General features: G+C 65.5%; 53 protein-coding genes (1 of these 53 only partly in view). 29 read left to right on the top strand and 24 right to left on the bottom strand.

Translation table 11 applies throughout. The features are described from left to right. Together C1725_RS00760 and C1725_RS00755 are read left to right on the top strand one after the other, a co-directional pair. Nucleotides 1–69, top strand: partial view of a M14 family metallopeptidase gene (locus C1725_RS00760; RefSeq protein WP_346026203.1) — the 3' portion only. Its footprint begins 885 nt before the window's first position; only the last 69 of its 954 coding nucleotides appear in the window; the start codon falls outside the window, past its left edge; the stop codon is at nt 67–69. Further along, nucleotides 66–1,001: a M14 family metallopeptidase gene (locus tag C1725_RS00755; RefSeq protein WP_102409776.1), complete on the top strand. Its 936-nt coding sequence runs from the start codon at nt 66–68 to the stop codon at nt 999–1,001. Before C1725_RS00760 ends, C1725_RS00755 begins: the two co-directional genes overlap by 4 nt. Nucleotides 1,002–1,293: 292 nt before the next feature. Here the strand turns inward: C1725_RS00755 and C1725_RS00750 are convergent, their stop codons facing one another. The 3 genes from C1725_RS00750 to C1725_RS00740 form a co-directional block, all read right to left on the bottom strand. Continuing rightward, nucleotides 1,294–2,682: an MATE family efflux transporter gene (locus C1725_RS00750; protein ID WP_346026202.1), complete on the bottom strand. Its 1,389-nt coding sequence runs from the start codon at nt 2,680–2,682 to the stop codon at nt 1,294–1,296. 237 nt (nt 2,683–2,919) lie between these two features. Beyond that, on the bottom strand, nt 2,920–3,966 hold the full coding sequence (locus tag C1725_RS00745) for a hypothetical protein (RefSeq protein ID WP_102409774.1): 1,047 nt from the start codon (nt 3,964–3,966) through the stop codon (nt 2,920–2,922). Nucleotides 3,967–3,998: 32 nt separating this feature from the next. Then, on the bottom strand, nt 3,999–5,708 hold the full coding sequence (locus C1725_RS00740; protein ID WP_102409773.1) for a L,D-transpeptidase family protein: 1,710 nt from the start codon (nt 5,706–5,708) through the stop codon (nt 3,999–4,001). Between the two features lie 280 nt (nt 5,709–5,988). Between C1725_RS00740 and C1725_RS00735 the strand changes: the two genes are divergently transcribed. Next, the gene (locus C1725_RS00735; RefSeq protein ID WP_102409772.1) at nt 5,989–7,149 is read left to right on the top strand and encodes an amidohydrolase family protein; all 1,161 of its coding nucleotides are present in this window, start codon (nt 5,989–5,991) and stop codon (nt 7,147–7,149) included. Between the two features lie 122 nt (nt 7,150–7,271). Here the strand turns inward: C1725_RS00735 and C1725_RS00730 are convergent, their stop codons facing one another. Beyond that, nucleotides 7,272–7,949, bottom strand: a complete 678-nt coding sequence (locus tag C1725_RS00730; protein WP_346026201.1) for a peptidoglycan-binding protein — start codon at nt 7,947–7,949, stop codon at nt 7,272–7,274. A gap of 69 nt (nt 7,950–8,018) precedes the next feature. Next, nucleotides 8,019–8,183, bottom strand: coding sequence for a hypothetical protein (locus C1725_RS19100; RefSeq protein ID WP_346026200.1), 165 nt, complete (start codon nt 8,181–8,183; stop codon nt 8,019–8,021). A 176-nt stretch (nt 8,184–8,359) separates the two neighbouring features. Here C1725_RS19100 and C1725_RS00725 point away from each other — a divergent pair, with 176 nt between their 5' ends. Both C1725_RS00725 and dcd read left to right on the top strand, forming a co-directional pair. After that, a complete protein-coding gene (locus C1725_RS00725; protein WP_102409771.1) occupies nt 8,360–9,313 on the top strand; it encodes an exonuclease domain-containing protein in 954 nt (317 codons plus the stop codon). Nucleotides 9,314–9,327: 14 nt separating this feature from the next. Then, the gene (gene dcd, locus C1725_RS00720) at nt 9,328–9,864 is read left to right on the top strand and encodes a dCTP deaminase (protein WP_102409770.1); all 537 of its coding nucleotides are present in this window, start codon (nt 9,328–9,330) and stop codon (nt 9,862–9,864) included. A gap of 119 nt (nt 9,865–9,983) precedes the next feature. Here the strand turns inward: dcd and C1725_RS00715 are convergent, their stop codons facing one another. The 7 genes from C1725_RS00715 to C1725_RS00685 form a co-directional block, all read right to left on the bottom strand. Further along, the gene (locus tag C1725_RS00715; protein ID WP_102409769.1) at nt 9,984–11,066 is read right to left on the bottom strand and encodes a Gfo/Idh/MocA family oxidoreductase; all 1,083 of its coding nucleotides are present in this window, start codon (nt 11,064–11,066) and stop codon (nt 9,984–9,986) included. Between the two features lie 155 nt (nt 11,067–11,221). Beyond that, nucleotides 11,222–11,998: a TIM barrel protein gene (locus tag C1725_RS00710; RefSeq protein ID WP_102409768.1), complete on the bottom strand. Its 777-nt coding sequence runs from the start codon at nt 11,996–11,998 to the stop codon at nt 11,222–11,224. 159 nt (nt 11,999–12,157) lie between these two features. Further along, complete coding sequence (locus C1725_RS00705) at nt 12,158–12,853, bottom strand: ABC transporter permease subunit (protein WP_102409767.1); 696 nt, start codon at nt 12,851–12,853, stop codon at nt 12,158–12,160. Further along, the gene (locus tag C1725_RS00700; RefSeq protein ID WP_102409766.1) at nt 12,846–13,538 is read right to left on the bottom strand and encodes an ABC transporter permease subunit; all 693 of its coding nucleotides are present in this window, start codon (nt 13,536–13,538) and stop codon (nt 12,846–12,848) included. The genes C1725_RS00705 and C1725_RS00700 overlap by 8 nt, the downstream gene beginning before the upstream one ends. Nucleotides 13,539–13,718: 180 nt before the next feature. Continuing rightward, nucleotides 13,719–14,585 (bottom strand): transporter substrate-binding domain-containing protein, encoded by an 867-nt coding sequence (locus tag C1725_RS00695; RefSeq protein WP_102409765.1) that lies wholly within the window; start codon nt 14,583–14,585, stop codon nt 13,719–13,721. A gap of 12 nt (nt 14,586–14,597) precedes the next feature. Next, nucleotides 14,598–15,323 (bottom strand): ATP-binding cassette domain-containing protein, encoded by a 726-nt coding sequence (locus C1725_RS00690; RefSeq protein ID WP_102409801.1) that lies wholly within the window; start codon nt 15,321–15,323, stop codon nt 14,598–14,600. 301 nt (nt 15,324–15,624) lie between these two features. Next, nucleotides 15,625–16,890, bottom strand: coding sequence for a type III PLP-dependent enzyme domain-containing protein (locus tag C1725_RS00685; protein WP_102409764.1), 1,266 nt, complete (start codon nt 16,888–16,890; stop codon nt 15,625–15,627). Nucleotides 16,891–17,785: 895 nt separating this feature from the next. On the opposite strand from C1725_RS00685, the gene C1725_RS00680 reads away from it, so the two are divergent. The 11 genes from C1725_RS00680 to sdaAA all read left to right on the top strand — a co-directional run bounded on the left by C1725_RS00680 (nt 17,786) and on the right by sdaAA (nt 28,920). Continuing rightward, on the top strand, nt 17,786–18,388 hold the full coding sequence (locus C1725_RS00680; protein WP_102409763.1) for a DUF6305 family protein: 603 nt from the start codon (nt 17,786–17,788) through the stop codon (nt 18,386–18,388). Between the two features lie 85 nt (nt 18,389–18,473). Further along, nucleotides 18,474–19,781, top strand: a complete 1,308-nt coding sequence (locus tag C1725_RS00675) for a TRAP transporter large permease subunit (RefSeq protein WP_346026199.1) — start codon at nt 18,474–18,476, stop codon at nt 19,779–19,781. A gap of 17 nt (nt 19,782–19,798) precedes the next feature. Further along, a complete protein-coding gene (locus tag C1725_RS19095; protein ID WP_346026198.1) occupies nt 19,799–19,972 on the top strand; it encodes a hypothetical protein in 174 nt (57 codons plus the stop codon). A 15-nt stretch (nt 19,973–19,987) separates the two neighbouring features. Beyond that, on the top strand, nt 19,988–21,166 hold the full coding sequence (locus C1725_RS00670) for a deacylase (RefSeq protein ID WP_102409762.1): 1,179 nt from the start codon (nt 19,988–19,990) through the stop codon (nt 21,164–21,166). A gap of 24 nt (nt 21,167–21,190) precedes the next feature. Continuing rightward, nucleotides 21,191–22,816: a C69 family dipeptidase gene (locus C1725_RS00665; protein ID WP_102409761.1), complete on the top strand. Its 1,626-nt coding sequence runs from the start codon at nt 21,191–21,193 to the stop codon at nt 22,814–22,816. 196 nt (nt 22,817–23,012) lie between these two features. Next, a complete protein-coding gene (pgsB, locus tag C1725_RS00660) occupies nt 23,013–24,122 on the top strand; it encodes a poly-gamma-glutamate synthase PgsB (protein ID WP_102409760.1) in 1,110 nt (369 codons plus the stop codon). Continuing rightward, complete coding sequence (gene pgsC / locus C1725_RS00655) at nt 24,115–24,549, top strand: poly-gamma-glutamate biosynthesis protein PgsC (protein ID WP_102409759.1); 435 nt, start codon at nt 24,115–24,117, stop codon at nt 24,547–24,549. Before pgsB ends, pgsC begins: the two co-directional genes overlap by 8 nt. Beyond that, nucleotides 24,546–25,619: a poly-gamma-glutamate system protein gene (gene pgsW / locus C1725_RS00650; protein WP_102409758.1), complete on the top strand. Its 1,074-nt coding sequence runs from the start codon at nt 24,546–24,548 to the stop codon at nt 25,617–25,619. Before pgsC ends, pgsW begins: the two co-directional genes overlap by 4 nt. 137 nt (nt 25,620–25,756) lie before the next feature. Beyond that, entirely contained in the window at nt 25,757–26,968 is a 1,212-nt protein-coding gene (locus tag C1725_RS00645) for a glycosyltransferase (protein ID WP_102409757.1), read from the top strand. A gap of 60 nt (nt 26,969–27,028) precedes the next feature. Further along, the gene (sdaAB, locus tag C1725_RS00640) at nt 27,029–27,691 is read left to right on the top strand and encodes an L-serine ammonia-lyase, iron-sulfur-dependent subunit beta (RefSeq protein ID WP_102409756.1); all 663 of its coding nucleotides are present in this window, start codon (nt 27,029–27,031) and stop codon (nt 27,689–27,691) included. A gap of 371 nt (nt 27,692–28,062) precedes the next feature. Further along, nucleotides 28,063–28,920: an L-serine ammonia-lyase, iron-sulfur-dependent, subunit alpha gene (gene sdaAA, locus C1725_RS00635; protein ID WP_102409755.1), complete on the top strand. Its 858-nt coding sequence runs from the start codon at nt 28,063–28,065 to the stop codon at nt 28,918–28,920. A 57-nt stretch (nt 28,921–28,977) separates the two neighbouring features. Here sdaAA and C1725_RS00630 read toward each other — a convergent pair whose 3' ends face one another. Beyond that, entirely contained in the window at nt 28,978–29,499 is a 522-nt protein-coding gene (locus C1725_RS00630; protein ID WP_346026197.1) for a class I SAM-dependent methyltransferase, read from the bottom strand. A 15-nt stretch (nt 29,500–29,514) separates the two neighbouring features. Then, nucleotides 29,515–30,117 carry a M15 family metallopeptidase gene (locus C1725_RS00625; protein WP_102409753.1) on the bottom strand — a complete coding sequence of 201 codons (603 nt, stop codon included), beginning with the start codon at nt 30,115–30,117 and terminating at the stop codon, nt 29,515–29,517. A 113-nt stretch (nt 30,118–30,230) separates the two neighbouring features. Between C1725_RS00625 and C1725_RS00620 the strand changes: the two genes are divergently transcribed. After that, nucleotides 30,231–31,118, top strand: coding sequence for a hypothetical protein (locus C1725_RS00620; RefSeq protein WP_102409752.1), 888 nt, complete (start codon nt 30,231–30,233; stop codon nt 31,116–31,118). A gap of 2 nt (nt 31,119–31,120) precedes the next feature. Here C1725_RS00620 and C1725_RS00615 read toward each other — a convergent pair whose 3' ends face one another. Then, a complete protein-coding gene (locus C1725_RS00615; protein WP_346026196.1) occupies nt 31,121–31,453 on the bottom strand; it encodes an arsenate reductase family protein in 333 nt (110 codons plus the stop codon). Between the two features lie 38 nt (nt 31,454–31,491). Here C1725_RS00615 and ymfI point away from each other — a divergent pair, with 38 nt between their 5' ends. From ymfI to C1725_RS00600, 3 genes are all read left to right on the top strand, one after another. Continuing rightward, nucleotides 31,492–32,226 (top strand): elongation factor P 5-aminopentanone reductase, encoded by a 735-nt coding sequence (ymfI, locus tag C1725_RS00610; RefSeq protein WP_102409750.1) that lies wholly within the window; start codon nt 31,492–31,494, stop codon nt 32,224–32,226. 65 nt (nt 32,227–32,291) lie between these two features. Continuing rightward, the gene (locus C1725_RS00605) at nt 32,292–33,212 is read left to right on the top strand and encodes a hypothetical protein (protein ID WP_102409749.1); all 921 of its coding nucleotides are present in this window, start codon (nt 32,292–32,294) and stop codon (nt 33,210–33,212) included. A gap of 14 nt (nt 33,213–33,226) precedes the next feature. After that, complete coding sequence (locus C1725_RS00600) at nt 33,227–33,964, top strand: hypothetical protein (protein WP_102409748.1); 738 nt, start codon at nt 33,227–33,229, stop codon at nt 33,962–33,964. An 82-nt stretch (nt 33,965–34,046) separates the two neighbouring features. Here the strand turns inward: C1725_RS00600 and C1725_RS00595 are convergent, their stop codons facing one another. After that, nucleotides 34,047–34,763 (bottom strand): nitroreductase family protein, encoded by a 717-nt coding sequence (locus C1725_RS00595; protein WP_346026195.1) that lies wholly within the window; start codon nt 34,761–34,763, stop codon nt 34,047–34,049. Between the two features lie 126 nt (nt 34,764–34,889). Then, entirely contained in the window at nt 34,890–35,405 is a 516-nt protein-coding gene (locus tag C1725_RS00590) for a DUF1836 domain-containing protein (RefSeq protein WP_102409746.1), read from the bottom strand. A gap of 132 nt (nt 35,406–35,537) precedes the next feature. On the opposite strand from C1725_RS00590, the gene C1725_RS00585 reads away from it, so the two are divergent. The 8 genes from C1725_RS00585 to C1725_RS00550 all read left to right on the top strand — a co-directional run bounded on the left by C1725_RS00585 (nt 35,538) and on the right by C1725_RS00550 (nt 44,104). Then, nucleotides 35,538–36,215, top strand: a complete 678-nt coding sequence (locus C1725_RS00585) for a GDSL-type esterase/lipase family protein (protein ID WP_102409745.1) — start codon at nt 35,538–35,540, stop codon at nt 36,213–36,215. A gap of 227 nt (nt 36,216–36,442) precedes the next feature. After that, nucleotides 36,443–37,411, top strand: coding sequence for a MerR family transcriptional regulator (locus C1725_RS00580; RefSeq protein ID WP_102409744.1), 969 nt, complete (start codon nt 36,443–36,445; stop codon nt 37,409–37,411). A gap of 124 nt (nt 37,412–37,535) precedes the next feature. Beyond that, the gene (locus C1725_RS00575) at nt 37,536–38,903 is read left to right on the top strand and encodes a C-GCAxxG-C-C family (seleno)protein (protein ID WP_102409743.1); all 1,368 of its coding nucleotides are present in this window, start codon (nt 37,536–37,538) and stop codon (nt 38,901–38,903) included. Between the two features lie 43 nt (nt 38,904–38,946). Further along, entirely contained in the window at nt 38,947–39,543 is a 597-nt protein-coding gene (locus tag C1725_RS00570) for a chromate transporter (protein ID WP_102409742.1), read from the top strand. Next, nucleotides 39,533–40,102: a chromate transporter gene (locus tag C1725_RS00565; RefSeq protein WP_102409741.1), complete on the top strand. Its 570-nt coding sequence runs from the start codon at nt 39,533–39,535 to the stop codon at nt 40,100–40,102. The genes C1725_RS00570 and C1725_RS00565 overlap by 11 nt, the downstream gene beginning before the upstream one ends. 123 nt (nt 40,103–40,225) lie before the next feature. After that, nucleotides 40,226–41,980 (top strand): glycosyltransferase family 39 protein, encoded by a 1,755-nt coding sequence (locus tag C1725_RS00560; protein ID WP_102409740.1) that lies wholly within the window; start codon nt 40,226–40,228, stop codon nt 41,978–41,980. Further along, entirely contained in the window at nt 41,980–43,674 is a 1,695-nt protein-coding gene (locus C1725_RS00555; protein ID WP_102409739.1) for a hypothetical protein, read from the top strand. The genes C1725_RS00560 and C1725_RS00555 overlap by 1 nt, the downstream gene beginning before the upstream one ends. A gap of 49 nt (nt 43,675–43,723) precedes the next feature. Next, on the top strand, nt 43,724–44,104 hold the full coding sequence (locus C1725_RS00550) for an MmcQ/YjbR family DNA-binding protein (protein ID WP_102409738.1): 381 nt from the start codon (nt 43,724–43,726) through the stop codon (nt 44,102–44,104). A gap of 156 nt (nt 44,105–44,260) precedes the next feature. Here C1725_RS00550 and C1725_RS00545 read toward each other — a convergent pair whose 3' ends face one another. The 6 genes from C1725_RS00545 to C1725_RS18820 form a co-directional block, all read right to left on the bottom strand. After that, nucleotides 44,261–45,772: a trypsin-like peptidase domain-containing protein gene (locus C1725_RS00545; RefSeq protein ID WP_102409737.1), complete on the bottom strand. Its 1,512-nt coding sequence runs from the start codon at nt 45,770–45,772 to the stop codon at nt 44,261–44,263. 281 nt (nt 45,773–46,053) lie between these two features. Continuing rightward, a complete protein-coding gene (locus C1725_RS00540; protein ID WP_102409736.1) occupies nt 46,054–47,430 on the bottom strand; it encodes an MATE family efflux transporter in 1,377 nt (458 codons plus the stop codon). A 30-nt stretch (nt 47,431–47,460) separates the two neighbouring features. Beyond that, complete coding sequence (locus tag C1725_RS00535) at nt 47,461–49,218, bottom strand: ABC transporter transmembrane domain-containing protein (RefSeq protein WP_102409735.1); 1,758 nt, start codon at nt 49,216–49,218, stop codon at nt 47,461–47,463. A 780-nt stretch (nt 49,219–49,998) separates the two neighbouring features. Continuing rightward, complete coding sequence (locus C1725_RS00525) at nt 49,999–51,375, bottom strand: MATE family efflux transporter (protein WP_346026194.1); 1,377 nt, start codon at nt 51,373–51,375, stop codon at nt 49,999–50,001. A gap of 214 nt (nt 51,376–51,589) precedes the next feature. Further along, on the bottom strand, nt 51,590–51,967 hold the full coding sequence (locus tag C1725_RS00520) for a hypothetical protein (protein WP_102409732.1): 378 nt from the start codon (nt 51,965–51,967) through the stop codon (nt 51,590–51,592). 270 nt (nt 51,968–52,237) lie between these two features. After that, on the bottom strand, nt 52,238–54,064 hold the full coding sequence (locus C1725_RS18820; RefSeq protein WP_146009086.1) for a helix-turn-helix domain-containing protein: 1,827 nt from the start codon (nt 54,062–54,064) through the stop codon (nt 52,238–52,240). 135 nt (nt 54,065–54,199) lie between these two features. On the opposite strand from C1725_RS18820, the gene C1725_RS19090 reads away from it, so the two are divergent. Beyond that, nucleotides 54,200–55,198, top strand: coding sequence for a small ribosomal subunit Rsm22 family protein (locus C1725_RS19090; RefSeq protein WP_346026193.1), 999 nt, complete (start codon nt 54,200–54,202; stop codon nt 55,196–55,198). Between the two features lie 2 nt (nt 55,199–55,200). On the opposite strand, the gene C1725_RS00510 is transcribed toward C1725_RS19090, so the two are convergent. Next, nucleotides 55,201–56,502: lysylphosphatidylglycerol synthase transmembrane domain-containing protein (locus tag C1725_RS00510; RefSeq protein WP_346026192.1), on the bottom strand; the 1,302-nt coding region annotated here is incomplete at its 5' end.

The raw sequence follows: 56,502 nt of genomic DNA, 5'->3' as shown, positions 1-56,502 counted from the left end.
GCCTACCCGGTGGTCTATCAGGGCTCGCTCATCGCCCGGCTGATGAAGACGGGAGGCGGCGACGCATGAAGAAGGACATCCTCTTTTCCCTGCCCTCGCCCTACCGCGACACCATGCGCGTCACGGGCTACCGCTTCGGCAAGGGCGAGCGCTCCTGCGCGATCATCGGGGCCATGCGCGGCAACGAGGTGCAGCAGCTCTACGTCTGTTCGCGCCTGGTCGCCATGCTGCGCGAGGTCGAGCAGGAGGGCGGCCTCGTGCCCGGCAGGAGCGTGCTGGTCATTCCCACGGTCAACAACTTCTCCATGAACCTGGGCAAGCGCTTCTGGTCGATGGACAACACGGACATCAACCGCATGTACCCCGGCAAGAAGGACGGCGAAACCACGCAGCGCATCGCCTACGAGGTGTTCGAGCGCCTGCGGGGGTATCAGAGCGGCATTCAGCTCGCCTCCTTTTACATGCCGGGCACGTTCATCCCGCACGTGCGCATGATGGACACCGGCTTTCAGGACACGGAGCTGGCCAAGGACTTCGGCCTGCCCTACGTCTACGTGCGCACGCCCAAGCCCTACGACACGGTGACGCTCAACTACAACTGGCAGGTGAGCGGTACGGACGCCTTCTCGCTCTACGCGGGCAAGACGGACACCATCGACGAAAACGCGGCGGAGCTGTGCATCCGCTCCATCGTGCGCTTCCTCAACCTGCGCGGCATCGTGAAGTGCGACATGCCGCCGGGCCACGCGAGCGTGGTCATCACCGACGAGGACATGCACGCCGTGTCCTCCACCAGCGGCGGCCTGCTGCGCCGGGTGAAGTTCGCGGGCGCGCACGTGCGCCGGGGCGAGCAGCTCGCCTTCATCATGGACCCCTACGACGGCTCCGTGCGCGAGGTGCTGCGCACCCCCATCACGGGCACCCTCTTCTTCGTGCACGACCAGCCCTTCGTGCTGGAACACACCCCGGTGTTTAAAGTGCTTGGAAGCCGCATGGATTGACAGCATTGGTCACACAGAATTTGGAAAAATAGCTTGCATTTGCGCAGATCAACCGCTATAATAAAATCGGAAGGGCGTTTCACCCACGGACGACGTATACAGAGTGCTGTATGCGGGGGAGGGACGCCTTTTCCTTATGCCCGGGCAGGGCCCGGTGCCATCTCCGAAGCGCCGTATTCCGCTCGTTTTGGGTGCGCGCGGCCAAGGCTTACCGCGTCATACGGCGAACAGGCCGCGGCGTACCCTCCTTCTTGGGAGCGTACGCCGCGGCCTGCTTATTTTTATGCTTCTGTCAGGACTTCCCGGCGGCGCGCATGCCCTCTTCGGTGACGGGATGGATCCACCGGTCGCGCAGGAAGTAGCGCAGGGCGAAGAACGTCTTGACGGCGTCCTCGCTGAGCAGCATCACGAGGTAGACGGCGATGAAGGGCAGGTGCAGCACCATGCCGCACAGGAACGTGAGGGGCAGGGCGATGCACCAGACGCAGACGGTGTCGAGGATGACGCCGATGCGCGTGTCGCCGCCCGCGCGGAAGACGCCGACGATGGTGATGTAGGGGATGTTGCGAAGCCCGATCTCCAGCCCGTAGAGCAGGATGATGCTGCGGGTGAGCCCGCGCACCGCGTCCGAGACGTTGAACAGGGAGAGGATGGGCGTTCTGAGCGCGATGAGGGCCAGCCCCACGGTCACGGACAGGACGGTCATCAGCACGGTGAAGCGGCGGGCGTCGAGCCGCGCGCGGTCGAAGTCGCCCGCGCCGATGCGCTTGCCGATCAGCACGGAGCAGGCGTGGCACAGGCCGACGAAGAACACGAAGGCGAGGTTTTCCACGGTGCGGAAGATCGTGAGGGCGGCGTAGTTGTCCGTGCCCATGTGCCCGTAGATCATGTTGTAGCCCATGGTGCCCACGGCCCACATGCCCTCGTTGACGAGCGCGGGGAGGCTCACGTACAGAAAGCGGCGCAGAAAGGGCGCGTCCCAGTCGAAGAGCCGGCGCACGTCGGTGCGCAGCAGCGTGCGGCGAAGGAACGCCGCGGCGTAGAGCACGACGACGTTGACCCACGCGGCGATGGTGGTGGCGATGGCCGCGCCGCGCAGCCCCATCGCGGGCGCGCCCAGCTTGCCGAAGATGAGCGCGTAGTTGAGTGCGGCGTTGGTGAGCACGGAGCACAGCGAGGCGAGCACCGGCAGGCGCACCTCCTCCGTGGAGCGCAGCAGCGTGCTCGCCGCCTGGCTGAGCGCGAGGCCGAGGTAGGAGAAGCAGACCACGGTGAGGTAGCTTGCGCCCTGCTCCACGACCACGGGGTCCTTCGTAAACAGGTGCATGACGAACCCCGGGGCCAGGCGCCCGACGAGCATGAACAGCACCGCCGGGATGCATGCGCCGGTGAGCAGCAGGCCGAACGTGCGGTGGATGCCCCGGATGTCGCGCACGCCCCAGTACTGCGCGAGGAAGACCGCCGCGCCGCTGGAAACGCCGAAGAAGAGGATGTTCATCACCCACGACCACTGGCCGGCCATGCCGACGGCGGCGAGGGGGATGTCGCCCAGGGAGCCGATCATGACCGTATCGACCAGCGTGAAGGACGAGAGCAGCAGGTTTTGCAGCGCGATGGGCAGCGCGAGGCGCAGGGCGGACCGCCAGAAGCTGCGGTCCGCGAAGAGTGTTTTCAGGCGCATGGTCGTCTCCTTGTGCGGCGCGCGGGCAGAAAGATGCTCCCCCGAAGGGGAGTGAGAAAGCAGCGTAAAGCCAAAGGGGATGTATGAAGGGGGCGTTTTCCGCAGACAAATGCGCAGCATTTGCGTAGGAAAACATGACCCGTAATCTTCGTGCAAAATAAACTTCATTTTGCACGAGGCCATCGACAAAGTCGATGGCCCGAAGGCTCCCCGAAGGGAGCGAAGATGCCTGCGGTCTTATTTTCGGTCGGAAAGCGTGTAGATGGAATCCATCAGCATCCCCAACTGCGACGCATCGGGCAGCTCCTGCCCCTCCATCGCCAGGCAGGCCAGCGCGTAGTGCACGATGCTGTAGTAGTTGATGCCCGTGGGCCGCCGCATCGTGAGCCAGTAGCGGCCGAAACGCACGATCCGCTCGCGGTTCTTTTGCAGCAGGTCGTCCAGCTCGTTGATGTAGTGGATGCCCAGGAACGCGAGCTTTTGGGGAACCTTCTGGCGGATGATGAACTCCGTGTCGAACGTCATGGGGATCGTCTGGCCGTCGGCAATGTCGGCGTTCATCGCGCGCACGGTGTCCGACGTGTCCAGGTACTTGCAAAGCGAGGTGATGTTGATGTCGGTCTTGAGCACGCGCTCGATGCGGTCGATGGAGTGGTTGTAGCGCTCCACCTCGTCGCGCACGTTGCAGAACTCCTCGTCGAGCAGCTCCAGGGAGGCGGAAAGGCGCGAAAGCCGCCTGCGCACCACGCGCGGAATCTCGAAGTCGTTCTTGTAGCCCAGGCCGTGCTCGATCTCCGCCCACGCATGCTGCAGAACCGTGCGAATCTGAATTTCAAAGGCCACGTCCGCGTAGGGCTGGTATTCGGCGAGCTGCACGCGCGCGCCTGAAAAGCGCACGATCATGTGCAGCGAGTTGTAGCCGAAGTCCACGCTCTCCTGCATCTTGCGCCTGCGCTCCACGATTTCCACGACGTCGAACTCGCGCGCGATCAGGTTCTGCACGCGGTCCACGTCGTCCTCGAACAGGGTGATGATGCGGCAGCCGATCACGTCCGTGATGTCGGACAGGCGCTCGTACTTGTGCTTGAAGCGCACCTTGCGCCGCAGCTTTTCCTCGTTCTTGATGCGGATGGACAGGTTGGAGATCGCGATGCCCTCGCGCGCGATCAGCGTGGGCAGGATGTCCTCCAGGTCCGACGCCATGTGGCCGAAGAGCTCGCGCTTTTGCGCGAACTCGGCCATGATGCTCTCTTCAAACTGTTCGGGGATCGCCAGTTCCGACATGGGGCAGCCCTCTTCTCAAGTCGTGATGGGGATTATTCGTCCGGCGCGTCCGCGCCCTCGATTTCGTCCGCGGTCTGGTCGCTGGAGCCGAGCACGTCGTCGGGGATCGCCGCGCCGATCTGCTCGGCGGCCTTCTTCCAGTTTTCCAGAATGGTCTCCTTGCGCAGGGGCGCGTGGCAGTCCGGGCAGGGGGTCAGCTTGTCAAACGGCGCGGTGTCCAGGTCGCCGTAGGTGAAGTCGCCCGTCAGCGGCAGGAAGCGCTTCTTGACGTTCGGGCACTCCGCCACCGCGTGGTACATCTTGCCGCCGTCCAGGTTGCGGTAAAGCGGCGTGTCGTCCGCGGGCAGCTCGGGGTCGGGCATGGTGCGGCCCTTGTCCTCCCAGATGAGCACCTTGGTGTTCTTCTTGAGGTTGTCCCACAGCCAGCGCATGTTCTGCCCCTGCTCGTTTTTGGCGCGCTGGATGCGGATGCAGCCGTGGCTCGCCTTCTGGCCGAGGTACGCCTCGAAGTTGGCGTAGCGCCGCGTGGAGCCGTCCGAGCTCAGCTTGTGCGGCACCTCGTGCAGCAGCGTTCCGCCGTTGATGCGCATCGCCAGGTCGCAGTACATCAGGCCGGAGCCCGAACCGCTCTCGAACTGGCCCACCCAGCTTACGACGATGAACTCGCCCGCGGGCGTCTCGTTGTAGGGCTGATCCTTCGTGGGGAAGCCCGTGGAGCAGATCAGCTCGCCGATGATCTTGCCGTCTTCAAAGATGTAGAGCTTCTGCGTCAGCTTGTCTACGAGCAGCGCGTACTTGTCGGAGGGCGTCACGCTCTTGAGCAGGCTGGTCTTCACGTAGCCCTGAATCAGCTTGGCCGCCTGGTCGATGACGTGCTGCGACTCGATCGCCGTGCCGTCGTTGGAGTACGCCTCGATCAGCGTGTAGCCGTCCTGATCCTCGGAAAGGATGTTGACGCCCTGCGAGGTGCCGTGCAGCTCGCCCGCGATGTTCGTGCGGGGGCGCAGCTCCGCTCCGGCCTCGTAGGTCGGGTAGACGTGCTCGCGCTGATCCTTTTCCAGCACGGTGATGGGCTGCATCATGATGTCCCAGATCGCCTGCTGGTGCTCGGGGTCGTCCAGGTCGTAGTCGTCCGGGTTCATCTCCCAATACGTCCTGGCCGTGGGCACGGGCTTCTTCGTCGCCTCGGGCGCGGGCGTCCGGGTGGGCGCGGGCGTCGTCTTTTCGGGCTCGTCCGCCGGCTCTGCTTCGCCGTCCCCGGGCGCTTCGCCGTCGCCCGCGTCCGCTTCATCGTCCTGCGCGGCCGCGGCGGGGGCGCCCCCCTCCGCCTCCACGTCGAAGGCGATCATCTGCGCGGCGGATTCGTTGCCCGCCCCGTCCGTGAGGCGCAGCACGATGCCCCAGGGGCCCGCGGACAGCGTCTCCGTCTCGGACAGGCGGCCGTCCCAGCGCAGGATGCCGTGGCCCTCCTTGACGGGGATCTGGCCCAGCTCGCTGTGCTCCGAGCCGTCGGAGAGGTTGATCAGCGTCGCCGTGACCGTGCCCGCGACGCTGGAATCGAACTCGATGTACCAGCTGCTGCCGGGCACGAGCACGGAATCCTCCGCCAGCACGTTCGTCAGCTGCGGCGCGGCGTCCTCCGCGAGGGCCAGCGGTAGTACCGCAGACAGCGGCAGCACCGCAGGCAGCGGCAGCAGCGCGGGCAGCAGCGCGAGGAAGAGGGAAAGGATGCGTTTTGCCATCGTGGAACCTCCGTATGATTTCGATCGATGATGAAACCCTGCGCGCGGGGCGCGGGTGATCCTTTTATGTAACGGGCGACGGGGCCAAAACCCTGCCGCGCGGCAATCAAAGACATTATATCACAAAGGCGTGCGCATCCTCAAGGGCTGCGCGGGGAGTGGAAAGAAAAATCGGCGTCCGCGCGCAGAATTGACAGGCATTTGCGGATGGGCTACAATAAAACCACGCATTTAACGGCGTCCCGCCGCGGGCGGCGGGCAGCCGGAAAGGAAGGACGACATGCTGCTCATCCGAAACGCAAAAATCCTCACCATGGAGGATCAGGACTATCTGGACGGCGGGGACATCCTCGTGGACGAGGGGAAGATCCTCGCGGTGGGGGCCGACCTGCCCGCGCCGGACGCGGAGGTGTTCAACGCCCGGGGCATGTACGCCATGCCGGGCATCGTGGACGCCCACAGCCACATCGGCATGTGGGAGGACGCGCTGGGCTTCGAGGGCGCGGACGGCAACGAGGAGACGGCGCCCGTGACCGCGCAGATGCGCGCGATCGACGCGATCAACCCGCGCGACCGCTGCTTTGAGGAGGCGCTGCGCGGCGGCGTCACCTGCTGCGCGACCGGCCCCGGCAGCGCGAACGTGGTGGGCGGGCAGTTTGCGCTGCTCAAGACCTACGGAAGGACGCTGCGGGAACGCGTCGTGCGGGAGCCCCTGGCGCTCAAGGTCGCGTTCGGGGAAAACCCCAAGACCGTTTACAACGAGCGCAAGGAGACGCCCATGACGCGCATGGCGACGGCGGCGATTCTGCGCCAGGCGCTCGTGGACGCGCAGACCTACCTTGCGAAGATGCGCCTTGAGGACGAGGGCGACCGGCCCGACCGCGATCTGGGCAAGGAGGCGCTGGCCCTGGCGCTTTCGGGCGAGCTCATGGTCAAGGCGCACGCGCACCGCGCGGACGACATCATGACCGCGCTGCGCATCGCGGAGGAATTCGGCCTGCGGTTGTCGCTGGAGCACTGCACCGAGGGCTACCTGATCGCGGACGAGCTGCTCGCGGCCCAGCGGGCGCGCGGGGTGCGCGTCATCGTGGGGCCGCTGTTTACCGACCGGTCGAAGCCCGAGCTGCGGGAGCAGTCCTACAAGGCCCCGGCGCTGCTGGAGCGCGCGGGCGTGCGCTTCGCGCTGATGACCGACCACCCGGTTACGCCCATGCAGCACCTGCTGGTGACCGCCATCGTCGCCGTGCGCGAGGGGCTCTCCGAGCGCGGCGCGCTGCTCGCCGTCACGAAGAACGCGGCCTGGGCCGTGGGCGCGGAGGACCGCGTCGGCTCCATCGCGCCCGGCAAGGACGCGGACATCGCGCTCTACGACCGCGACCCGCTCGACGCGCGCGCGCACGTGAAGGCCGTGCTGGCCGGGGGAACGTGGGCGTTTCAGTGAAGCGCGGAATCGCGGGGAATTTACAGCGCGCCGGCGGGGGATTTCCCCCTGCCGGCGCGCGTTTTATGTACTTTCGGGTTCATGCCAGGCGGACTGGGCCGAAGCCCCCGCCTGCCCGCCGCTTAGCCCGGCAGGTTCGGCACCTGCTCGTTTGAAACGGGCGCCTGCGTCTGCGTCTGGCCCTGCGCATTGGAGATGGCGGAGTACTTCTTGTACAGCGCGGACTGCGTCTGCGCGCCCGCGATGCCGTCGTCCTTGAGGCTGTTGGCCTTCTGGAACTCCTTGACCGCGGTTTCGGTGTTCGCGCCGAAGATGCCGTCCGCGTTGCCGCTCAGGTAACCCAGCGTGATCAGCGCCTGCTGCAATGTCTTCACGTTGTCGTTCTTGTCGCCCTTCTTGAGCGTCGTGTAGCTGGGCTCCGGCGTGACCACCGGCGCGGGCGTCGGTGCGGGCGTGGCGATGGGCTCGGGCGTGGTGATCTCCACGGGCACCGTCGTCGAGCCGAAGACCGCGAACGTCTCCGCGGGCTGGGCGGAGGGCTGCGCTGCGCCGCCCTGCGGCGCCTGTGGGTCCGGCGTGCCGCCGCTGAACAGGAAGCGCACCAGCACGACCACCAGCACCAGCAGCACGATGAACAGGCCCCCAGCCACGATCAGCGCCTGCGGGTTGAGCTTGACCGGCGAGCTCGCCTTCGCGCTCTTGTGATAGCGGTTTTGCTGCGTCTTCATCAGATCCGTGTAGCAATGCGGACAAATATTTGAACCTTCCGGAATTTCTGTATGACAAACGGGACAGATCATATGCAGACCTCCTTTAACATCCCCGATACTTCACTTCTGATCTTAGTATAAACGATAATTTGTAATATATCAAGCGTTTTCGTCATAATTTTGTAATGATTGCGGGTTCTTTTTGCGCGAAGGTTCCTCCTGTAAAGCGCGGAGGACGGCCTCGCGCAGGTCGGTGCGGTTGATGAGCGGCAAGTACCTGAGCAGACTGCTGAGCGATTCGTCCGGCCATTCCTTTGTAACCAATAGAGCGCCCCCTTTATAGACGTAATTTTTGCGCCCTATGTTTTACCAACATTTGCGTTTTTTTCAACCAAAAAAACAAAAAATAAAGTAAATTATTTTGGTTGACAGAAATAGGGGGTCGTCAAAGCGCGCATTATCCGCTACAATAGGGGGAGCTGCTGTTTTGGAGGGAACCTATGTTCAGGCTTTTTGACCGGCCGCTCGCCGTGGTGGATCTGGAGTGGAACCAGAGCGCCAGCCACACGCGCTACGAGATGCCGCATGAAATCATCGAAATCGGCGTGGCGAAGCTCGGGCCGGACATGCGCGTGCTGGGCAGCGCGCAGTACGTGGTGCGCCCGGCCGTCTACCCGGCGCTCGACCGCCACATCCGCGAGGTGACGGGCATCACGCAGGAGGAGCTCGACGCGGGCGTGCCGTTTCAGGAGGCGTTCGCCGCGTTTATCGATTTTTGCGGGGAGGACGTTCAGCTCTGCACCTGGGGGCGGGACGATTACCCGGTGCTGCTGCGCAACACGCGCTACTTCGGGGTGAAGCTGCCGTTTGACCCGCCGCTGGACGCGCAGCTCCTGTACGCGCACCTGCTCACGAACACGCCGGCGCGCCAGGTGGGGCTGCACGCGGCGATGGAGGCGCTGGGCATCGAGCCGGAGCTGCCCGCGCACCGGGCGGTGTACGACGCGCTGTGCACGGCGCAGGTGCTGCCGAGGATTCGCGCGGCCTATGAAAGCGCCCCGGCGGAGGCGCTCCTCCGCCTGCAGGAGACGGTGATGCAGGAGGCGCGCGTCGCCGCCTCGGACGCGCGCAGCGTGCCCACGCATTACAAGTACCAGACCGAGGCCGTGGCGGACGAGGCGCTGGTGCGCGTGCGCTGCCCGGTCTGCGGGGGGAAGACGACGTTCAAGCTCCCGTGGTTCGACACGGGGCACGAGCGGTATCTCGCGCTTTCCGCCTGCCCGGAGCACGGCGTGGCGCTGTGCCAGATGCACTTCAAGCGCATGGTGAACACGCGCCTGCTCATGCACCAGCGCGCCTACATCGCCCCGCCGGAGCAGCAGGCCGAGGCCCTGCGCCGCCACGAGACGGCGCTGAAATGCCCGCCCCGGCGCTACGGGAAGCGAAACGCGTAGGGGAGGGAAGAGCCATGATCTTATCGGACGGAACGCTCCTTCGGATGATGGAGGAGGGGACGCTTTCCATCTCGCCTCTGACGCGGGAGCAGGTGCAGCCGGCGAGCGTGGACATCCGCCTCGGGGACACGTTCAGCGTCGTGGAGGACACGTCGGGCGGGGTCGTCTCGATGGCGCAGGAGATTCGCTACAAGCAGCTCCGCGCGGACAGGTACCTCCTGCTGCCGGGGCAGTTCGTTCTGGCGACGAGCGTGGAATACGTGACGCTGCCGGACGACGTGACGGCCTTCGTCGAGGGCCGCAGCTCGCTGGGCAGGATGGGGCTGTTCATCCAGAACGCGGGCTGGGTGGACCCCGGGTTCAGCGGGGAAATCACGCTGGAGCTGTTCAACGCTAACCGCTGCGCCATCGAGCTGCAGGCCGGGCGCAGGGTCGGCCAGCTGGTGTTCGCGAGGATGGACGCGAGCGCCCTGCATCCCTACCGGGGGAAGTATCAGGGGCAAAGGGGCGCGACCGGCTCCCGGGCGTTCCTGGACGCGGAGATCCGATAAGGGTGGAGCGCTTTCGCCCGCAGGCGGCGGGCCCGGCATGTGCCCGCCTGCGACAAAAGACCGGCGGTATGCCCCGAAAAGGGGGCATACCGCCGGTCTTGTCTGTGCTGAAAAATCGATCAGTCGAAGAACACGGGCTTGCCGGTCTTCGCGGAGGTGTAGATCGCCTCGAGCACCTCGGTGACGACCAGCGCCTGCTCGGGCAGGACGGTCGGCTGGGTGCCGTTTTCGAGCGCCGCGTAGAACTGCTCGGCCTCGACGTCCTTGGCGTCCTTGACGGTGCCGTCGTAGAAGGCGACGCCGCCCGCCTCAAGCTCGGGCTTGGTGACGTACATCTTGGAGAAGCGCTCGCCGTTGATGCGAAGGCCGTCCCGCATGTCCGCGCCCGCCTTGGTGCCGCAAAGGGAGGTCTTGGCCTCGTCGATGTCGAGGGTGTTGAGCGCCCAGGAGGCCTCGAGCACGATGGTCGCGCCGTTCTTCATCTTGATGAAGCCCATGGCGGAGTCCTCGACCGTGAACTTCTCCGGGTCCCAGGGGCCCCAGGCGTTGGCGGCGTCCTTGGTGTCCGCCAGCTTGCGGTAGACGCTGCCCATGACGGACTCGACCTCGTAGTTGTTCATCTCCCAGAGGGTGAGGTCCAGCGCGTGGGTGCCGATGTCGATCAGCGGCCCGCCGCCCTGGGCTTCCTCGTCGAGGAACACGCCCCAGGTCGGGACGGCGCGGCGGCGAATGGCGTGTGCGCGCGCGTAGTACACCTCGCCCAGATCGCCGGCCTCGCAGCACTTCTTGAGGTAGAGGCTGTCGGGGCGGAATCGGTTCTGATAGCCGATGGTGAGGGTCTTGCCGGTGCGCTTGGCCGCCTCGACCATGGCGCGGGCGTCCTCGGCGGTCTTGGCCATGGGCTTTTCGCACATGACGTCCTTGCCCGCCTCCATCGCGGCGATGGAGATGGGCGCGTGCGCCTTGTTGGGGGTCAGCACGTGCACGACGTCGATCGTCGGGTCCGCGACCAGCTCTTCATAGGTGTCGTAAATCTTGGCGCCCTCCGCGCCGTACTCCTTCAGGGCCTTTTCCGCGCGCTCGCGGATCAGATCGCAGAAGGCGACCATTTTGACGTTGGGCAGGGCCTTCAGCGCCGGCAGATGCTTGCCGTTGGCGATGCCGCCGCAGCCTACGATGCCTACACGAAATTCCTTAGCCATGGGAAACTCCTCCTTGTCAGTCGCTGTCTATCGTCCACGGGCAGACGCCCGATGGCCTCGTCTTTTTTGCGCTTACCTTGTTTTAAGAATAGGAAGGGATTCCTAAGGGCGAAGCCCTTAGGCGGGGGCGCGGGGGCGGAGCCCCTGCCCTTATATCAGGCGCCCAGCTTCTTTAAAATCCCGCGGATGTGCGCGCACGAGGCGGCGATGTCCGCCGCGACATCGCCCGCGTAGGCCTCCTGCTCCACGATCAGGCCTGCCTCGAGCCTGCCCGCAGCCAGGAGCGTGCGTGCGATCTTCTCAAAGTCGATGATTCCGCCGCCGACCGGCACGTCGATCTTCTCCGGGTCGCGCGTCGCGTAGTCCGCGTTGATGTCCTTGAAGTGCACGGGCCCGGTCAAAGCGCCCAGCGACGCGATGTACGCGTCCGGGTCCACGCCGCCGTAGAGCGCCCAGCAGGTGTCCACCTCGCCCAGCACGCCGCCGGTGCGCAAAAGCACGTCCATCGGCAGCCGCCCGTCCGGCAGCGCCTTGAACTCGTGGCCGTGGTTGTGGTAGCCCACCTCGATGCCGTGCGGCGCGAAGAACGCCTTCGCCTGCGCGAGCAGGCGCGCCGTCTCCTCGCAGGCCTGCGCGCTGTCCGCCTTCGACCAGGGCAGGATCGCGTAGCGCACGCCCAGGATTTGGAGCGTTTCAAGCGTCTTTTCGAGCGCCTCCGCCTTGAGCCAGTCGCCCGGCACGTGCATGCTGTACGACGAAAGCCCCGCCGCGTCGCACGCGGCCTTCGCGCCCGCGGGGTCGTTCACGACCGCTGGGCAGCCGTACCATTCCACGCAGTCATACCCCGCCCGCGCCGTCATCTCGAGCGCCCGGGGCAGGTCCGTCTGCGCGATGTCGCGCAGGGAATAAAGCTGAAGTCCTACAGGAACCAAGGGATATCGCCTCCCAATCCGTTCGGTCGTTTGCGCCTGTCGGGCAAGCCGTGCACACGTTTGCCCTGCTATCTGTATGATAGCAGATTTAGGGGCAAATGTGTATAGGGTCTTTCAAAAAAGTTGGGCCCCCGGCAAGACCGGGAGCCCGCGGCGAAATCATTTGATGACGTAGGTGCTGCGCTGCACGCGCTTTGCGATGTTCGTAAACGTAAAGCATACCACGAAGTAGACCAGCGCCACGGTGACGTAGACCATGGCCGTGTGGTCGCGCAGATTGAGCTGGTTGATCGCCTGCTTGGCCCGGTCGTACAGGTCGCCCATGGCCAGCACCGCGCAAAACGACGTGTCCTTGATCGTCGTCACGAACTGGGCGATCATCGGGGCGAGGATGCGCCGGTAGGCCTGCGGCAGGATGACGTGCACCATCGCCTGAAAGGTGCCGAAGCCCTGGCTGCTGGCCGCCTCCCACTGGCCCTTGGGCACGCCGTTGAGCCCGCCGCGCACGATCTCCGCCACCACGCCGGAGGTGAAGATGCTCATCGCCAGGATGGCGTTGAAGATCTTGTTGGAGGGGAAGGGGGAGAAGAAGACCATCATCGTGATGAAGAAGAGCAGGGGGATGTTGCGCACCGTCTCCACGTAGATCGTCGCGATCCAGTGCGCCACCGGGTTCTTGCTGTTGCGCATGATCGCCAGCGCCGAGCCCGCGAGGAACGAGATGACGATCGTGCACAGCGAGATCTTCAGCGTCACCATCAGGCCCTCGCCCAGCACCTTGAAAAACAGCGGCGTGTACACCACGAAGATTTCGTCCCGGAAGAAGGAGACGATCCAGTCGATGGGGTTAACCATGGTGCACCAGCCTCCCTTCCAAATGGCGCGCGATCAGGGAAATCGGCAGGCAGATGCACAGGTACAGCAGCCCCGTCATCAGCAGCGGGGGGCCGTAGTTGTCGCTGCGCGCGGCGATGGAATCCAGCGAGTAGATGAGGTCGCGCGCGGTGATGACCGCCAGCACCGACGAGTTCTTGATGAGGTTCACCGCCTGGTTCGTGAGCGGCGGCAGGGCGATGCGCACCGCCTGCGGCAGGATCACGTGCGCCATGGACCGCCAAAAGCCGAAGCCCTGGCTGCTGGCCGCCTCGAACTGCCCCGCCGGTACGCTTTGAATCGCGGAATGCACGATCGTCGCGCAGTACGCGCCCGTGTAGATCGAAAGGCCGATGATGCCCGCCTCCACCTTTTTGCGGTAGATGCCCATCGCCGGCATGATGACCAGATAGATGAGGATGACCTGAATGACGAGCGGTGTGTTTTGAAAGAACGCGATGTAGGCGCGGCAGATGCGCTCCAGCCACCTTCGGCCGGACGCGAGCGCAAGGCCCACCAGAACGCCGATGACGAGCGCAAAGATCAGCGAAAAGAACGAGACCTTCACCGTCATCACAAAGCCCGCCATGACCTCGCCGCGCGCGTCGTACAGCTCGAGCCAGCGTTTGGCGCCGAAAATCTTCTGAAATCCGCTGACAAAATCCATAGACCTCCCCCTCCTTTTTTCATTTTTAGCCCCATGCGGCGGCTGCGGGCAAAGCCCGCCCCGCCTGAAAACGGGTGCCTGCCGCCGAGCAGGCAGCCGTTTTCAGGCAAGCGGTGTCGTGAGGCGCCGAAAAAAGGGGGAAGGCGGAACCAGCCGTCCTTCCCCCTTTCCGAATCGATTTCAGGCCGCGGGCCACAGCGCCGCGGTGTGGGTGTCGATGACGTCCCAGTCGATCTTGGCGAGCTGCGGGTACTGCGCCGCCAGCTCGTCGATGGTGCCCGCCGCGCGCAGCTCGGCGATCAGCTCGTCGACCAGCGCGAGCAGCTCCGTGTTGCCCTTCTTGATCGCCACGCCGTAGGGCTGCGCGCCCTCGGTGAAGCTGTCGGCCAGGATTTCGACCGCGTCGTCCAGGTAGCCGCCGAGGATGGACTTATCCACGGAGAAGCAGTCGATCTGGTGCGCGACCAGCGCTTCCTTGAGCGTGGGGTAGTCGGCCATCTCGTCGAACTTGTCGAGGCCGAAGGTGACGCCCTTTTCCGCCGCCGCGTTCGTCAGCGCGTCGCGGGTGGTGGAGCCCTGGGCCACGCCGATCACGGTGTCGTCCGCGAGCAGATCGTCAAAGGACTGGATGCCCGCATCCTTCAGCACCATCAGGCCGATGGAATCGACGTAATAGGGCTTGGAGAACTCGTAGAGCTCCAGGCGCTCGGGCTTGATCGTAAAGGTGGAGACGTCCATGTCCAGGTTGCCGTTGTCCAGCTCCGGGCCGCGGGTCTTGGCGGTCACGGGGGTGAACTGGATGTACTTCGCCACGTCCGCTACGTCTACGCCGAAGATTTTGGCCGCGACCAGGCGCGCCAGGTCGATCTCCAGGCCGCTGTACTCGTTCGTCGCCGGGTCGAGCAGGCCGAAGCCCGGCACGTCCGCCTTGACGCCGACCTTGATGTAGCCGCGGGATTTGATCGCGTCCAGCTCGCCGTCCGCCAGAGACAGGCAGGGCAGGGCAAACAGGCAGAGCGCCATCACCAGAGCAAGAATCCTTTTCATGAAAGTCCCTCCTTACAAAATCTTGGATAGGAAGAGTTTCGTCCGTTCGGACTTGGGGTGATTGAACACCTGGTCCGGCGAGCCGTCCTCTATGACCACACCGCCGTCCAGGAAGAGCACCCGGTCGGCGATGGTGGATGCGAAGCCCATTTCATGGGTGACGAAGAGCATCGTGATGTTCTCCCTCGCGACCTCCATCATGATGTCCAGCACCTCTTTGATCATCTCCGGGTCGAGCGCGCTGGTCGGCTCGTCGAAGAGCAGCACCTTGGGGTTCATGTTCAGCGCCCGCGCGATGGCCACGCGCTGCTGCTGGCCGCCGGAGAGCTGCGCCGGGTAGGCGTCCGCCTTGTCGAGCAGGCCCACGTTTTTCAGGTGCATCCGCGCCCGGTCGGTCACCGCGTCCTTCGGCTCCTTCTTGAGCAGGATGGGGGCCATCGTCAGGTTTTGCAGCACCGTCTTGTGCGGGTAGAGGTTGAAGGACTGAAAGACCATCCCGATCTCACGCCGCGCCCGGTGCAGCTCGCGCGGCTTCAGCCGCGTCATGTCCCTGCCGTCCACCGTCACATGGCCCTGCTGGGGCCTTTCAAAGCAGTTGATCGTCCGCAGCATCGTGGACTTGCCGGAGCCCGACGGCCCGATGATGACCGTCTTGGAGGCCTCGGGGATCGAAAGATCGATGCCCTTCAGCACGTGCAGGGAACCAAAGTGCAGGTGAACGTCCGAAAGGGAAATCATCGGCCTCGCCGCCGCCGTTTCAGACATGCCCTTCGCCTCCTTTCAGGGGGGATTTTCGCCGAAAGGGTAGACCCCTTCCGGCGAGCGATAAAGAGAGTATAACACGTCAAAAGGGAAAATGCAACAGTAAATACGGCATTAATTCATTTTCTTTCAAAACAGGATGTTTGATGCTCAAAAAAAGTGCAAAGTGAAGGAATGATGGCCTAGAACTTCGTATCCCGCGATTTTCCCAAAAAGAAGAAAGGCGGTGGCGGGCTTTTGCCTGCATCGCCTTTCAAAAACGACGGGATGGATGCATTTATGCGAAGTGAAATTCGTCCTGAAAGTCGAAGGTCGCGAAGTAGTCCTTCGGGGTTTCTGCGCGGCGGATGAGGCGCACGCCGCCGTCCTCCTGCAGCAGGAGCTCGGCGCTCTTCAGCTTGCCGTTGTAGTTGTAGCCCATGGAAAAGCCGTGCGCGCCGGTGTCGTGGATGACCACGAGGTCGCCGTCGTCGATGCGGGGCAGGGGGCGGTCCACGGCGAACTTGTCGTTGTTCTCGCACAGGCCGCCGGTCACGTCGTACACGTGGTCGAGCGGCCAGTCCTCCTTGCCCATGACGGTGATGTGGTGGTACGCGCCGTACATCGCGGGGCGCATGAGGTTGACGGCGCTGGCGTCCAGCCCGACGTATTCCTTGTAGATGTGCTTGTGGTGCAGCACCGTGGCAGCGACCAGGCCGTAGGGCCCCAGCATGAAGCGGCCCAGCTCCGTGTAGATCTTCACGTCCCCCATGCCCGCGGGCACGAGCACCTCCTCAAAGGCGCGGCGCACGCCCTCGCCGATTTGGAAGATGTCGTTCGCGCGCTCGCCGGGGCGGTAGGGGATGCCCACGCCGCCGGAGAGGTTGACGAAATCGAGGCGGACGCCCGTCTCGTTTTGCAGGCGCACGGCGGTTTCAAAGAGGATGCGCGCGAGCGTGGGGTAGTAGGCGTCCGTCAGGGTGTTGGAGGCGAGGAAGGCGTGGATGCCCAATCGCCGCGCGCCCCTTTCCGAGAGCCGCCGGAACGCCTCGGCGAGCTGGGGATAGGTCATGCCGTACTTGGCGTTCTGGGGCTTATCCATGATGGCGTTGCCGATGGCGAAGTCCCCGCCGGGGTTGTAGCGGCAGCAGATGGTCTCCGGGATGGAGGCGACGCGCTCCAGGAACGCGATGTGCGTGAAGTCGTCCAGGTTGACGACCGCGCCCTGGGAAATCGCGCGGCGGTACTCCTCCGCGGGCGTCACGTTGGAAGAAAAGAAGGTGTAATCGCCCGAAAAGCCGACGGAGGAGGCGAGCATCAGCTCCGTCTCGCTCGCGCAGTCCACCCCGCAGCCCTCTTCCTTCAGGATTTTAAGGATGTAGGGGTTGGGCGTCGCCTTCACCGCGAAGAACTCGCGGAAGCCCGGATTCCAGGAAAACGCTTTATGCAGGTCGCGGGCGGTCTTTCGGATGCCGCGCTCGTCGTACAGATGAAAGGGGGTCGGATAGGTCTTCGTGATTTCGCGCAGCTTTTCGGCCGTCACGAAGGGACGCTTTTCGTTCATGGGGGTTCTCCTCTAATTCTATGTGAAGATACGCATAAATATACCGGGAACGCGCGGCTTTGTCAAGAAAATTGTCGATAAAAGCGGGGGTGCGCCTCGCTTTTCGGGGGCGCGGCGCGCCGCTTCCACGACGCCCGCAAAGGGGCTGAAACCGGGCTTTTATTTACCACTTTTTATAAGTTTTTGTAAATAAAAAACATAAATAAAATTTCGTTTTAAAATTTGACATTCTTTGCGTTTTGCTCTATAATACCAATTATAAATTTGTGTTATTTCAAAAAAAGCATACGTTTGTTGACTGCCGTCCAAAAGAAAAAATAACGCCTCAAATATTCCCATACAGGAGTATTTTTCAGCGTTATTGAATAGTCACAAAATGTATAAGAAAATCGACTCCTGTCGAATTTTCGCGCGGAAAAATCGCGCCCGCGATTTTGAATACGTCTTCTCCTTTCGGCCGGTTCTATCCGCCCGGCGCCGTGAATATCGGTTTCACGAGGGCGCGGCGGCCGGGAAAACGGCGCGGGCGATGGACGCTATAACCCGCCGCGGCGTAGCGGCGGATTCATAGACAAAATCATGAAGCAGGGAGAGGTGAAAGCCCGATGGATTGAGAGGTTCGCGCATGCGGTGGGGTTGCCATCGACCGTGTACCCGTCTGAGCGGGCGAAGGCCGGGGGGCCTTCAGGAAATAAGGAAGGGATTATGTTCTTCGCGTCGTTGATGTGTTCGGCTGATTCAGGGTTTTCTCTCTTTAAAAGCGGCTCATCCGGCTGGATTGGACAGCGGTCCCTTTTTGTTTGCCCGCGAAAAATCCCGCGCCCGCGGGCCGGCCATGCCAGGCGCATGGAAGGCGGCCTTGCGGGGGCCTGTGTGAAGAAAAGGAGCATTAATAATGAAGCGCATTCTTAGCAGTATTCTGGTTCTGTGCCTTGTCCTGTCCCTGCCGCTGTTCGCGTCGGCGGAAATGTCCGGCGACCCGGTCATGGAAATCAAGACGCCCTTTATGATCACCAACGCGGGCCAGGGCCCGGGCGGCAAGATGGGCCGTCTGCTCGTCAGCCGCGCTGGCACGCTCACGGAGGATTCGGATTACTACTACGTGGACGTCCCCTACGCCAAGGACCTCGAAGAGCGCGAGTACGGCGCGATCGTGATCGTGATCGGCTCCACGGACAAGGGCCTGGGCGCGACGGGCATCACCCTCGACCAGGAAGTGGCGCGCGTGGACGAGCTGATGGCGGCCGCTAAGGAAAAGGAAATCCCGGTCATCGCGGTGCTGCTGGAAAAGGACAAGCGCTCCACCATCCCCACGAACGCCAACGAGCGCTGCATCGACGCTGTGTGCCCCTTCTCCTCCTGGATGATCGTCGTCGCTGACGGCAACACGGACGGCCGGTTCGACGCGCTCAAGGAACAGTACGGCATTCCGCTGACGATTCTGGACGGCTCCATGGACTTCATCGAACTCGCCAAGGCGGCCTGCGCGAAGGAGTAAGCCCTTTCAAATGACGGGAGATCAAGTTCCTCTGCTCCTGTCATTTCAATCAGATAACGGGGGAGTATGAAGGAGGGCAACATTCATGTCCATGTACATCAGTACATCGATAATTCTTGTTGCTATGGTGGTAGCATTCGTCCTGAGCAGCATCTTCCTGAAGTCGCCGGACATCTCCATGGCCATCACGGCGGTCGTGGGCGTCCTGTTCGGCGCCGGTTTCGGCTGGACGACGTCCATTTCGCGCGTGCTCGTGGAAGGTCTGTTCGTCAACCTGGACATCGCGCTGCTCTTTATCGCCGCGTCCGTCTTCGTCAACGTGTATTCCGCGACGGGCGCCATATCGACGGTCACGAGAAAGCTCGTCTCGCGCTTTCAGAGCAAATGGGTGCTGCTCGCGTTCATGGCCGTCTTCATGCTGATCCCCGGCGCGCTGACGGGCGCCGGCAGCATCTCCATCTTCGTGCTGGGCGCCATGGTGGCGACGATCGTCCGCGCCATGGGCCTCTCTGAAAAGAAGACCGCGGCCTTCGTGTTCATCTTCGCGATCCTGAGCGCGGCGGCGCCGCCCGTCAACCTGTGGGCCATGATGATCGCCTCGGGCTCCGACATCCCGTATGTCGGCTTCACGCTGCCCCTGCTCGTGCCGATCGCCGTCGTCTCCATCTTCGCGATCATCTACCTGGGCTGGGGCACCAAGCGCCAGAGCAAGGAAGAGATCCTCGAAAAGCTGTCCGACGGATCGCCGGACGTGAGCTGGGTGCGCATCCTTCTGCCGCTCATCACGCTGGTGGCGCTCTTCCTCGCGTCTTCCTACTTCGCATTCTACATTCCCACGCTGGGCCTGCCGCTGATGTTCGTGCTCTCCACGGTCGTAGCGATCCTGTGCAATCCCAAGAAGACGAGCCTCAAGGAATACGGCAAGATCCTCAACAAGACGTTCGAGCAGATCTTCCCGCTGATCGCGACGGTGCTGAGCGTCGGCATGCTGCAAAACGCCCTGTCCGCCACGGGCGTCAAGGGCCTGATCGGCATCACGTTCATCACGCTGCCCGTGATCTGGATCTACGTGACGATTCTGTTCATCGCGCCGATCCTGCAGGGCTCCCTGAACTACGGCAGCGCGGTCGTGTTCGGCGCGCCGCTGATCTTCCTGTTCAACTCGATGGGCTACAACGTCACGATCGTCGCGGCCGCGCTGAGCCTGATGTTCCCGATCGGCGACTGCCTGCCGCCCTCCCGCATCACGGGCCGCCTGGCCATCGAAACGGTCGGCTACAAGGGCAGCTACGGCTCGTTCCTGAAGGCGATCGTGATACCCTGCCTGGCGCTGGGCCTGGTCGCGCTGGTGATGATGATCTGGCCGAGTGCGTTCGCATTTCTGGTCGTGTAAAGGGGAGGGGAATAAGCATGGTATTTGCGCAGAATGTGATTTACTACATCTATATGGCTTTCGCGGCGGTCACGTGTTTCTTTCTGGTGAAGCACCTGTTTAAGCGGGAACAGCACAAGGGTGTCGTCAACGACATCGTGTACGCGTACTGCATCATCCCGTTTCTCCTGCGAATTTTACAGATCAAGTAAAGGAGTGGAGAGAAGATGCCGAAAAACGGGAAAATCGGAAAGAGCATGATCGGCAAGATCGTCTGCCTGGTCCTGGCGCTGACGCTGGCGGGGGTTGCCGGCGCGGAGTTTTACACCTACAGGCACACCCCGGAAACGGTTGTCGCGGCGGAGGGGCTGACCGAAACGCGCATGCTCAGCGACTACGTCCCCAGCCTGAAGGGGACGTTCGGGGACACGCCGATCTTCGTCTTTGACTCCGGCGTCGAGGGCGCCTCGGTCCTCTACCTGGGCGGCACCCATCCGTACGAGCCCGCCGCCAGCCTGTCGGCCTACGTCATGCTGGAAAACATCAAGGTGGAAAAGGGCCGCGTATTCATCATCCCGCAGGCCAACCGCAGCGCAACGACGCTGGGCATGCTGGGCAACGCGTACCCGACCCATTACAAGGTCGAGACGGACTGGGGCACCGTCGAGTACAAGAACGGCGACCGCTGGGCGAACCCGCTGGATTCGTGGCCGGACCCGTTCACCTACAGGCACTATCCTTCTAACGTGCAGCTCACCTATCAGGACATCCGCAACGTGAACCGGTGCTACCCGGGCCGCGAAAACGGATCGCTGATCGAGCGGGTCTGCTACGCGATCATGGAGCTCATCCGCACGGAGAAGATCGACCTGTCGATCGACTCGCACGAGGCGGCGGTGATGTACCCGGTCGTCGAAACCTACGTCGCGCACGACCGCGCGCTCGACATCGCGATGATGGCCTCGATGAGCCTTTCCTCCGACAAGTTCTACATGAAGTGCGAGGCGTCGCCCAAGACGCTGCGCGGCCTTTCGCACCGCGAATGGGGCGACTTCAGCGACACGCTGGCCGTGCTGATGGAGACGCCGCAGCCCTTCACGGACTGGATCGTCGGCCCGATGACGGAAGAGCTGCAGACGCTGGGCAAGGACGAATTCCTCGACACCGCCTCCAAGCGCGGGCTGACCTATGTGGATTACAACGCCGAGACCGGCTCGCCCATGAAGTACCGCGTGGGCCGTCACCTGTCCGGCGCGCTGGAAGTCATCAGCTGGATGAATTCGATGATGCCAGAAAAGGAGGTTGTAGTCAGCTGGCCGACGTACGAGGAGCTCATGGAAAACGACTGCGGGCATTATCTGTACAATCCGGAAACATCGGATCCGTCCAGGGTGTTTGAGATCTGACATATTTGAAGGAGATTGGGAAAGATGAAGAAAAAACTGTTTGGGCTTATCCTGTCCGTGGCGCTCATCACCGTTTTGCTGGCGCAAAGCGCGATGGCCTGCACGACGTTCGGCATCGGCAAGGATGCGACGGCGGACGGGTCCACCATCGTCACGCACACCTGCGACTCCACCGGCGACGACTTCAGGCTCTGGATCATCCCCGCGATGAAGGGCGGCCCGGACGTGACGCGCGACATCGTCATGGACGGCAACACCTGGGGCGACTGGTCCAACTACCCCGCCGTGAAGGACTACGGCTCCGGCACCGTGCTGGGCGAAATGCCGCAGCCTGAGGACACGTATCAGTACCTGCACACGAACTACTCCATCATCAACGAATACGGCGTTGCGATGGGCGAGTCCACCTGCTCGTTTGACACCAGCACCGAGCACGGCAAGAAGCTCGCAGAGCTGTTCTACGAGAAGAACAACGGCATCATCGACTGCTACCAGGCGCAGCACATCGCGCTGGAGCGGGCGAAGACCGCGCGCGAGGCCGTGCAGGTCATGGGCGACCTGGTCGAGGAATACGGCTGGAACGCCATGTGCGAAAACATGAACATCTGCGACGGCAATGAGGTCTGGATCGCCGAGTTCTACGGCCTGGACCTGTGGTGCGCCGTGAAGATCCCGGACGACGCGTTCTTCGTTTGCGCCAACCGCGCGCGCATCAACGAGTTCGACTTTGACGACACGGAAAACTACATGTGCTCCCCGAACTTCAAGCAGTTCGCGATCGACAACGGCCTCTGGAGCGAAGAGAGCGGCGAACCGTTTGAGCCGGCGAACATCTACGCGCCGAACAACAGCCTGTACGCGTCCCGCCGCGAGTGGCGCGCGTTCGACCTCGTCGCGCCCAGCCTGAACCTCGATCCGGACGCGACCCGCTTCCCGCTGTACGTCACGCCGGAGAAGAAGCTGTCCATGAAGGACGTCTACGCGATGAACGGCGACTACTACCAGGGCACCGACTACGACGTCTCCCTGTCGCCCGAGGCGGGCCCGTACGGCAACCCGCTCAACGAGTACAACAAGGAGCGCCCGATCAACATGTACCGCGCGACCTACCAGATGCTCGCCAACGTCAAGGGCTGGCTGCCCAACGAGGCGAAGTGCCTGGTGTGGTATGGCCATGGCGCCGCGGACTCCACCTACATCGTCCCGCTGTGGGCTTCCATGACGCGCCTGCCGCAGATCTACCAGAACGGCAGCCGTTACGGCAAGTTCGACCGCGACAGCGCGTGGTGGGTCGCTTCCTACGTGCAGCAGACCGCGACGCAGAACTATCAGAGCGCGATCAAGGAAATCCACGAGGCGCGCGACAGCCGCATGGACGCGCAGTACATCGTGGCCTCCGAGATGCAGGAAGCCGCCGCGGCCCTGATCGAAGCGGGCAAGCGGGATGAGGCGGTCGAGCTGCTGACCACCTACGCGTACAACAACGCGCAGGATTGGCACGACTACTGGCTGGAGTTCGGCGACGAGCTCTACGGCACCTACATGTTCAACCGCGTCGACATGAAGGCGGCCCCGTATCCGCAGTGGTGGCAGGACATCCTGGACAACGCGCCCAGGAACCCCGGCGAAGCCGACGAAGCGGCCAAGTAAACGGCGCTTCAAAGGTCCGCACGCGAGGCGGCCCCTCTGCGGGGCCGCCTCCTGAGCCGGAGCGGGCGGAGCTTTACGGGACATCCCGCGAAGCTCCGCCTCTCCGGGTTTTTCCCTGTCCAAGCGTTCCCTTCGGGCGCTTGGACTTTGAAATTCCGCACGTTCCTCCTCAAACGCACAGCACGGGGGCTTTTGCATGATCATCGTCGCAACCGCGGTCTGTCTCCTCATCGCGCTGGGGATCGCTCAAAATTGCCTGCACAGGCGCGCGCTTTCCAAAATACCGCTGCGCATCCTCGTCAACGGCACGCGCGGCAAGACGACCGTCGTGCGCATGATCGCCTCGACGCTGAGCGCCGCGGGCATGAAGACCTACGCCAAGACCACCGGGTCGCAGGCGCGCAGGATTTTCCCGGACGGCAGCGAGCGCGAATACCGCAAAAAACGCCCGGCGAACATCTTGGAGCAGCTTCCCTTCGTGCGCCTCGCCGCGAAGGGCGGGGCGCAGGCGATCGTGGTGGAGTGCATGGCGCTCCGCCCGGAAAACCAGTGCCTCATGGCCGATAAGCTCGTGAAGCCCCATTACGTGGTGATGACCAACGTCTTCGTGGACCACGTCGAGGAGATCGGGCGCACCGAGGAAGAGACGGCGCAGGTGCTCGCGGGCTCCATCCCCGAGGGCGCCGCCGTCATCGCGCACGACGAGTCCTTCCGCCCCTACGCGGGGCGGCTCATCGTGCCCTCCGAGGCGCCCGGCATGGAGGCGTTCGCGCGCTGCGCGTTCCCGGTGCACGAAAAAAACGTACAGCTCGTGCTGGCGCTGGCGGAGGAGCTCGGCATCGCGCGGGAAACGGCGGTTCGGGGCATCCTGCAAACGAAGCCGGACATCGGGATGTACGCGGGCTTTCGCGTGGGCCGCTGCCGCGTGGTGAACGCTTTCGCGGCGAACGACCCGGAGAGCTTCCTCACGGCGCTGAACGACTGCGCGCGACAGGGGCCCTATCAGCTGCTGTTCAACCACCGCGCGGACCGCGGCTACCGGCTCAAGGCGTTCGCGCAGGCGATCGCGGGCTGCGCCGCGCCGCCCCTTCGCATCGGCGTCATCGGCGAGGAAAAGCGCTGGGCCGCGCGGTACATGCGCCGCATGACCGGCCTTGAGACGGCGGCCGTGGCCGACGCGCCCGCCTACGTGCGCGCGCTCGGCGCCGAAGAGGGGGAAAGCCGCCTCCTGTGCGCGGGCAACATCCGCGGCGAGGGACAGCAGCTTCTGGAAGTACTGATAAAGGACGCGCAAACATATGTATGATGTGGCCATTGCCCTGAGCGTGCTGCTCAGCTTCGCGCTCTATGAGGGATTCGGACTGCTTACCGGCGGCATGGTGTCCGCCGGATACCTGTGCCTTTACCTCGAGCAGCCGCTGCGGATCGTCTCCACGCTGCTGCTCGCGCTCCTCGTGTACCTGCTGACCCGGCTGATCTCCCGGTTCGTGATCGTATACGGCAGGCGGCGGTTCATGCTGACCCTCGTGCTCGGCCTCGTCTTCGGCTGGCTGGTCGAAAAGTTCCTGCTGGGGCTTGCGGTCATCCCGCAGGACATCCGGATCATCGGCCACGTGGTGCCGGGCCTCATCGCCAACGACATGTACAAACAGGGGATTTTCCGCACGCTGCTGGCCGTGATGCTCTCTGGCGCGCTCCTGCGCGTGCTGCTGATGGTGGTGAGTGCGCTATGAAGAGACGGGGCATCCGGCCCAGGCTTTCCGCGCCGTGCGTCCTTTGCATGCTGCTCGCGCTCGCGGTGTCCCTGTGCGGCGTGGTCCTCACCCTGCGCAGCGGGACGCGGGTGCGCCTTCCCTACGCGGACGAGCAGCTCGCCGCCGCCGGACGGATGGCCGACGCGGAGGAGGCGCTGCTCGCGTACGTCCGGGAGCAGGGGATCGAGATCGAGCCGGACGACCTGAACCGCACGGGGCTCATCGGGCCCGAATGGACGGAGCTGACCACGTCGCTGGGCATGGTCGAGGCGAAGCGCACGTCGCTTCAGCCCGACTTCGCCGCGCTGATGGTGAAGTACTACCACGAGGCGGGGCTCAAGCCGGGGGACACGGTGTGCTGCGGCACGAGCGGTTCCTTTCCCGGCCTGTGCATCGCCGCCATCGCGGCCGCCAACCAGATGGAGCTGAACGTCAAGGTCATCGCCTCCTACGGCTCGTCGATGTACGGGGCGACGCGCACGCAGCTTCCCATCGTGCGCATCCTGGACGTCGCAAAACAGGCGGGCGCGCTCCAATACGACCTGCTCGCGGTGTCGCCGGGCGGCGACTACGACCAGGGGAACGGCATCCTGTTCCCGGAGACGCGGGAGATCATCTTCTCGCTGGCGGAGGCGGACGGACTCGCCATGATCGACGAGGCGAACATCCCGGACAGCGTGCAAAGGCGGCTTGCGCTGTTCGGAACGGACGTGGATTGCTTTGTCAACGTCGGCGGGGCGAGCGCCAACATCGGCACCAGCCCCTACACGCTCACCTTCCCCAACGGGCTCGTCACCGACCCGCCGCGCATTCCGCAGGACGCGGACCGGGGCCTGTCGTTTGAATACGCCGCGCGCGGCGTGCCGGTCGTCTACCTGCTCAACGTGCGCGGGCTCGCGGAGGACAACGGCCTGCCCTTCGACCCCGTGCCGCTCACCCGGCCGGGGGAGACGAACGTGTACTACGCCACCCGCCAGTCGCCCGTCTACGCCGTCCTGGCGCTGCTCGCCGCCGCCGCGCTGCTGCTGCTGGGCAGAAAATTGAAGTGACGCGAGACCTTGCGCATCCCCGCCCTGCCCTCCGCTCTCATCGAAGCTTAACTTGCCGCGTTTCGGTGAATATGCTACAATGTGTAAGTAAATCCTAAAGGCATAGCTGCCCGCGAGGGGGCGGAGAGGAGCGCAGGATGCGCATCGGTCTTTTTTCAGATTCCTACTATCCGGAGATCAACGGCGTGGCCAATTCGGTGTACACGCTTTTTCATGAACTCACGGCGCTGGGCCACGATGTGCACGTGTTCGCCCCGCGCAGCAACCTGCCGGGCGCGGAGCAGCACCCGAACGTCCATTACCTGCCGAGCATGCCGCTGCTGCTGCTGAAGGACCGGCACCTGGGCATGTTCGGGCCCATGCTGGTGCGCCGCCTGCGCCGATACCGGTTCGACATCATCCACACCAACAGCGAGTTTGCCGCGGGCTACCTCGGCCGCTTCGTCGCGCACACGCGCGAATGCGCGAGCGTGCACACGTACCACACGGTCTGGGAGGACTACATGTACTACGTGACGCACGGCCACGCGGACAAGCAGGCGCGCACGTTCGCCCAGCGCTACAGCCGCCTCTTCTGCGACCACTGCGACCGCATCATCGCGCCCACGGAGAAGATCGACGTGCTGCTGCGCCGCTACGGCGTGCGCATCCCGATCTCGGTCGTGCCCTCGGGCATGGACCTGGAGCGCTTCGAGCTGGCGCGCCACAGCGCGGAGGAAACCGCCGCCTGCCGCGCGGAGTGCGGCATCGCGCCGGACGACCGGGTGCTCATCAACATCGGGCGCGTTTCCAAGGAAAAGAACCTCGACCAGGTGGTGCGCGTGTTTTCGCGGTTTTGCCGCGAGGAGCCGCACGCGCGCCTGGTCATCGTGGGCGAGGGTCCGTGGGCGCAAAACCTAAAGGAGCAGGCGCGGGAGCTCGGCTGCGCGGCGCGCGTGACGTTCACCGGGCCCAAGCCCTACGCAAAAATCGACCAGTACTACCGCATGGGCGAGGTCTTCGTCAGCGCCTCGCACTCCGAGACGCAGGGCCTGACCTACATCGAGGCCATGGCCTCGGGGCTTTGCGTCGTGGCCTACGACGACCCCTGCCTCAAGGGCGTCATCGAGGACGGCCGCAACGGCCTGCTCGCGCCGGACGACGACGAGGCGATGCTGCGCGCGCTGCGCCGCGCCTTTTCGCCGGAGGGGCGCGAAATCGCCGCGCGCGCGCCGGACAGCGTGGAGCGCTTCTCCAAGGCCGCCTTCGCGCGCAACGTCGAGGCCGTCTACGAGGACGTGCTCGCGCGGCGCGAGGACCGGCGCCTGCTGCGCTTCCGCGACCTGGACGCGGAGGAGCGGGACGGATAGACGCGAAAAACTCTTCGCGAAACACCGCTTTTACGAAGACATTGAGAAGGAGCACATCCGATGAACCTTTTTGACATCCTCGGCCCGGTGATGGTCGGCCCCAGCAGCTCGCACACGGCGGGCGCAGTGCGCATCGGCTACGTGGCGCGGCGTCTGCTGGGCGAAGCGCCCGTGCGGGCGGAACTGCTGCTGCACGGGTCGTTCGCGGCGACGGGGCGCGGGCACGGCACGGACCGGGCGCTGGTGGCGGGGCTGCTGGGCTACGCGCCGGACGACGAGCGCATCCCCGACAGCTTTGAGCGCGCGAAGGAAGCGGGGCTCGCCTTCACGGTAGGCCCGACGGTAATCCGCGGGGCGCACCCGAACACGGCGATGCTGCGTCTGGCGGGCGAAAGCGGCCGGACGCTGGAGCTGGTCGCCTCCTCTCTGGGGGGCGGGCGCATCAAGGTCGTGGGCATCGACGGGCTCGAAGCGAACTTTTCCGGCGAGCTGCCGACGCTGGTGGTGCACAACGAGGACCGGCCCGGCCACGTAGCCCATGTGACGGGCGTGATCGCGGAGGCGGGCGTGAACGTGGCGACGATGCAGCTTTACCGCGACCGCCGGGGCGGCTACGCGGTGATGGTGGTGGAGGTCGATCAGCCCGTAACCGAGGAGATCGCCGCGCGCATCCGTGGGATGGAGGGCATTATCAAGGTGACGTACCTGAACCCGGAAGTCTAGTTTTGTAACATCTGTTCCAAGCGTTACTATATATAACCCCCGCCGTGAGGCGAAATTCAAGCCTCCAAGGGGGATATCCTTGCTCTTTTACGGCCGCAGCGCCGCGAGCTGCGGGGCGAACCCCGCCGTGAGGCGAAGTTCAAGCCCCCAAGGGGGTATCCTTGCTCTTTTACGGCCGCAGCGCCGCGAGCTGCGGGGCGAACCCCGCCGTGAGGCGAAGTTCAAGCCCCCAAGGGGGTATCCTTGCTCTTTTACGGCCGCAGCGCCGCGAAATGCGGGGCGAACCCCGCCGTGAGGCGAAGTTCGGATTCTCAAGGGGCGATGCCCCTTGAGCGGGGGATTGGGGGCAGCGCCCCCAAGAAGGAGGAAGCATGGCATTCGCGTCTTTCGCGCAGCTGCTGCGCGCGTGCGATCATCAGCCGGTCTGGCAGGCGATTCTGAAAAGCGACTGCGAGGACCGGCAGACGGACGAACGGACATCGTTTGAGAAGATGCGCGGCATGTACCGCGCGATGGCGGCCGCGCGAGACGCCTACGCGCCGGAGGAGCGTTCGCAGAGCGGGCTCGTCGGCGGCGACGGCGGGCGGATGGCGGCCTACGTAGCGGCGGGCGATACGATTTCGGGGGCGTTTGTGGGGCAGGTGATCGCGCAGGCGCTGCAAATGGGCGAGTCCAACGCCTGTATGAAGCGGATCGTCGCCGCGCCGACGGCGGGCGCATGCGGCGTGCTGCCGGCGGTGCTGCTGCCCTATCAGGCGGCGCATGGCGCGCCGGAAGACGAGATGGTGCGCGCGCTGTACGTAGCGGCGGGCATCGGGCAGATCATCGCCACGCGCGCCTTCATCGCGGGCGCCGCGGGCGGCTGCCAGGCGGAGGTCGGCTCGGCAGCGGCCATGGGCGCGGGCGCCCTGTGCGCGCTGCGCGGCGGCGACGGCGAGGCGGTCGCACACGCGGCGGCCATGGCGCTCAAGAACCTGCTGGGGCTGGTGTGCGACCCGGTCGCCGGGCTCGTGGAGGTGCCCTGCGTGAAGCGCGGCGTCATCGGGGCCATGGCCGCGCTCTCCAGCGCGGAGATGGCGCTCGCCGGCATCCGCTCCGCCATTCCCCCGGACGAGGTCGTGGACGCCATGCGCGAGGTGGGCGAAAAGATGGACGTGAGCCTTCGCGAGACGGGCGAGGGCGGCCTCGCCAATACGCCCTGCGGCCGCTGCGCGCGGGAAAGGCTGTAAGCAAAACCGTGCGTGCGTCTCCGCGGCCATGAAACCGGCCGGGAGACGCCCGTTTCCTCATTTCTTTTGAAAGCGCAGGTAAAAGTGGCCGTCCGCCTCTTCATGGGCCGTCAGGCAAAGGCCGCAGGCCTCGCATAGGCGGACGAAGTACCCGGCATCCTGCGCCGCATCGCGCTTCCCCACCCCGTACGTCACGTGAATCTTCCGGCCGCCCGCGAGGACGTCGAGCTCCGCGACGAAGGGCTGCGGGTCGGCGGAGACGATGCGGGCGTCCCAAATGGAGAACAGCCCGCCCGGGCGCAGGACGCGGCAGGCCTCCCGGACGACCTTCTCGTGCTGATCCTTTTCCACGTACATCAGCGTGTAAAACGCCGTGACGTGGTCGAACGACGCATCCGCGAACGCGAGCGCACCCGCGTCCATCAGCAGCTTGCGATAGCCCCCCGGCGCCTCGTCCAGCTCCTCCTGCCGATTGTCGATGGCCGTCACCTGGTCTGTGTAAAGCCGGCCGATGACGCCCTCTCCCCCGCCGCCGATGTCCAGGATGCTGCCCTCAAGCGTCTTTTCCAAGCGAACCATCCGCATTCTCCCCCTTCAATCGATCGGAAAGTCGAAGTACGTTTCCGGGTACGGCTCGCCCGCCAGCGTGTAGTGCCACCATTCCTCGTCGTAGCGGCAAAAGCCGCTTGCCTCCATCACGCCGCAAAGGTATGCGCGGTTTTGCGCCTGCTGATCGGTGATCCCCCGCGCCCCATGCGCGGAAACCGGGCCGAAGAAGTCAAAGGGCCCGCCCATGTCCACGCTCTCCCCGTCCATGCGGCAGATCGTCAGGTCGATCGTGCTCCCGCGCGAATGGCCGGAGCGGCGCGCGATGTACCCGCGCTCGAAGAGCACTCCCTTTTCAAGGTCCGGGTAGAACGCCGCGCGCATGCGCTCGTCCGGCGTGCCCGCCCAGCGGACGAAGTGGTCCACCGCGCGCTGCGGACGGTACGCGTCGTAGACCACGACGCGGTATCCGTCCCGCCGAAACGCGTCCGCAGCGCGCGAAAGCGCCGAGGCCGCCTCCCGCGTCAGCAGCGCCCGATGCGCCAAATAGCCGTCGATCGGCTCGCCCACGAAGTTATAGGTGCCCGCATAACGGATGTCCAGCACCGCGTCGGGCACGGCCTGTGTCACGCTCATAAATCCATCGTGCATGTTGTCCCTCGCTTTCCCTTGTTCGTCGATCCCATATCTTCCCACGCATCAGCGGAAGGATTCCCTCCCTCCGTTTCGTCTTCTTTCTAAACGAAGGTTCGGAGGTGGCCCGCTTGCACCGCTTTTACCCGCGCGCCCTGTGCGCGCTGCTCACCCTCTGTCTGCTGCCCCTTTCGGCCCTCGCCGCGGCTACGCCCGGTGAGGCCGCGCTCCCCTTCCCGCCCTCGGCGCTCACGCGCACCGTGACGCTGCCCACGGGCCGCCAGGTGCAGTACTACGCGCAGAACGACCCCGTCTGGGACAAGGCCCGCTACGAGCTGCACAACCGCGAGCGCAACCGCCGCACGTTTGGAGGCGGGGGCTGCAACCCCACGGCGCTGGCGATGGCCGTGGCCACGCTCCTGCCGCAGGAGGAGCTGCCGCGCCTGCTGCGCCACACGAAGGACGGCGCGGACATCACGATCTGCGCGGGCACGGTCGGGGACCTCTACTGCGCCAACCACGACGAGGACGAGAAAATCACCCTCAGGAGCGCGGAATCGTTCCGGGCGCTGCTGCCGCTGGCCTTCGGCCACTTCGCGCTCGGCTTCAACGAGGACGGCGTCAAATACCGCCTCAAGCGCGGCGAAAACGGCAGCGGCGGCGGCACCACCTACCGCCTCTTTGACAAGATCGCGGAGATCTACGATCTGCCGCTTTCCTCCTCGCGCGAGGACGCGGACCTGTACGCGACGCTCGACGCGGGCGGCATGGTCGTGCTGCTGAGCGCGGGCGCGCAGCAGCCCTTCACCGAGGCGGACGGGCATTACGCGGTCGTCGCGGACTACGACGATGAGTACATCTACGTGCTCGACCCCATCGTCTGCGAAGCGTACCCGCGCGACAAGCGGCACATCCTCGAATTTGTGGACGGCGAGCCGGGCCTGCTGCGCGTGCCGCGCGACATGATCTGGCGGCTGTGCGTGTCGTACTACTTCTGCTTCCTGCCCCCGGCGCGCTGAGGCTACTTCCAGTCCGCCCAGGCTTCCGGGGAGTAGCCCACGGTCGCCTGCTTTCCGTTTCTTGCGATGGGCAGGCGCAGCATCCTGGGGTTCTCCAGGAGCGCCGAAAAGATCAGCGCCTCGTCGTCGGAAAAGCGAAAGGGCGACTCCAGAAACGCCCGGCTCTCCCGGTCGATGAGCGCCCCCAGCCCCACGGCCGCGCGCACGCTCTCCAGCTCGCGCCTGCCGATGCCGAACTTCAACACGTCCACCCGCTGAAAGGAGATGCGCCGCTCCTTGAAAAAGCGCTCCGTCTTCTGCGTTTCAAAGCCCTTGCCCGCGTAAATCTGTATCACGCGCATCACTCCCCTGATGAAATTGGAGGTTTTTTCCCGTGCTCAAGACCGCCCTCGTCACCGGCGCTTCCCGCGGCATCGGCCGCGAAACCGCTTGCCTGCTCGCCCGGCGCGGCTATCAGGTCGTCATTCACTACAACGAATCGGAGCAGGCCGCGCGCGCGCTGCTCTGCCAGCTTCGCGCCGAAGGGCTTTCCGCCTCGCTCGTGCAGGCGGACATCTCCGACCCCGCGCAGGTCGCCCGCATGGCGGACGAGGTGCTATCAGTGTATCACCGCGTGGACGTGCTCGTCAACAACGCGGGCGTCGCCCGCCAGCAGCTTTTTACCGACGTGTCCGACGCGGACTGGGCGCGCATGGTCGGCGTAAACCTGAGCGGCCCCTTTTACGTGACGCGCGCTTTCCTGCCGGGCATGATCTCGCGAAGGTCGGGCAGCGTCGTCTTCGTCTCCTCCATGTGGGGGCAGGTCGGCGCCTCGTGCGAGGTGTGCTACAGCGCGCTCAAGGCGGGGCTCATCGGCATGACCCGGGCGCTCGCCAAGGAGGCGGGACCCTCCGGCGTGCGCGTCAACTGCGTCGCGCCCGGCGTCATCGACACGGACATGAACCGCGCGCTGGGCGAGGAGACGCTCTGCGCCCTCGCGGAGGAGACGCCGCTCGGCCGCCTGGGCACGCCGCAGGACGTCGCCCGCGCCATCGCCTACCTCGCGGGCGAGGACGCCGCCTTCGTCACCGGCCAGGTGCTCGGCGTGAGCGGTGGGTTCGTCGTGTAAACGGGTTTTGACAATCCCTTCCACGCGTATTATAATGGTTATAATGCACGAAGGAGGAGATCGGAATGAAAATTCGTCGTATGGGCCTGGCGCTGCTGGTCTTCGCGCTCTTATGCGGGGCCGTTTCCGCACAGGCGGGCGACCTGCAGGAGCTTTTTCACGAAATCGTGTCCGGCGCAGAATCCGGCGGGCGTCCCGACTTTGACGCGCTGCTCGGCAGTGAAGGCGTCCTTGCGGACGCACCGGCCGACATCGGCCCGATCCAGGGCGGGCAGGTCATGCTCTACATAAACGTACAACTGGAGGGCGTTCAGGCCTGCATCGACGCGTTGGCGGAGCGGGGCTACGCCGGGGAACCGGAGCGCGAGGGAGACGTGATCGGCTGCACCATGACCTCTGGGGACGACGCCGTCGTGCTGATCTACTCCCCCAAAGACGAGTCCGCCATCGTCGTGACGCCCAAGGGGACGGGCAGCGCCGCGCAGCCCGCCTCTCCCGCGCAGCCCGTGAGCGAACAGCCCGCCGAACCGCAGCCGCTTTACAACGCCGCATCCGCCACCATCGACGGACGGACGCGCGCGTTCACGCTCGATGCCGTCGAGGTCAAGGACGGGGTCATCGCCGCCTCCTACAACTGCTACAACAAGCAGGGAGAAAAGGTCCTTCAGCTTAGCCTGGAAATCCCCTACAGCGCGCAGGCCGGGCAAACCGTCTCGAAATCCACGCTGGACAAAGATACCACGCTGACCTTCTTCCTCATCGGAGAGGGGAACATGTGGAACGGCGCGATGACCCGCGACAAGTTCAGCGCCGCTTATTATCCCACGGACGACGCGGGCGCGGTCTACGTCGATTCGATCGGGGCGGACGGCTCCTACGCGGGCCGCTTCGAGCTCACGCTCGGTACGGGCATGTCGGGCCTTAACAACAGCGAAAACAAAAAGAAGCTGACGGACGGCGTCTTTCATTTCGTGCTCGACTATTAAAGGAGGGCGATCGCATGCGCTCGAGGATGTGGCGTCTTCTGCTGGCCCTGTGTCTGCTTCCCTCCCTGTCGCTTGCCGCGGACGCCGTCTATTACGAGGTGGGCGAGCTCGTCACGGAGGGACCGCTGGACCTGCGCGTCGAGCAGGCGCGCCTTGCGGACAGGAACGTCTCGGTGGACCTGTTCATTGGCAACCCGACGGAAGAATCCGTCACGCTGTTGATGGACGACTTTGTCCTCCTCGACCTGGATGCCAACCCCACCTATGCCGGCGAGGCGCTCAACGCCAGGGGCGAAGGCGGTTGGAAGCGGGAGGACGGCCCGCTGATCGTGCCGCCCCGAAGCAGCGGCACGCTGCGCTGGCTCTTCGAGCCCGAGCGGTACGCGGAGCGCTACCTCTTCACCTATATGCCCGGCGATGGGGAGCGGTATGCCGCCTGCAGCCTCGCCTTTCCCCCGTCCGGCTGCCTGGGCGGGGCGGAAGAGACGGACGCGCCCCCTCTGGCTGTTCCCGCTAAGACCGCCGCGCCCGCGCAGGAATCGCGCACGCCGCGCCTGGTTCAGGTGACCGAAGAAAAGGACTGCGCCGCCTGTCTTGGACGGGGGAGCTGCTTCGTCTGCAAGGGAAGCAAAAAGACCCCCGGCCTGCGGGTGGGCGAGACCCAGACCTGTTCCCACTGCGGCGGCACCGGAAGGTGCCCGGCCTGCGACGGAACGGGAAAGATCACCACCTCCCATTGGGAGGCCGAATGACCGCGCCACGCAAAAGCCGGCGCTGCCTTGAATGGCAGCGCCGGCTTCTTTGATCTTTGCGCAGGAACCCGCGCCCTGGAGCTCAGCAGCGGTAGGCGTAGCCCACGTCGGTCGTCTTCCACGTGCCCTCGCGGCCCGCGCTGTACGCGCCGACGGCCATGTGCAGCATGGCGATGCCGCAGTCGATGGGCGCGTACTTCTTCGTCAGGATCGCGGGGCGCGGCAGGAGGGTCACGCTCTGCGCGTCCGCCGAAAAGCGCCACGGCTGCTGGTTCATGGCGCTAGGAGCCACGCGCGCGGCGTCCAGCGCGGCGCGCTGCCAGTCCTTGAGCTGCGCCAGCTCGGCGGGCTGCATGCCCGTCAGGTCTTCCAGCGCCTTGCGCTTGGGCGCGAAGGTCTGCTCGACGCACTGGCCGATGGCGATGATCGCGGTCACGCTCTCGTCGCTCTCGGGCTTCGCGGCCTGCTGCACGACGCCCTTATAGTAGGTGCCCAGCCAGCAGGTGCCCAGGCCCATGCTCACGGCCTCGAGCACCAGCGCCTCGCCGTAAAAGCCCTGCAGCTCCGGCGGCGTGCCCTTCTTCATCAGGACGACCGCGTACACGTTCGTCCCCTTGATCGTCCCGCGCATGCCCGGGCCGCGGAAGAGACGGATGCGGATGCCCTGCCAGGAGAACTTGCGGGCCGCTTCCCCCAGGCGGTCGAGCTGCTCGTCCGTCGGGTCGCCGGTAAAGGTGCGCACGGCGGTGCGGGCGTACACCGCGTCGCACCAGCGCTTTTCGAGCTTGATTTCAAACATCGGTTTCATTCCTCCGAGTTGATAAAAAAATGCCATGAATTAATGTATCATGAAAGCCTGCGCGTGTCAATGTAAATCGCCCCCGGGTCAGGGCCGCGCTTCCTTATTATAGGGCCGCTTGGGCGCTCAGACCTCCGCGCCGTCCTGCTGCGCCGCCGTCGCGTCCGCCGCCATGCGGCACAGCGCCGCCGCCAGCGCAAAGCGCAGCGCCCCGGAGCGCCCCCGCGCCAGCGTCAGGTTCTCGCGGATCACCCGCTGCATCTCCTCCTGCGCGGCGCGGAACGTCTCGTACAGCGCGCGGATGTCCGCCTCGCCGCCCTCCTGCGGCATCCGCAGCAGGTGCGCGATGGAATCCATGCTCATCGACTGCTTGAGCGTGCAGATCATCAGCAGCACCGCCAGGTGCGGCCGCTCGTACTTCTTGCCCACCGGGCGCGGCATCAGCCCCGCCTTGACGTAGTTATTGATCATCGCGCTCGTCAGCAGCCGGTCTTCGCGCCCCGGGCGCATGGGGCTGAACTGACGCTCCACGTATGTGATGACCTGATCCATGTACAGCCCCAGATCCGGCAGCTGATCCCATGGTGCGGGGATGCTTTCCAGCACGCCTTTCAGGTTCGGCAACATCGCAACATCCTGCATTTCTTTCCCCCCATCGCCTTTAGTATATCATGGAATGTAGAAAATGAAAAGGACGAGTTTAAAAAGGCTTGACATGGAATATAATACGATGTAATATAATATTAAATACTAGATTATGTGGAGCTGATAACCATGTACGATGGCAAGATTACGATATGGGGCGATTCGATCTTCAAGGGCGTTATTTTTGACGAGACGCGGGGGCGCTATGCGATCCTGCGCGACAACTTCGTCACGGCGCTCTCCCGGATGCTGGGCATCCCGGTGGACAACCGCGCCCGCATGGGGCTGACGAGCGCCGGGGGCGAGGAGGAGATGACGCCGGACGTCCTCTCGCCGGGGGCGCTCGCGGTGATCGAGTTCGGGGGCAACGACTGCGACCTGGACTGGAAGGCGGTGGCCGCCGCGCCGGAGGCCGCGCACGAGGCGAAGGTGCCGCTGGACGAGTTCCGCGAGCGGCTGACGGCCCTGGCGCAGCGGGCGCGGGCGGGCGGCATGCGGCCGGTGCTGGTGACGCCGCCGCCGCTTTGCGCGCAGCGCTACTTCGACTGGGTGACGCGCGGGCTCGACGCGCAGGCGGTGCTGCGCTACCTGGGCGACGTGGAGCACATCTACCGCTGGCAGGAGCGCTACGCGGACGCGGTGTACGCGGTGGCTTCGCGCACGGGCAGCGCGCTGTTCGACCTGCGGGACGCGTTTTTGCAGGCGGGCGATCTGCCCTCGCTGATGTGCGCGGACGGCATTCACCCCAACGCCAAGGGGCACGCGCTGATGGCGGGCGCGGCCAGGGCGCGGCTGGCGACGATCTGACGGCCCCGGTGGGCGCGGCGCCTGAACCCTCCTTTCTCCCCGTCCCGGTTTTTCCGGGACGGTTTTTTTGTCTGCCGGGCGGGCCAAAGAAGGCAGGAAATCTTCTCCAATCCGCAAAAAAGTGCAAAAAGGGGATTGACCCTCACGCCACGTGATAGGGTAAAGTAATCTCAGATCCGGATCACACTCCCCCGCCGGGCCCGGCGGGAAAGAAAGGCGCGAACAGCATGACGGTAAAACAGGTTTCGGCGCTCACGGGCGTCAGCGTACGCACGCTGCAATACTACGACGACATCGGCCTGCTGTGCCCCGCGCGGGCGGGCGAGGGCGGTTACCGCCTCTACGACGAGGCCGCGCTGGAAACGCTTCAGCAAATCCTCTTTTTCAGGGAGCTTGGGTTCAAGCTAAAGGAAATCCAGGCGATCCTGAAGGACCCCCACTTCGACCGCTCCGCGGCGCTGCGCGCGCAGCGCGAGCTGCTTACCCTCAAGCGCGAGCGCCTGAGCGGCCTGCTTCACCTCATAGACCGATTATTGAAGGGAGAACCTTGCATGAGCTTTGCGGAATTTGACATGAGCGCGTACTTTCGGATGCTCGAAAGCTTTAAAAAGACCCACGCGGACGAGATCGTCCGCCGCTTCGGCAGCATGGAACAGTTTGACGAGATGGCATCGGACCTCCGGCAGCGCCAGGCCGAGATGGCGGACGGCGCGCTTGCCCAGTACGGCGACGCCGGGCGCTACGCCCAGGCCATGGAAAAGAGCTTGAAGACCTTTTTGGAGGACGGCCCGGCGGTCACGAAGGAGCGCGCGCAGGAGCTTATAGAGGAGACGGACGCGCGGACGCGGAAGCTCACGGCCGACCTGACGCGCGACCCCGCGGACGAAGCGGTGCAGGCGGCGCTGCGCGAGCTGCTCGCCCTCAACGAGGAGGGCAGCCGGGGCCTCGACATGGGCGAATACGCCCAGACGATGGCGGAGGCCTACGCCTCGAACCCCCTGTACATCGAGGTGACCGACCGCAAGTACGGCGAGGGCGCCGCCCGCTTTCTGAGCCTCGCGCTCCGGGCCTACCTCGCGGACGGTGTCCGTCCCACGGGCGGCGTCCGTCCCCCGGACGGTGCCCGCCCCACGGACGGTGTCCGTCCCACGGGCGGCGTCCGCCCCACGGGCGGCGTCCGCCCCCCGGACAAATAATCCTTCGGCCAGCGCCCCATACCTTTATCCCTATGGAACCCATTTCAAATCCATATTTTACGGGCAGGAGGTTTTCGCGTATAATGGATAGGCGACTGAAACAAAAGGATCGACGGAGGTACGTATGGAGAAGCAGCGCATCGCGCGCATCTATCTGGAAGAGGACAACAACTGCGCGGAAACCATCCTGCGCGCGGCAAACGAGGAATACGGGCTGAACCTTTCCGACGGGGACGCGAAGCTGATCGCGGCTTTCGGCGGCGGCATGGGGTGCGGGGGCACCTGCGGGGCGCTGGCGGGCGCGCTGGCCGTGCTGGGCCGCGTGGCGGTCGAGGGCCGCGCGCACGCGACCGAGGGCTTCAAGGAGCGCTGCGCCGCGCTCGTGGCCCGCTTCGAGCGCGAGCTGGGCAGCCGGGACTGCGCGTCGCTCAAGGCGCGCTACTTCGAGGAAAACGGCGACCGGTGCCTGAAGACCGTCCTGCTGGCCGCGCAGGTGCTGGAGCGCTACCTGCTCGAAAACGGGCTGATCGAAAAGAAGGAAGACGCCGCCGTCCCGCCCGAGGAGATCAAGCGGGTGAAGGGCATGGGCTTCCTGCATAACAAGGGCACCGGGCGCTTCAACGCGCGCATCATCACGCGCAACGGCCGCGTCACGGCGCACGAGATGGCCTGCGTGGCCCACGCGGCGGAGCGCTTCGGCGACGGCCACGTCGTTATGACCACGCGCCTCACGTTGGAGGTCACGGGCGTGCCCTATGGCCAGATCGACGCCTTCCGCGCGTTCGTCGGGGAGGCGGGGCTCGAAACGGGCGGCACGGGCTCGAAGGTGCGGCCCGTCGTCTCCTGCAAGGGCACGACCTGCCAGTACGGGCTGATCGATACCTACGCGCTTTCGGAAAAGATTCACCGCCGCTTTTACGAGGGCTACCGGGACGTGCAGCTGCCGCACAAGTTCAAGATCGCGGTCGGCGGCTGCCCGAACAACTGCGTCAAGCCCGACCTGAACGACCTGGGCATCGTGGGCGCGCGGGTGCCGCTCTTCGACGCGGACCGCTGCCGCGCCTGCGGCAAGTGCACGCTGATCGACGCCTGCCCCGTGGGCGCGGCGGCGCGGCGCGGCCTCGCGGACGCGCGCGCCGTCATCGACACGGAGCGCTGCAACAGCTGCGGGCGCTGCATCGGCAAGTGCGTCTTCAAGCTGAACGACGCCGCGCGCCCGGGCTACCGCGTGCTGATCGGCGGGCGCTGGGGCAAGGCGTTCGCCCAGGGACGCGCGCTGCGCCACCTCTTCCTGAGCGAGGAGGAGGTGCTGCTCGCCGTCGAGAGCGCGATCCTGCTCTTCCGCGACCAGGGCTTGACGGGCGAGCGCTTCGCGGACACCGTCGCACGCATCTCGTTTGACGAGGCCGAGCGCCAGATTCTGAGCGGCGAGCTGCTCACGCGCCGCGAGGAGATCCTGGGCCGCCGGGTCGTCGGCGGGGCGACCTGCTGAGGCGCGCCCATCCGCATAGCACCGTAGGAAAGGGGCCTTTACCATGGGTCAAACGTCCCGCGCCGCGCGGCTGCCGCGGCTGTTCCTCTCCCTGCTCACGCTCAGCGCGTTTACGTTCGGCGGGGGGTTCGTGATCGTCACCCTGATGAAGAAGAAGTTCGTGGAGGACCTGGGCTGGCTGGAAGAGGACGAGATGCTGGACATCACCGCCATCGCCCAGTCCTCCCCCGGGCCGATCATGATCAACGCCGCGGTCATCCTCGGCTACCGCGTGTGCGGCATCGTGGGCGCGCTGGTGGCCGCGCTGGCCTCGGCCCTGCCGCCGCTCGTCATCATCTCGGTCATCTCCGTCTTCTACACGCAGTTCCGGGAAAACCGCTACATCGCCATCGCGCTGCAGGTCATGCGCGCGGGCGTCGCGGCGGTCATCTTCGACGTGGTCATCAACCTGACGGCAAACGTGTGCCGCACGCGGCGCGCGCTCTACATCGGCATGATGCTTTGCGCCTTCGTGCTGACGGTCTTCTTTCACGTGAGCGCGATGACCCTCATCCTCTGCTGCCTCGCGATCGGCCTCGCGGAGGCGCTGGCCGCCTGGCTGCGCGGGCGCTCGAAGGGAGGCAGGACGCATGCTGCTTGACCTCTTTTTCAGCTTCTTTCAGATCGGCCTGTTCAGCGTCGGCGGGGGCTACGCCGCCATCCCGCTCATCCAGAGCCAGATCGTGGAGCGGCTGCACCTGCTCACGCTCGCGGAGTTTTCCGACCTCATCACCATCGCGGAGATGACGCCCGGGCCCATCGCGATCAATTCCGCCACGTTCGTGGGCATGCGCTGCGCCGGCATTCACGGCGCGCTGGCCTGCACGCTGGGCTGCATGCTGCCGTCGTTTTGCATCTGCCTGATCCTCGCCTACGTGTACTACCGCTACCGCAGCGTCTCCGGCGTGCAGATCGTGCTCGGCGCGCTGCGCCCCGCCGTGGTCGCCCTGATCGCCGCCGCGGGGCTCTCCATCCTGCTGCTCGGCGTCTTCCGCGCCGGCATGGACGCCCTGCAGCTCTCGAACTTCCACGTCATCGAGGCGCTGCTCTTCGCCGCGTGCCTGTTCCTGCTCAGGAAATGGAAGGTCAGCGCCGTAGGCGTCATCCTGGGCAGCGGCGTCGTGGGCACGCTGCTCTACCTCGTCACGGGCCTCGCTTGAATTGCGCGCCCTCCTATGCTACAATGAAGTATCACAGGAGGCGAAGCGAATGAACGATTTTCCGCTTTTCAGGGCCGCCCCGCGCGGCCTTTTTTGCGTTTCCCAGGGGAAGGAGGGGGCGATATGAGCGCCGTCAACGCGATTTTCGCCGCGCTGCTGACGGCGCTGCTGGCGCTGGGCGTGCGCGGCCGCCCGCGCGCGGATGGCCGCGCGCAGGCGCTGGGGCAAAGGCTCTGGGCGTTCATCGACCGCAGGTACGCCCTGTGCGCCCTGCTGCTGCTCGCGCTGGCGGTGACGCTTCGGGTCTACCGCTTTCCCGAAATCCCCTACGGCATGAACACCGACGGCGTGATGTCCACGCTGGACGCCTGGGCCCTTTCCAGCTACGGCACGGACCGCTTCGGCACGCCCTACCCCACGATGCTCTGGGGCTGGGGCTACGGCCAGCAGAGCGCGCTGTACGCCTACTGGGCGTCGCTGTTCACGCGCTTTCTGGGCCTGAACAAGCTGAGCCTGCGCCTGCCGATGCTGAGCGTGGCGCTGCTCTCGCTGCCGGTGCTCTTCGACCTCGCGCGCCGCGTGGCGGGGCGGGGCTACGCGCTCATGACGCTGGCGCTGTGCGCGGTGCTGCCCTGGCACGTGGTGCAGTCGCGCTGGTCCATCGACGCGCACATGTTCTGCCACATGCTCCTCTTTTCCACCTATTTCCTGGTGCTGGGCACGCGGCGGCGGGGCTTTTACGCCCTTTCGATGGTCTTCTTCGGGCTGACGATGTACGCCTACGCCATCGCCGCCTATTCCGTGCCCATCCTGCTGCTCTCATCGGGCGTGTACCTGCTCGCCCACGGGAAGATCAGCCTGCGGCAGCTGCTCGGCTGCGCGGCGATTTACCTGCTGGTGGCCCTGCCGCTGCTGCTGACGCTTGCGATCAACCTGCTCGGGCTGGAGACGATGCGCCTGGGCCCCCTCACGCTGCAGCGCTTCAGCGCCTCGGTGCGCGCCTCGGACACGCTGTTTCTCGCCCAGAAGGACATGTTCGTGCAGCTGCGCGAGAACCTGCTGACGTTCCTGCACCACACGTTCCTGCAATCCAGCGGCGGCTGGCCGACGGTGGTGGAAGGGTTCGGCACGCTGTACGTCTTTTCCACCCCGGCGCTGCTGGCCGGGCTGTACCTCTTCTGGCGGGACCGGCGGGCAAACGCCCTCGGCGGGGGGACGGATGCGCAGCGGGCGGGCCGTGCCGACAGCGGCTATCTCGTGCTGTGCTGGCTGTTTGCGATGTTTTGCTGCGGGCTGTTCACGAACCTTTCCAACACCTGGCGCTCCAACGGCATCTACTACCCGCTGCTGCTGCTCGTCTCCTACGCGCTGTACGCGGCGGCGCGGCGGGTGAAGGCGCTGCTTCCGCTGATGATGGCCGTCTACGCGGTGGGCGCGGCGCTGTTCACCGCCGCCTACTTCGACCCGGCGCGGCTTGCGGCCCATACGGAGGAGCTGGAAGCCGACCAGATCGAGGCGCTCGAGTACATGGACACCCTGCCCTTTGAATACGCCTGTCTGAGCGTGGGCACGGACCCGGAGCGGCGGGTGGTCGCGGAGATCAACGCGCTGTTCGTGCACGGGATCGACGCGCTGCAATTCCAGGACAAGAAGCCCCTGCTCGACGGCGCGGGCGACGAGCTGGGCTATTACAGCGACATCTACGAGTACTGGACGGAGGACGGGGGCTTTACGCCCTTCGAGGACGAAAACATGGTCTATCTGCTGCGCGCGGGCGAGGAGGAGGCCTTCGAGGGGCTCGACTTCGCGCTCAGGCCCTTCGGCCGCTTCGTCGTCGCTTACCCCGCGCAGTACCTGCCGGAAGGGGGCGACGCCTGATGGCCCTGCTCTTGCTGTCCGTGCTGCTGCTCGTGCTGTGCGCCTCGCCCCTTTGCTGCGGGGCCGTGAACCGCCTGACGGCGGGGCGGCTGCGTCCCCTGACCCCGCGCGCGCGGCTGCGCCTCGTGGCGGCGTTTTCGCTGCTGGGCCTTTTGCTGCGCGCGGCGTGCGCCGCCGCCGTGCCCGCCTCCCTCTCGCCCGGCGAGGCCGCGCTGCTCGTGCAGGGCCGCCGCTTCCTTCAGGACGGCCTGCCCGTCGCGACCGCCGCCTCCGGCGCGCTGCCCGCGCTGCTCTCCCATCTCTTCAGCCTGCTCTGCTTTGGCAGCGTGCGCGCGCTGCGCCTGCTCCCCCTGCTGCTGAGCGCGGCCACGGTGCCGCTCGCCGCCCTTTGCGCCCTGCCGAATCGGGAGGAGGCAAGCCCCCTGCCCGTCTGCGTGGCCGCGGTGTTCGCGCTGTGCCCCTTCCTCATCCAGAGCGGCGCGGCGCTGCGCCCCCTGCCCTTCGCCCTCTTCCTGCTGACGGCGGGCGCGTGCGCGGGCGTGCGGGGAAGGCTGACGCTCGCGGGCGCGCTGCTGGGCCTCGCCTGCTGGACGCTGCCGGGCGCGGAGGTCTGCGCGCTGCCGCCCTTCGCCGCGCTGCTCCTCATGCCCCCCGGGCATAGGATGCCCCCCTGGCACGGTGTGCCGCCCAGGCACGGTGTGCCGCCCAGGCACGGTGTGCCGCCCAGGCGTGGGACGCCCCCCGGGCGTGGGACGCCACCTTGGCGTGGGACGCCTACTAGGCGTGGGACGCCACCTTGGCGCGCCGCCCTGCTCTTTGCGCTGCTCGCGCTGCTTCCGGCCTGTTGCTTCCTCGGCGCGGCGCTGTACCTCCCCGGCAGGCGCGTGCTGGGCTTCACCCTGCCGGAGCTTTCCCTGCCCGGGGTGGAGGCCGCGTGGCTTCAGGGCCTGGACGCCCTGCGGCCCACCCTGATCGCCCGCGTGGACGCGCTGCTCTCCTTCGAGGTCTTCCGCTTCTTCAGCGATCCCCCCGCCGAGGGCGCGCTGCTGCCCGGCATGGGCCGCGCGCTGATCGCCTTCGTGCCCGTGACGCTCGCGGGCGTCTTCGCCTGCCTGCGCCGCCCAGGCACGGTGTGCCACCCGGGCGTGGGACGCGCGCTGCTGCTGTGGGCCGCGCTGACCGCGGCGGGCATCTGCCTGCTGGGCATTCCGGGCGAGGATCACCTGCTGCTGCTCAGCCTGCCCCTGCTCCTCGTGTGCGCGGCGGGCGTCCGCCGCCTCGCGGGGCGCATGCCCGCGGCGGGCGCGGCGCTGCTGCTGTTCGGCGCCGTCGCCTGCGGCCAGTTCCTCGCCGGGTGGCTGGGCGCGGAGAACGCGGCGCTGCTGCAAAGGACGCACCTGCCCGGCATGACCGAGGCGCTTTGCGCCGCCGCCGAAACCGGCGCGGAGCAGATCGTGGTCGCGGACTGCTTCGACCTGTGGGATTCCTCCGAGGACGCGGCAAAAAGCCTCGCGGAGGCCGCGCTGGGCCGCCCGGAGGAGCGCCTCACGGTCGAATACCTGGACGCGGAATCGCTGCGCCCGGAGGCGCTCGAGAAGCGCACCGCCTACGTGCTCACGGCGGAGCAGGCCGGCGCGCTGGGCCTCGAACCGGCCGCTCGCTTCGGCGGCTTCGCGGTGGTTTCGCCGCGCTGACCCACACATACGACAGCCGCGCCCCGCGCGGCGAAGGGAGGATGCATGTATGACGCCGCAGGAGGTCGTCGATTGCTGCCTGCAAAAGCCGGGCGCGTATCTGGACGCCCCGTTCGGGCCGGAGGTCACGGTGGTGAAGGTGGGCCGCCTGGGCGACAGGCCCGGCCGCATCTTCGCGCAGGTATTCCGCCTGCGGGGGCAGGACACGGTGACGCTGTGCTGCACCGAGAAGATGGGGTTCGTCTACCGGGGGCTCTTCCCGGAGGTCGTCGTGCGCGGCTATCACTGCCCGCCGGTGCAGCAGCCCTACTTCAACACGCTGCCCCTGGACGGGCGCGTGCCGGACGACGCGATCGCGGAGATGATCGACCACAGCTACGAGGCGGTGGTCGCCAAGCTGCCCAAATACGTGCAGCGGGAGCTGAAATAGGCGAAGGAGCGCAAAGCGCGCCGCCGCCGTAGCGCCCTCAAATGAACCGCGACAGAAACCGCCCGCCGTCCTCTAAGAAATATCTTCTTAGAAGGCGGCGGGCGGTGTTCGTCTGTACCTTTCCCGCGGCAATCCCTCCGCGCGGGAAAGCGCCGGTCACTCGATCTCCCAATAGTAGACAGTCAAATCGTCCAGATCGTATTCGATCGTCCGGCCCGTCGCGGTATGCACCTTGTAGACCGCCACATAGATGCGTTTGGCGTCGGAAAAGCACTCCAGATCCAGATACCCCGTGTAGCGCTTGGCCTTCGGATTGATCTTGACGTTAAAGGTGTGGTACACGTTGAACCCGTCGTAGTCCTCAAAATCGTCGCCCGAAGGCCGTATGTCGTTGCCGTAGACGTCCCTGGCGCAATAGAGAAGCGTAAAGCCGTCGATCGCCGTCTTTTCGCTGAGGTTTCTCACCTGCACGTCAAGGCTGGGGCTGCCGTTATGAAACTCACAATCCCCGTAGCCGCACAGCTCCAGCGGATACGCCGGTTCCGCGTAAGGCGTCGCGGTGGGGCGCGGCGTCCTCGTCGGCCTCGGCGTGCGCGTGGGGGCGGCGGTCGGCACGGGCTTGCCCTGCGCATAGGAGGAAAAGAGCAGCGCCTGCGTCTCGGGGCCGGCCACACCGTCCGCCGGAAGGCCGTTCACCTGCTGAAACGCCTGCACGGTCTGCGCGGTGTTTTCCGTGTATTGGGCGTTGAAGGTATTCGTCTTGAAGTACCCGAGCTCGTACAGCCGCTCCTTGAGCGCCGTCACCGCCTCGCCCGAGCTGCCGACGGAAAGCGCCGTATAGGCGTCGAAGTCCGCCTGCGTGAAATGCGACAGGGGCGGCGCGGTCGGAACCGGCGTAGGCTGTAGCGTCTCGACCGGCTGGGGGCTGGGGAGCGGCGTCGGGGTCGGTACCGGCGTGGGCGTCGAGTTCTGGGCCGGCGGCGTGTACCCCGACATCTTCGCCGGCCGAAGCCCCTCTCCGCGCGCGTACAGGTCGAGGATTTCGACGCTGTGCACCGCGAAGTTCAGGTTCTGCCCGTCCTCCACCAGCGCGGAGGTCATGCCGACGACGGCCCCCTTTGCGTCAAAGAGCGCCCCGCCGCTGCTGCCGTGCGAGATGGGCGCGCTGGTCTGAATCTCCCAGACGCCGTCTTCGGTGAAAATCGCGCTGACGATGCCGGTGCTCACCGTGTTGACGAGCCCGCGCGGGCTGCCGATGGCCATGACGGGCTGGCCGCGCATTTGGTTCGTATCCTCCGCCAGCGTCAGCGGCGCGCGGTCCGTCGGGGTGAGAAAGCGCAGGATGGCCACGTCGCGCCGCGCGTCCGCGATCAGCACGTCGCTGGCGAGGTAGGCGTAGCCCTCGTCGCTGTAGGCGATCACGAAGTCCGCGTCCTTGATGACGTGGTAGTTCGTCACCAGCGTCCGGCTGTCGAACGCGACGAAGCCGCTGCCGGTCGCGAAGGGCTCGTCCTCCCCGTCCCGGAACACTTCCAGCATCAGCACCGACTTGGCCGCGCGGTCGATGGCCTCGTAATCCTCGAAAAAGCCTTCCGCGCAGGCATGGACGCTCACGACCAGCGATAGCGCGGCAATCAGGCCCAGCAGCGCCCGGCGAAATGTCCTCAATTCCCTCTCCCCTTTTGCGCGGCGGACGCGCGATTTATAGGAACATTATAACTTTGCGTCCTGTTTTTGTAAAGATGCAAACAAAACAAACGCATGACATGCCCCCAAACGGGCCGCGAAAAGCCGCAAAAACCCCCGTTTGCAGCCATATACGCTGTAAACGGGGGTTTTGCCTCGCCGCGGTATTCCGCATCGTCTATTTCGGGATTTCCGAAGAGCAGCCCGTCGCGGGGGATGGCGAGCTTTTCGCAGACGCGTTTCAGCGTGGCGGCCTTCCCGCCTTACGCCGTCTCCTCGAAGAGGTGCTCGCGGGTGATGTTCTTGAGCCACCGGCCGCTGCGGTAGTGCCTTATGACGAAGGGCAGCTTGACGAACTCGTCCGTGCACAGCAGCACGTACACCCAGAGGACCGGCAGCTTCAGCGCGAAGGCCGCGATGAAGCCCAGCGGCACGGCATAGACCCACATGTCCAGCACGTCGCAGATGAGGCCGAAGCGGCTGTCGCCGCCCGCGCGGAACACGCCCGCGATGAGCGTGGTGTTAAGCGCGGGGCCGATGATGTACACGCTGTTGAGCAGCAGCATCACGCGCAGGTAGCCCATCGACGTCTCGGAAAGGTCCGCGTAGCGCAGCACGAACGGCGTGAGCAGCAGGATCAGCACGCCGCCCAGCACGCCCGTGATGAGCGTGAGACGCACGAGCTGCGAGGCGTTCCTGCGCGCGTCCTCGATGCGGTTTTCCCCGATCACCTGGCCCAGCAGGATGCCGCCCGCGCTGGCGAGCGCGAAGCAGGCGATGGTGCCCAGGTTGCGCACGACCGACACCAGCGAGTTGGCCGCGACCACGTCCGAGCCCAGATGCCCCAGGATGACCGAGTACATGGAAAAGCCGACGCCCCAGACGATGTCGTTGCCGAGCGCCGGAAGCGAGAGGCGCACGAAGTCCCCGAAGAGCTGCTTGTTCTTGACGAACATGTAGGCGGGGTTGAGCTTGATGTCCCGGCTCCGCGCGGAGACGACGACGCACAGCGCCAGCTCCACCAGGCGCGAGATGGCCGTGGCGATGGCGACGCCCGTGACGCCCAGCCGCGGCGCGCCCAGCAGCCCGAAGATGAACACCGCGTTGAGCACGACGTTCAGCGTAAAGGCGACGATGTTGAGCACCATGCAGACCGTGACCCGGCCGATGGAGCGCAGCACCGAGAGGTAGACCTCGATGACGCCCCAGCAAAGGTACGTGACGCTCATCACCCGCAGGTACTCGCTGCCCAGCGCGATCAGCTCCGGGTCGCTGGTGAAGATGCGCATGAGCTGGCCCGGCACGAAGAGCGTCAGCGCCGCGAAGCCCACGGAGAGCCCCAGCGAAAAGCGCATGGCGATGCCCTCCACCACCTGAATGGCGCGCATGTTCCCCTTGCCGAAGTACTGCGCGCACAGCATGGTCGCGCCCGTGCCCAGCCCGTAGTAGACCATGAACAGGATGCTCGCGTACTGGCTCGCCAGCGAGACCGCGGAAATCGCGGACTGGCTGACGTAGTTGAGCATCACCACGTCCGCGGAGTTGACGGCCGCGCTGAGCAGGTTCTGCACCACGACCGGCAGCGTCAGGCGAAACAGGTGGCGGTAGAACGGATCCCCGCCGATCTTCATCCCCTTCATACTTTCCCCTCTCCTCCTGGGCGGGCGGCCTTACGCCTCCTGCGCCCTGAACTGCGCGTCGTGCAGCGTCCTGTACGCGCCGCCCTTCTCCATGAGCTGCGCGTGCGTGCCGCGCTCCTCGATGCCCTGATCCCCGATGACGACGATCTCGTCCGCGTTCTTGATGGTCGAAAGCCTGTGGGCGATCACCAGCGTCGTGCGGCCCTTGGCGAGCCGGTCGAACGCGCGCTGAATGCGCACCTCGGTCGCGGTGTCCAGCGCGCTGGTGGCCTCGTCCAGAATCAGGATACGCGGGTCCTTCAAAAAGATGCGCGCGATGGAGACGCGCTGCTTCTGCCCGCCGGAGAGCAGGATGCCGCGCTCGCCCACGACCGTGTCGTACCCCTCGGGCATGGCCATGATGTCGTCGTGAATCTCCGCCAGCTTCGCGGCCTCGATCACCTGCTCGATCGTCGCGTCCGGGCGGCCGTAGCGGATGTTTTCCAGCACCGAGCCCGCGAAGAGGAAGACGTCCTGCTGCACGATGCCGATGGCCGCGCGCAGATCCTTCAGGCGGAGGGTGCGGATGTCCTGCCCGTCGAGCAGGATCGCCCCCTCCTTCACGTCGTAAAAGCGCGGGATGAGCTGGCAGAGCGTGGACTTGCCGCCGCCGGAGGGGCCGACCAGCGCCAGCATCTCGCCCTGCGGGATGTGCAGGTTCACGTTCCGCAGCACGCTGCGGCCCTCCTCGTAGGAAAAGGTGACGTCCTTAAAGCGGATGTCGCCCTTCACGTCGCGCAGGGCCTTCGCGCCCGGCGCGTCCGCGATGTCGGGCTGCTCCTTCATGACCTCCTCAAAGCGATGGAAGCCCGCCATGCCGGTGTTGAACTGCTCGACGAACTGCGCGAGGCGGCGGATCGGGCTCTGGATGGAGGCGACGTAGAGGTTGAACGTGATGAGCTGCGCCAGCGTCAGCTCGCCGCTCATGATGAGCAGGCCGCCGAAGAGCAGCACCAGCAGGCCCATGAGGTTGAGCAGCAGCTCCATGCCGCTGTGGAAGCGGGCCATGGCGCTGTAAAAGCCCTTCTTCGCGCCCTTAAAGCGCTCGTTGCCCTTTTGGAACTTCTCGATCTCGTATTCCTCGTTGGTGAAGGCCTTGGCCACGCGCACGCCGGAGATGGAGGATTCGATGTCCGCGTTGATGCCCGCCATGCGCTCCTTGACCTTGCGGCTGGAGCTGGACATGCGCTCGCGCTGGGTGATGGTGAACGCGAGCAGGATGGGCACCATGATGAGCAGCACGAGCGCGAGCTTCCACTGCATGGAGAAGAGCACGATGAACGAGCCCACGAGCGTCACCACGGAGATGAACAGGTCCTCCGGGCCGTGATGGGCGAGCTCGGTGATCTCGAACAGGTCGGTCGTCACGCGCGACATGAGGCGGCCCGTGCGGTTCTTGTCGTAGAACGTGAAGGAGAGCTTTTGCAGCTGGGTGAAGATGTCCCGGCGCATGTCGGCCTCCATCAGCACGCCCATCATGTGGCCGAAGTAGGCGATGATCCACTGCATGGCGCAGCGCAGCAGGTAGGCCGCGCCCATGACCGCGATGATGATGAAGAACGCGCGGTACATCGCGGACGGCAGGTAGGTCTCCAGCACCGTGCGCGTGACGACCGGGAACATGAGATCGACCAGCGCCACGACCAGCGCGCAGGCCATGTCCAGCGCGAACAGCTTCCAGTGAGGTTTATAGTAGCGCGCGAACGCGCGCAGATTGCCTTTGGTGCTCTTGCTCTTTTCTTCTTCCATGGTGTGCTCCTTCTCTTTTCCGCTTTTATATATATTGGAAAGCATGGCGGCGGCAGGCTGGGTGCCGATGCCGCTGCCGCGTGCGTATAACAATCAGGTTACGATTGTTCTTTTCTTTGAAATTTGGCCGCGACCCTGCGCGTATAACAATCAGGTTACGATTGTTCTTTTCTTTGCCGAAAAGAACCAAAAGAGGCCGTGCGGCGCGCGAAATCGGGCCCTTGCCGCTCAGGCGAAAAAATCCGGCGGGCGCTTAAATGTCTACGGATGCCTTTGATTGACCGCTTTGCGGTCGGCATCCTCCGACGAACGCGCCTCTCTCGCCGGATTTTTTGCGCGGCGTATCATCGGCAAGGGCCCGATTTCGCTAAATGCCGCAGTTTTCAAGGCCCCTCCGCCCCTCACGGGGCACCTCCCCCGTGCGCGGGGGAGGCACAGGAAATCTCATACCCCCTGGTCTTTCGCAGACCTCGTAACCCCCGTAACCCCGCGCGCGAAGCGCGCGCAAACCCATGGGGGCGGCTCCACGCCAGGGGGCCGTGCGGCCCCCGTGAGTGGCCGTTTCAAGGGGGTTAGGGGTGTCCAGAGGGGTCTAAGGGGGGAAATCGGAATCCCCCCTGACCCCTCTGGGCTCAGCGCAGCGCGTACCTGTTTCTTATACCCATGCAGCCTTCGCCAGATATCTCCCGTCTCCCCCGCGCACGCAAGCCCATGGGAGCGCCCCCGCCGGATAAATCCCCCGTTCCCTCCGTCCTCCCGTAGCTCCCCGCGCGGAGCGCCTCACCCCGCGAGCTTCGCCTTCATGTGCATCCACTTGTCCGTCTTAAACCGCCAGTACACGACCACCGCGCGAGCGGTCTGGTCGAGCGCGATGGTGTACCAGGCGCCGTTCAGCCCCCAGCCGAACGTGTAGACGAACAGCGGCGCGACCAGCACGCGGAACACCCAAATGCCGATGGCCGACGCGTACAGCGGGAAGCGGCTGTCGCCCGCCCCGCGCAGCGCCGCCGCGATGGGCAGCTGCGTCGCGATGCCGGGCATGCCCACGGCGATGATCTTCAGCACCGTCGCCGCGAGGCGCTCGACCTCGGGATCGTTGGTATAGGCCCGCACGATGAACTGCGAGCAGGTGAGGAACAGCAGCGCGATGCCCGCCGCCGTCAGCAGCGAGTAGCGCCAGATCACCCGCGTGAACGTCTTGGCGCGCTCCGGCTCGCCCGCGCCCATGCTCTGGCCGACCAGCGTGGTGGCCGCGACCGCGAACGCCTGCCCCGGCATCCAGGTCAGGCCGTTGACCGAAAGGCCGATCTGGTGCGCCGCGAAGATCACCGTGCCCAGGCCGGAGACGGTGCGCGTGAACAGGATGAAGCCGACCTGCATGACGAGCTGCTCCAGCGAGCCCGTGACGCCCACGCCCAGGATGCGCGAGAGCCACCGCCTGTGCAGGCGAAAGTCCTCGCCCAGGCGCACGCGCACCTTGGAATGCCCGCAGAAGATGACCGCGAGCGCCAGCGCGCAGGAGACGTAGCGCGAAAGCGTCGTGGAGATCGCCGCGCCCGTGACCCCCAGCGCCGGCAGGCCGAAGTGACCGTAGATCAGCGCGTAGTTGCCCACGACGTTGAGCAGGTTGCCCGCCAGGTTGTAGGCCATGGGCAGCCGCGTGAGGCCCACGCCGCGAAGCGACGCCGTGCAGCCGAAGCCCACCATCGCGGGCAGCATGCCCAGCGCGACGATCTGCATGTACTCCTTCGCGTAGGGATAGGTGTCCGCCTGCGCGCCCATGAAGGTCACCAGCGGCCCGGCCGGGAAGAACAGCACCGCCGAGGCCAGCAGGCCCAGCAGCAGCGAAAGCGTGAGCGCTGTGCGCGTGACGGCGCGCGCGGCCTGCTGATCCCCCGCGCCGACCGCCCAGGCGATGGCCGCCGTGGTGCCGATGTGCAGCGCCGTGAGCACGCCGTTCACCATGTTGACCGGGTTGTTCGTCAGCCCCACCGCCGCGATGGCGACGGCGGACATGCTGCTCTGGCCCAGCATGATGGTGTCCACCATCGCGAAGAGCTGCGAGAGCACGAGCTCGACCATCGCGGGCAGCACAATGCGCCAGATCGTGCGCTTTTCCGCATGATCCAGCACCAGCCCCTTGTGTAAAAATTGCACGCGAAATCTCCCCATCTTAATGTTTTCTTTAACGTATATTTTACGCCCGAAAACGGCAAAAGGGAAGGGGAACGCGGGCAATCCGGGGCTAATTTTTGCGCGCCGCCCCCACGCCACGCAAAAAAGCCGCAGCTCATCAAGCTGCGGAAAGCCCTCTTCCCCTTGAAACCAGCCCCCCCGGCGGCGCGAAACCCGCCGGGGGCGCCCGCGCCCCCTAATCCCCCAGGCACCGGTTGATGACGCCGCACAGCGAGAGCAGGTCCTGACAGAAGCCCTCCGTCTCCTCCCGCGCGTAGAGCGTGTCCCCCTCGCCCAGCCGCGCGCACAGGCCCGCCGCGTCGTCCGCCAGCTTCACCGCCCCGATGGATTGCAGCGAAACCGCCAGCGCCCCCAGCGACAGGCGCACCGCCGCCCACTCTGCCATCGCGGCGCCCAGCGCCAGATGCTGCGCATAGCGCTGATACCGCCTCGCCGCGCTGCCCAGATGCGCAAAGTACAGCGCCGCGTCTTCCCCGCAGGCGCTCAGCCCTTCCTTCAAATCCACACAACCCAGCAGACCCCGCAGGGCGCCCGCGTCCCGCTCCGTCAGCATGTCCCATTCCTCCCCGTTTTTCGCTTTGCGGCTTTACCTGTATATAATATGAAGGAATTTCGCGGGATATGCCACATTTTGTGATTCTTTTTCAAAAAACCACAACCCCTCGTGCCCGACGTTCGTTCCATTTTGGTGTGCCAAAAAGAAAGAAGACCGATGGTCTCTTCCATGATTCGACATTTGGGGACTTTATTTTCCCCTTCCCCCGCCGATTCAAGAGACCCTCGGTCTGTAATAGTAATAAACATCGAGATGATCGCGTGGCGATTATGCCTCTGCGTCGTTTTCCATCACCCACTTGAGGATGCGGTCCGCGGCGGGGCCCATGGGCTTTCTGCCCTTTTCCACCTGCGAGAGGTAGCCCTGCGAGACGCCCAGGAGCTGCGCGAGCTGCACCTGGCTGAGCCCCTTGCGCTTTCTGAGCGCCTTGAGCCCCTCGGGCGTGAAGACGTGCGCCTGCGCGGGCGCGGGCTCCGCGTCGGCCCGGGCGTTCAGCTTCATGGGCGCGGGCTTCTGGATGCCCGCGTAATGCCCCACGATGGCCTCGACGGGGGTAATATGCACGCCCCAGCGCAGCCAGTGATCGACCCAGCCGCGCTTGCCGACGATTTCCGGCTGAGCGTCCCGGCCGTAGCACCAGTCCGCGATGATGTTCTCCTGCTTGAGGGTGTTGAACGCCCGCTCCAGCCGCTCCTTGGTGCGCAGGGGGTTCTTCTTGTCGGGCGTCTCGCCCAGCCAGTCCAGCAGCGTCTTGACGCGGTAGGGCGTGTCGTAATCGCCGCGGAGCTGGCGGATGCGCCACTGCCAGGAGAAGTAGGTCGTCAGCCGCTTTTCGAGCTGCTGGCGGTAGGGGTCGAACTGCAGCGCCTTGACGGAGAGCAGGGCCGTCTCGCGGCCAATGTTGGTCATGAGCAGCCGCGAAAACACGTCGCCCGGCCGGACGGTCCAGCTCGACTGCAGCGGCCGGCCGTCGATGATGTTCTGCTCCACGTAGCCGGAGATCAGCAGGATGTAGCTGCGGTGGTTGTACGTGCGCTGGGTCCGGCGGCCCTTCTTGTCCGTCTCGTAGACGTTCATCTGCTGGATGTGCGCCGTGATGTTGCGCAGCGCCTGCATGCGGTCGGAGATGTCGCGGTACTGCTTTTCCGTGAAGCCGCCGCGCCTGCCCTCGCCGTTCTTGCGCGCCTTGAGCCCGCGCGCGCGCAGGATGTCCGCCGCGCTGATCTTGATGAAGGCGTCGGGCGAGGCGGGGTGCGAGCGGATCCACTCCGCGAACGTGATGTTGAGCACGTCCACCGCCAGGTCGTCCAGGTGCTTGAGCGACCAGGTCGCCTCCTCGATCATGCCCGTGGGCGGGCGGTCGATGTCGTAGTAGGCCGGGTCGTCCTCGAAGCCCTGCGGCGCGATGGTGTAGCTCGCGCGCAGGTTGGCGCGGTCCACCTCGTGCGTGGGCAGGGGGTGGTAGTCGTCCGTGCGGAAGCTGTCCTCCGCGTTCGCCAGCGCGCGCAGCAGCTCGGGGTAGCAGATGTAGCTGGGGATCGAGAGGAACTCCTCCGCCTCGGGGCTCTCCTCCGGCGCTTCCTCCCCGCCCATGACGTAGGGAATGTCCTCGATGGGGATGAAGGGCCGCTCGCCCACGAAGGGCGCGGGGTCGCCGCCCGCGGGGATCACCCTGCGCCTGCCGTCCACGATGTAGACGTAGCCGTCCCCTTCCCGCTGCACGCTGCCGTCCTCGCCCGACGCAAACGTCCAGTAGTGCCCGCGCTCCACCGCCGCGCGCTCCTCGCCGAGGCGCGCCTTCGTCGCTTCCAGCACCTCGCGCAGGTGGCGGGCGATGTACTGCACCTCGCCCACGTCCGCGTTCTCGCCCTGCATCTGCACCACGCGCCGCAGCGCGGACTTCACCCGCTCGTCCGACACGGAGAGGGAATCCACCCGCAGCTCCGGCTCCAGCAGGTCGAAGCGCTGCGCCGCGCGGTTGCGCAGCGTCAGCAGGCGCGGCACGAGCTCCGGGGGCAGCTTGCCCGCCTCGTACGCCTCCTCCAGGTGAACGTAGGCGCTGGTCTCGTCCGCGACGGGCTTGTTCTCGCTCATAGGGCCTCCATCGCCACAAAAAGCGGCTTTTCAGTAATAAATATAGGATACAACACGCTGCCGGGGCTTGTCAAGAAAAACCTTGTGGCAGGCGGCGGGGCTATGCTATACTGCCCTAAAACGGAGGTGCATACCATGGCGGCAATGCCAGAGGAACTGACCTTAGCGCTCGGCGCGCTGCTTGCGCCCTACGGCGAGGAGGCGCTGCGGCGGGACGCGCTGGCGCTGAGCGAGCGCTACCGGGGGCGCGTCGGGGAGGGCGCGCGGCTGCTGACGACGCAGCGCGAGGCGGCGGCCTACGCGGCATCGCGCATGCCCGCGACGTACGCGGCGGTGACGCGCGCGCTTTCGCTGACGCTTCCCTGCCTGCCGGGCTTTGCGCCCAGGAGCCTGACGGACGTGGGCGCGGGGCCGGGCACGGCGGCCTTCGCGTGCGCGGCGGCCTGCCCGACGCTTGGGGAGATCCTGTGTCTGGAGCGGGAGGCGGCGATGCGCGGGGTGGGCCTTGCGCTGATGCGGGCGATGCCCGCGCCGCTGTCCGGCGCGGCGTACCGGGAGGCGGACCTTTCGCGGGACGAGGCGCTGGCGCAGGCGGACCTCGTGACCGCGTGCTACGTGCTGGGCGAGCTGACGCCGGGGGCGATGGACGCGCTGCTGCTGCGGCTATGGGAGGCGGCGCGGGGCGTGCTGCTGCTGGTGGAGCCGGGCACGCCCGCTGGGGCCGCGCACCTTTTGCGGGCGCGGGCGCTGCTCTTGCCGCTGGGCGCGCACATCGCGGCCCCCTGCCCTACGGACGGTCCCTGCCCGCACGCGGCGGAGGGCTGCGAGGCGGCTGGGGACTGGTGCCACTTCGCCGTGCGGGTGCAGCGAACGCGCCTGCACCGATCGCTCAAGGGGGGCGAGGCGCCCTACGAGGACGAGAAGTTCAGCTTTCTTTCCCTGAGCCGGGAATCGCCGCGCCGGGCGGCCGCGCGCGTGCTGCGCCATCCGGAGGTACACGGCGGGCACATCGCGCTCACGCTCTGCACGGGCGCGGGTTTAGAGCGGCGCGTGGTCACGAAAAAGGACAAGCCCGCCTTCCGCGCCGCCAGGGACGCGGGAGCGGGCTCGCCCTTCGAGCCTGCCGGCCAATAATATTACGCATTGTCGAGATTATCCGGTGGGGAAGTCTCCGCGCGGGGTTCGCCTTCGCAGCCGTCCGCGCAGCGCGCGAGCCGGGGGGCGCGGGGGCGGCCCCTGCGCTCGAAGAGGAGGGCGACGACGCCGATGGCGATGGCGGAGTAATAGGTGATGAGGCGCCACAGGAGCAGGGCGGGGATGACGTCCTGCTGCGCAAAGAAGAGGGCGAAGAAGAGGTAAAAGGCGCCCTCCGCGCCGCCGGAGCCGCCGGGCAGGGGCACGAAGGAGGAGACGAGGGCGACGATCGCCGCAGCGGAGAGCACGAGCGGCGCCTGGCCGGGCGCGCCGCCGAACGCGCGGTAGACCATGAAGGCGACGAGGTGATAGCAGATAAACTGCAGCGCGGTGAGCAGCACGCAGGCTGCGAGCACGCGCTTTCTTTTAAGGATCAGCCGGATGCTGGCGTGAAAGATGTCGAACTGTTTGAGGGCCTTTTCGCGGGCTTTTTCCGGGTTGCTGAGCAGGTGAACGCGGCTCAGAAGGCGAATGATACCCGACGTGACGCGCGTCGTCACCCGCCCGGAGCAGGCGAAGGCCGCGATGGAGAGGATGACGACCGCGTTCACCGCCAGGCCGAAGGCGAGCATCGCGGCGAAGCCCGCGACGCGGCCCATGAAGAAGGGCAGGCCGTAGAGCGCGCCCAATACGGCGCTGAGCGTGAGCCCGACCTGCCAGGTGATGGACTTGATGGTCAGCGCGAAGCCCGCGCCGCCGGTGTCCATGCCGTCGTTCACCATGGAAAGGAGCTGCACCGGCTGGCCGCCCGTGGAAAAGGGGGTCAGCGCGCTGTAGAGCTGGCCGATCATCACCGTGTGCAGGCTCGACGAGAGCGGCACGCCGGGGTACAGGCTGCGCGTGATGCAGTGCAGCAGCAGCGATTCAAACACCCAGAAGCCCCCCATGCACAGCACGCCCCCCAGCAGCCAGCGCGTGTGCAGCGTGTGCATGCGCTCCAGCAGCGCCTTGGGGCCGTTTGACGTGAGGGCCAGCCCCACCAATATCGCAAGCGCGATCGCGATCGTCGCGATGTTGACGATCTGCCACGCGCGTTTTGTGTCCGTTTTTCGCGTAAATCTCTCCCCCTCCCGTACCCGTCTCGGGGTCGTCTTATTGTACCCGACCCGGCCGGGGAAAGCAAATGAAAATTCGATTAAAGGCGGGCGGGCGGCGGGCGGTGCCCGCACCCACTTCCGAACGGCGGCTTCCGAATTTCGGGTTTTCCCTACGTGGCCGGCAGGCGGTGGGCGGCGGGCTACGGG

This window comes from Beduinella massiliensis (assembly GCF_900199405.1).
In the GTDB taxonomy this organism is placed as follows: Bacteria; Bacillota; Clostridia; order Christensenellales; family Aristaeellaceae; genus Beduinella; species Beduinella massiliensis.
Note: the sequence above shows the minus strand (reverse complement) of the source record. Positions and strands in the feature narration are given on the sequence as shown.

Coding starts and splice junctions, on each gene's coding strand:
- C1725_RS00725 (WP_102409771.1), top strand. CDS start 8,360: ATGTTCAGGCTTTTTGACCGGCCGCTCGCCGTGGTGGATCTGGAGTGG.
- C1725_RS00735 (WP_102409772.1), top strand. CDS start 5,989: ATGCTGCTCATCCGAAACGCAAAAATCCTCACCATGGAGGATCAGGAC.
- pgsB (WP_102409760.1), top strand. CDS start 23,013: ATGATCATCGTCGCAACCGCGGTCTGTCTCCTCATCGCGCTGGGGATC.
- C1725_RS00585 (WP_102409745.1), top strand. CDS start 35,538: ATGTACGATGGCAAGATTACGATATGGGGCGATTCGATCTTCAAGGGC.
- C1725_RS00750 (WP_346026202.1), bottom strand. CDS start 2,682: ATGCGCCTGAAAACACTCTTCGCGGACCGCAGCTTCTGGCGGTCCGCC.
- C1725_RS00755 (WP_102409776.1), top strand. CDS start 66: ATGAAGAAGGACATCCTCTTTTCCCTGCCCTCGCCCTACCGCGACACC.
- C1725_RS00645 (WP_102409757.1), top strand. CDS start 25,757: ATGCGCATCGGTCTTTTTTCAGATTCCTACTATCCGGAGATCAACGGC.
- C1725_RS00540 (WP_102409736.1), bottom strand. CDS start 47,430: ATGAAGGGGATGAAGATCGGCGGGGATCCGTTCTACCGCCACCTGTTT.
- pgsW (WP_102409758.1), top strand. CDS start 24,546: ATGAAGAGACGGGGCATCCGGCCCAGGCTTTCCGCGCCGTGCGTCCTT.
- C1725_RS00630 (WP_346026197.1), bottom strand. CDS start 29,499: ATGGTTCGCTTGGAAAAGACGCTTGAGGGCAGCATCCTGGACATCGGC.
- C1725_RS00580 (WP_102409744.1), top strand. CDS start 36,443: ATGACGGTAAAACAGGTTTCGGCGCTCACGGGCGTCAGCGTACGCACG.
- sdaAB (WP_102409756.1), top strand. CDS start 27,029: ATGAACCTTTTTGACATCCTCGGCCCGGTGATGGTCGGCCCCAGCAGC.
- pgsC (WP_102409759.1), top strand. CDS start 24,115: ATGTATGATGTGGCCATTGCCCTGAGCGTGCTGCTCAGCTTCGCGCTC.
- C1725_RS00665 (WP_102409761.1), top strand. CDS start 21,191: ATGAAGAAAAAACTGTTTGGGCTTATCCTGTCCGTGGCGCTCATCACC.
- C1725_RS00600 (WP_102409748.1), top strand. CDS start 33,227: ATGCGCTCGAGGATGTGGCGTCTTCTGCTGGCCCTGTGTCTGCTTCCC.
- C1725_RS00685 (WP_102409764.1), bottom strand. CDS start 16,890: ATGAACGAAAAGCGTCCCTTCGTGACGGCCGAAAAGCTGCGCGAAATC.
- C1725_RS00605 (WP_102409749.1), top strand. CDS start 32,292: ATGAAAATTCGTCGTATGGGCCTGGCGCTGCTGGTCTTCGCGCTCTTA.
- C1725_RS19090 (WP_346026193.1), top strand. CDS start 54,200: ATGGCGGCAATGCCAGAGGAACTGACCTTAGCGCTCGGCGCGCTGCTT.
- C1725_RS00675 (WP_346026199.1), top strand. CDS start 18,474: ATGTCCATGTACATCAGTACATCGATAATTCTTGTTGCTATGGTGGTA.
- dcd (WP_102409770.1), top strand. CDS start 9,328: ATGATCTTATCGGACGGAACGCTCCTTCGGATGATGGAGGAGGGGACG.
- C1725_RS00705 (WP_102409767.1), bottom strand. CDS start 12,853: ATGGTTAACCCCATCGACTGGATCGTCTCCTTCTTCCGGGACGAAATC.
- sdaAA (WP_102409755.1), top strand. CDS start 28,063: ATGGCATTCGCGTCTTTCGCGCAGCTGCTGCGCGCGTGCGATCATCAG.
- C1725_RS00575 (WP_102409743.1), top strand. CDS start 37,536: ATGGAGAAGCAGCGCATCGCGCGCATCTATCTGGAAGAGGACAACAAC.
- C1725_RS00625 (WP_102409753.1), bottom strand. CDS start 30,117: ATGCACGATGGATTTATGAGCGTGACACAGGCCGTGCCCGACGCGGTG.
- C1725_RS00590 (WP_102409746.1), bottom strand. CDS start 35,405: ATGCAGGATGTTGCGATGTTGCCGAACCTGAAAGGCGTGCTGGAAAGC.
- C1725_RS00595 (WP_346026195.1), bottom strand. CDS start 34,763: ATGTTTGAAATCAAGCTCGAAAAGCGCTGGTGCGACGCGGTGTACGCC.
- C1725_RS00695 (WP_102409765.1), bottom strand. CDS start 14,585: ATGAAAAGGATTCTTGCTCTGGTGATGGCGCTCTGCCTGTTTGCCCTG.
- C1725_RS00535 (WP_102409735.1), bottom strand. CDS start 49,218: ATGGAAGAAGAAAAGAGCAAGAGCACCAAAGGCAATCTGCGCGCGTTC.
- C1725_RS00680 (WP_102409763.1), top strand. CDS start 17,786: ATGAAGCGCATTCTTAGCAGTATTCTGGTTCTGTGCCTTGTCCTGTCC.
- C1725_RS18820 (WP_146009086.1), bottom strand. CDS start 54,064: ATGAGCGAGAACAAGCCCGTCGCGGACGAGACCAGCGCCTACGTTCAC.
- C1725_RS00555 (WP_102409739.1), top strand. CDS start 41,980: ATGGCCCTGCTCTTGCTGTCCGTGCTGCTGCTCGTGCTGTGCGCCTCG.
- C1725_RS00570 (WP_102409742.1), top strand. CDS start 38,947: ATGGGTCAAACGTCCCGCGCCGCGCGGCTGCCGCGGCTGTTCCTCTCC.
- C1725_RS00520 (WP_102409732.1), bottom strand. CDS start 51,967: ATGCTGACGGAGCGGGACGCGGGCGCCCTGCGGGGTCTGCTGGGTTGT.
- C1725_RS00745 (WP_102409774.1), bottom strand. CDS start 3,966: ATGTCGGAACTGGCGATCCCCGAACAGTTTGAAGAGAGCATCATGGCC.
- C1725_RS19095 (WP_346026198.1), top strand. CDS start 19,799: ATGGTATTTGCGCAGAATGTGATTTACTACATCTATATGGCTTTCGCG.
- C1725_RS00550 (WP_102409738.1), top strand. CDS start 43,724: ATGACGCCGCAGGAGGTCGTCGATTGCTGCCTGCAAAAGCCGGGCGCG.
- C1725_RS00740 (WP_102409773.1), bottom strand. CDS start 5,708: ATGGCAAAACGCATCCTTTCCCTCTTCCTCGCGCTGCTGCCCGCGCTG.
- C1725_RS00715 (WP_102409769.1), bottom strand. CDS start 11,066: ATGGCTAAGGAATTTCGTGTAGGCATCGTAGGCTGCGGCGGCATCGCC.
- C1725_RS00690 (WP_102409801.1), bottom strand. CDS start 15,323: ATGATTTCCCTTTCGGACGTTCACCTGCACTTTGGTTCCCTGCACGTG.
- C1725_RS00730 (WP_346026201.1), bottom strand. CDS start 7,949: ATGATCTGTCCCGTTTGTCATACAGAAATTCCGGAAGGTTCAAATATT.
- C1725_RS00560 (WP_102409740.1), top strand. CDS start 40,226: ATGAGCGCCGTCAACGCGATTTTCGCCGCGCTGCTGACGGCGCTGCTG.
- C1725_RS00670 (WP_102409762.1), top strand. CDS start 19,988: ATGCCGAAAAACGGGAAAATCGGAAAGAGCATGATCGGCAAGATCGTC.
- C1725_RS00565 (WP_102409741.1), top strand. CDS start 39,533: ATGCTGCTTGACCTCTTTTTCAGCTTCTTTCAGATCGGCCTGTTCAGC.
- C1725_RS00700 (WP_102409766.1), bottom strand. CDS start 13,538: ATGGATTTTGTCAGCGGATTTCAGAAGATTTTCGGCGCCAAACGCTGG.